The 57671-nt window shown below is 40.1% G+C and carries 59 protein-coding genes and 1 riboswitch (1 of these 60 running past the window's edge); of the genes, 40 read left to right on the top strand and 19 right to left on the bottom strand.

Features of this window, described 5'->3' with window-relative positions:
* The coding region (locus CSV79_RS17390) for an IS3 family transposase (protein WP_369824894.1) at window positions 1-94 on the top strand (94 nt) is incomplete at its 5' end.
* 54 nt (window positions 95-148) lie between these two features.
* On the opposite strand, the gene CSV79_RS02355 is transcribed toward CSV79_RS17390, so the two are convergent.
* The 4 genes from CSV79_RS02355 to CSV79_RS02370 all read right to left on the bottom strand — a co-directional run bounded on the left by CSV79_RS02355 (window position 149) and on the right by CSV79_RS02370 (window position 3214).
* Window positions 149-514 (bottom strand): hypothetical protein, encoded by a 366-nt coding sequence (locus CSV79_RS02355; protein ID WP_099687439.1) that lies wholly within the window; start codon window positions 512-514, stop codon window positions 149-151.
* Between the two features lie 63 nt (window positions 515-577).
* On the bottom strand, window positions 578-1138 hold the full coding sequence (locus CSV79_RS02360; RefSeq protein WP_099687440.1) for an SCO family protein: 561 nt from the start codon (window positions 1136-1138) through the stop codon (window positions 578-580).
* Window position 1139: 1 nt separating this feature from the next.
* Window positions 1140-2540: a sensor histidine kinase gene (locus tag CSV79_RS02365; RefSeq protein ID WP_099687441.1), complete on the bottom strand. Its 1401-nt coding sequence runs from the start codon at window positions 2538-2540 to the stop codon at window positions 1140-1142.
* Window positions 2537-3214 (bottom strand): response regulator transcription factor, encoded by a 678-nt coding sequence (locus CSV79_RS02370; RefSeq protein WP_099687442.1) that lies wholly within the window; start codon window positions 3212-3214, stop codon window positions 2537-2539. Before CSV79_RS02370 ends, CSV79_RS02365 begins: the two co-directional genes overlap by 4 nt.
* A gap of 154 nt (window positions 3215-3368) precedes the next feature.
* Between CSV79_RS02370 and CSV79_RS02375 the strand changes: the two genes are divergently transcribed.
* The 4 genes from CSV79_RS02375 (at window position 3369) to CSV79_RS02390 (ending at window position 6170) form a co-directional block, all read left to right on the top strand.
* Window positions 3369-4124, top strand: a complete 756-nt coding sequence (locus CSV79_RS02375) for a FixH family protein (protein ID WP_099687443.1) — start codon at window positions 3369-3371, stop codon at window positions 4122-4124.
* A 350-nt stretch (window positions 4125-4474) separates the two neighbouring features.
* Window positions 4475-4807: an ASCH domain-containing protein gene (locus CSV79_RS02380; protein ID WP_099687444.1), complete on the top strand. Its 333-nt coding sequence runs from the start codon at window positions 4475-4477 to the stop codon at window positions 4805-4807.
* A gap of 8 nt (window positions 4808-4815) precedes the next feature.
* Window positions 4816-5256 carry a hypothetical protein gene (locus CSV79_RS02385; protein ID WP_099687445.1) on the top strand — a complete coding sequence of 147 codons (441 nt, stop codon included), beginning with the start codon at window positions 4816-4818 and terminating at the stop codon, window positions 5254-5256.
* A gap of 128 nt (window positions 5257-5384) precedes the next feature.
* A complete protein-coding gene (locus tag CSV79_RS02390; RefSeq protein ID WP_099687446.1) occupies window positions 5385-6170 on the top strand; it encodes a MetQ/NlpA family ABC transporter substrate-binding protein in 786 nt (261 codons plus the stop codon).
* Window positions 6171-6211: 41 nt separating this feature from the next.
* Here CSV79_RS02390 and yfkAB read toward each other — a convergent pair whose 3' ends face one another.
* Together yfkAB and CSV79_RS02400 are read right to left on the bottom strand one after the other, a co-directional pair.
* Window positions 6212-7318 carry a radical SAM/CxCxxxxC motif protein YfkAB gene (gene yfkAB, locus CSV79_RS02395; protein WP_099687447.1) on the bottom strand — a complete coding sequence of 369 codons (1107 nt, stop codon included), beginning with the start codon at window positions 7316-7318 and terminating at the stop codon, window positions 6212-6214.
* 21 nt (window positions 7319-7339) lie between these two features.
* A complete protein-coding gene (locus tag CSV79_RS02400; RefSeq protein ID WP_099687448.1) occupies window positions 7340-8305 on the bottom strand; it encodes a YecA family protein in 966 nt (321 codons plus the stop codon).
* Window positions 8306-8669: 364 nt separating this feature from the next.
* Between CSV79_RS02400 and CSV79_RS02405 the strand changes: the two genes are divergently transcribed.
* From CSV79_RS02405 to CSV79_RS02415, 3 genes are all read left to right on the top strand, one after another.
* The gene (locus tag CSV79_RS02405) at window positions 8670-9047 is read left to right on the top strand and encodes a PH domain-containing protein (RefSeq protein WP_099687449.1); all 378 of its coding nucleotides are present in this window, start codon (window positions 8670-8672) and stop codon (window positions 9045-9047) included.
* Between the two features lie 309 nt (window positions 9048-9356).
* Window positions 9357-9875, top strand: coding sequence for a hypothetical protein (locus tag CSV79_RS02410; RefSeq protein ID WP_233201349.1), 519 nt, complete (start codon window positions 9357-9359; stop codon window positions 9873-9875).
* A gap of 29 nt (window positions 9876-9904) precedes the next feature.
* Complete coding sequence (locus CSV79_RS02415; protein ID WP_099687450.1) at window positions 9905-10366, top strand: DMP19 family protein; 462 nt, start codon at window positions 9905-9907, stop codon at window positions 10364-10366.
* A 39-nt stretch (window positions 10367-10405) separates the two neighbouring features.
* Here the strand turns inward: CSV79_RS02415 and CSV79_RS02420 are convergent, their stop codons facing one another.
* Together CSV79_RS02420 and CSV79_RS02425 are read right to left on the bottom strand one after the other, a co-directional pair.
* Complete coding sequence (locus CSV79_RS02420; RefSeq protein ID WP_099687451.1) at window positions 10406-10732, bottom strand: DUF3784 domain-containing protein; 327 nt, start codon at window positions 10730-10732, stop codon at window positions 10406-10408.
* 61 nt (window positions 10733-10793) lie between these two features.
* Entirely contained in the window at window positions 10794-11963 is a 1170-nt protein-coding gene (locus CSV79_RS02425) for an MFS transporter (protein WP_099687452.1), read from the bottom strand.
* Window positions 11964-12017: 54 nt separating this feature from the next.
* Window positions 12018-12117: riboswitch (purine riboswitch) on the bottom strand.
* 399 nt (window positions 12118-12516) lie between these two features.
* Between CSV79_RS02425 and CSV79_RS02430 the strand changes: the two genes are divergently transcribed.
* Window positions 12517-13563, top strand: coding sequence for an S-layer homology domain-containing protein (locus CSV79_RS02430; protein WP_099687453.1), 1047 nt, complete (start codon window positions 12517-12519; stop codon window positions 13561-13563).
* Between the two features lie 80 nt (window positions 13564-13643).
* On the opposite strand, the gene CSV79_RS02435 is transcribed toward CSV79_RS02430, so the two are convergent.
* Window positions 13644-14528: a fructose bisphosphate aldolase gene (locus tag CSV79_RS02435; protein ID WP_099687454.1), complete on the bottom strand. Its 885-nt coding sequence runs from the start codon at window positions 14526-14528 to the stop codon at window positions 13644-13646.
* Window positions 14529-14703: 175 nt separating this feature from the next.
* On the opposite strand from CSV79_RS02435, the gene CSV79_RS02440 reads away from it, so the two are divergent.
* From CSV79_RS02440 to CSV79_RS02450, 3 genes are all read left to right on the top strand, one after another.
* A complete protein-coding gene (locus CSV79_RS02440; protein ID WP_099687455.1) occupies window positions 14704-14919 on the top strand; it encodes a small, acid-soluble spore protein tlp in 216 nt (71 codons plus the stop codon).
* A 131-nt stretch (window positions 14920-15050) separates the two neighbouring features.
* Entirely contained in the window at window positions 15051-15347 is a 297-nt protein-coding gene (locus tag CSV79_RS02445; protein ID WP_143560530.1) for an ATP-binding cassette domain-containing protein, read from the top strand.
* A gap of 18 nt (window positions 15348-15365) precedes the next feature.
* A complete protein-coding gene (locus tag CSV79_RS02450) occupies window positions 15366-15587 on the top strand; it encodes a small, acid-soluble spore protein tlp (RefSeq protein ID WP_099687457.1) in 222 nt (73 codons plus the stop codon).
* A 223-nt stretch (window positions 15588-15810) separates the two neighbouring features.
* Here the strand turns inward: CSV79_RS02450 and CSV79_RS02455 are convergent, their stop codons facing one another.
* Window positions 15811-16566 carry an SDR family NAD(P)-dependent oxidoreductase gene (locus tag CSV79_RS02455; RefSeq protein ID WP_099687458.1) on the bottom strand — a complete coding sequence of 252 codons (756 nt, stop codon included), beginning with the start codon at window positions 16564-16566 and terminating at the stop codon, window positions 15811-15813.
* Window positions 16567-17504: 938 nt separating this feature from the next.
* On the opposite strand from CSV79_RS02455, the gene CSV79_RS02465 reads away from it, so the two are divergent.
* The 8 genes from CSV79_RS02465 (at window position 17505) to groL (ending at window position 26787) form a co-directional block, all read left to right on the top strand.
* Window positions 17505-19022 carry a carotenoid oxygenase family protein gene (locus CSV79_RS02465; protein WP_099687460.1) on the top strand — a complete coding sequence of 506 codons (1518 nt, stop codon included), beginning with the start codon at window positions 17505-17507 and terminating at the stop codon, window positions 19020-19022.
* 44 nt (window positions 19023-19066) lie between these two features.
* Entirely contained in the window at window positions 19067-20509 is a 1443-nt protein-coding gene (locus tag CSV79_RS02470) for an aldehyde dehydrogenase family protein (protein ID WP_099687461.1), read from the top strand.
* Window positions 20510-20662: 153 nt separating this feature from the next.
* Window positions 20663-21661: a Bug family tripartite tricarboxylate transporter substrate binding protein gene (locus tag CSV79_RS02475; RefSeq protein WP_099687462.1), complete on the top strand. Its 999-nt coding sequence runs from the start codon at window positions 20663-20665 to the stop codon at window positions 21659-21661.
* Between the two features lie 85 nt (window positions 21662-21746).
* Window positions 21747-22199 (top strand): tripartite tricarboxylate transporter TctB family protein, encoded by a 453-nt coding sequence (locus tag CSV79_RS02480; RefSeq protein WP_099687463.1) that lies wholly within the window; start codon window positions 21747-21749, stop codon window positions 22197-22199.
* Window positions 22200-22217: 18 nt separating this feature from the next.
* A complete protein-coding gene (locus CSV79_RS02485; RefSeq protein WP_099687464.1) occupies window positions 22218-23705 on the top strand; it encodes a tripartite tricarboxylate transporter permease in 1488 nt (495 codons plus the stop codon).
* Between the two features lie 399 nt (window positions 23706-24104).
* Window positions 24105-24809, top strand: a complete 705-nt coding sequence (locus CSV79_RS02490; RefSeq protein WP_158232451.1) for an alpha/beta fold hydrolase — start codon at window positions 24105-24107, stop codon at window positions 24807-24809.
* Between the two features lie 34 nt (window positions 24810-24843).
* Window positions 24844-25128 carry a co-chaperone GroES gene (gene groES, locus CSV79_RS02495; RefSeq protein WP_099687466.1) on the top strand — a complete coding sequence of 95 codons (285 nt, stop codon included), beginning with the start codon at window positions 24844-24846 and terminating at the stop codon, window positions 25126-25128.
* A 33-nt stretch (window positions 25129-25161) separates the two neighbouring features.
* Window positions 25162-26787 (top strand): chaperonin GroEL, encoded by a 1626-nt coding sequence (gene groL / locus CSV79_RS02500; protein WP_099687467.1) that lies wholly within the window; start codon window positions 25162-25164, stop codon window positions 26785-26787.
* Window positions 26788-27617: 830 nt separating this feature from the next.
* Here the strand turns inward: groL and CSV79_RS02505 are convergent.
* Complete coding sequence (locus tag CSV79_RS02505; protein WP_099687468.1) at window positions 27618-28592, bottom strand: NAD(P)H-quinone oxidoreductase; 975 nt, start codon at window positions 28590-28592, stop codon at window positions 27618-27620.
* Window positions 28593-28967: 375 nt separating this feature from the next.
* Between CSV79_RS02505 and CSV79_RS02510 the strand changes: the two genes are divergently transcribed.
* Window positions 28968-29984, top strand: coding sequence for a Bug family tripartite tricarboxylate transporter substrate binding protein (locus CSV79_RS02510; protein ID WP_099687469.1), 1017 nt, complete (start codon window positions 28968-28970; stop codon window positions 29982-29984).
* A 229-nt stretch (window positions 29985-30213) separates the two neighbouring features.
* On the opposite strand, the gene CSV79_RS02515 is transcribed toward CSV79_RS02510, so the two are convergent.
* The 4 genes from CSV79_RS02515 to CSV79_RS02530 all read right to left on the bottom strand — a co-directional run bounded on the left by CSV79_RS02515 (window position 30214) and on the right by CSV79_RS02530 (window position 34027).
* Window positions 30214-31407, bottom strand: coding sequence for an MFS transporter (locus CSV79_RS02515; protein WP_099687470.1), 1194 nt, complete (start codon window positions 31405-31407; stop codon window positions 30214-30216).
* Window positions 31408-31504: 97 nt separating this feature from the next.
* Window positions 31505-31738, bottom strand: a complete 234-nt coding sequence (locus CSV79_RS02520; protein WP_099687471.1) for a ferredoxin — start codon at window positions 31736-31738, stop codon at window positions 31505-31507.
* 24 nt (window positions 31739-31762) lie between these two features.
* Complete coding sequence (locus CSV79_RS02525; protein WP_099687472.1) at window positions 31763-32782, bottom strand: NAD(P)/FAD-dependent oxidoreductase; 1020 nt, start codon at window positions 32780-32782, stop codon at window positions 31763-31765.
* Between the two features lie 33 nt (window positions 32783-32815).
* Window positions 32816-34027 carry a cytochrome P450 gene (locus CSV79_RS02530; protein WP_099687473.1) on the bottom strand — a complete coding sequence of 404 codons (1212 nt, stop codon included), beginning with the start codon at window positions 34025-34027 and terminating at the stop codon, window positions 32816-32818.
* Between the two features lie 419 nt (window positions 34028-34446).
* Here CSV79_RS02530 and CSV79_RS02535 point away from each other — a divergent pair, with 419 nt between their 5' ends.
* The 9 genes from CSV79_RS02535 to ytxJ all read left to right on the top strand — a co-directional run bounded on the left by CSV79_RS02535 (window position 34447) and on the right by ytxJ (window position 42560).
* The gene (locus tag CSV79_RS02535; protein WP_099687474.1) at window positions 34447-35865 is read left to right on the top strand and encodes an NAD-dependent succinate-semialdehyde dehydrogenase; all 1419 of its coding nucleotides are present in this window, start codon (window positions 34447-34449) and stop codon (window positions 35863-35865) included.
* A 40-nt stretch (window positions 35866-35905) separates the two neighbouring features.
* Window positions 35906-36841: an amidohydrolase family protein gene (locus tag CSV79_RS02540; RefSeq protein ID WP_099687475.1), complete on the top strand. Its 936-nt coding sequence runs from the start codon at window positions 35906-35908 to the stop codon at window positions 36839-36841.
* 86 nt (window positions 36842-36927) lie between these two features.
* The gene (locus tag CSV79_RS02545; protein ID WP_099687476.1) at window positions 36928-37272 is read left to right on the top strand and encodes a DUF3870 domain-containing protein; all 345 of its coding nucleotides are present in this window, start codon (window positions 36928-36930) and stop codon (window positions 37270-37272) included.
* Between the two features lie 117 nt (window positions 37273-37389).
* Window positions 37390-38052 carry a CoA transferase subunit A gene (locus CSV79_RS02550; protein ID WP_099687477.1) on the top strand — a complete coding sequence of 221 codons (663 nt, stop codon included), beginning with the start codon at window positions 37390-37392 and terminating at the stop codon, window positions 38050-38052.
* Window positions 38052-38714: a 3-oxoacid CoA-transferase subunit B gene (locus CSV79_RS02555; protein ID WP_099687478.1), complete on the top strand. Its 663-nt coding sequence runs from the start codon at window positions 38052-38054 to the stop codon at window positions 38712-38714. The genes CSV79_RS02550 and CSV79_RS02555 overlap by 1 nt, the downstream gene beginning before the upstream one ends.
* 39 nt (window positions 38715-38753) lie before the next feature.
* On the top strand, window positions 38754-40244 hold the full coding sequence (locus CSV79_RS02560; protein ID WP_099687479.1) for a carotenoid oxygenase family protein: 1491 nt from the start codon (window positions 38754-38756) through the stop codon (window positions 40242-40244).
* Window positions 40228-40950, top strand: a complete 723-nt coding sequence (locus CSV79_RS02565; protein ID WP_158232452.1) for an alpha/beta fold hydrolase — start codon at window positions 40228-40230, stop codon at window positions 40948-40950. The genes CSV79_RS02560 and CSV79_RS02565 overlap by 17 nt, the downstream gene beginning before the upstream one ends.
* Before the next feature lie 130 nt (window positions 40951-41080).
* Window positions 41081-42097, top strand: a complete 1017-nt coding sequence (locus tag CSV79_RS02570) for a tripartite tricarboxylate transporter substrate binding protein (protein ID WP_158232453.1) — start codon at window positions 41081-41083, stop codon at window positions 42095-42097.
* A 136-nt stretch (window positions 42098-42233) separates the two neighbouring features.
* Window positions 42234-42560 (top strand): bacillithiol system redox-active protein YtxJ, encoded by a 327-nt coding sequence (ytxJ, locus tag CSV79_RS02575; protein ID WP_099687481.1) that lies wholly within the window; start codon window positions 42234-42236, stop codon window positions 42558-42560.
* Here ytxJ and CSV79_RS02580 read toward each other — a convergent pair.
* A complete protein-coding gene (locus CSV79_RS02580; protein ID WP_099687482.1) occupies window positions 42557-43150 on the bottom strand; it encodes a dienelactone hydrolase family protein in 594 nt (197 codons plus the stop codon). The genes ytxJ and CSV79_RS02580 overlap by 4 nt on opposite strands.
* Window positions 43151-43259: 109 nt before the next feature.
* Here CSV79_RS02580 and CSV79_RS02585 point away from each other — a divergent pair, with 109 nt between their 5' ends.
* Both CSV79_RS02585 and CSV79_RS02590 read left to right on the top strand, forming a co-directional pair.
* Window positions 43260-43853: a class I SAM-dependent methyltransferase gene (locus tag CSV79_RS02585; RefSeq protein ID WP_099687483.1), complete on the top strand. Its 594-nt coding sequence runs from the start codon at window positions 43260-43262 to the stop codon at window positions 43851-43853.
* A 72-nt stretch (window positions 43854-43925) separates the two neighbouring features.
* The gene (locus CSV79_RS02590; protein ID WP_099687484.1) at window positions 43926-44990 is read left to right on the top strand and encodes a GGDEF domain-containing protein; all 1065 of its coding nucleotides are present in this window, start codon (window positions 43926-43928) and stop codon (window positions 44988-44990) included.
* 352 nt (window positions 44991-45342) lie between these two features.
* Here CSV79_RS02590 and CSV79_RS02595 read toward each other — a convergent pair whose 3' ends face one another.
* Window positions 45343-45861, bottom strand: a complete 519-nt coding sequence (locus CSV79_RS02595) for a cupin domain-containing protein (protein WP_099687485.1) — start codon at window positions 45859-45861, stop codon at window positions 45343-45345.
* A gap of 168 nt (window positions 45862-46029) precedes the next feature.
* Between CSV79_RS02595 and CSV79_RS02600 the strand changes: the two genes are divergently transcribed.
* The 4 genes from CSV79_RS02600 (at window position 46030) to CSV79_RS02615 (ending at window position 51710) form a co-directional block, all read left to right on the top strand.
* Complete coding sequence (locus CSV79_RS02600; protein WP_099687486.1) at window positions 46030-47373, top strand: dihydrolipoyl dehydrogenase family protein; 1344 nt, start codon at window positions 46030-46032, stop codon at window positions 47371-47373.
* 130 nt (window positions 47374-47503) lie between these two features.
* On the top strand, window positions 47504-48334 hold the full coding sequence (thiD, locus tag CSV79_RS02605) for a bifunctional hydroxymethylpyrimidine kinase/phosphomethylpyrimidine kinase (RefSeq protein ID WP_099687487.1): 831 nt from the start codon (window positions 47504-47506) through the stop codon (window positions 48332-48334).
* Window positions 48335-48468: 134 nt separating this feature from the next.
* Window positions 48469-50535 carry a DUF2339 domain-containing protein gene (locus tag CSV79_RS02610; protein WP_099687488.1) on the top strand — a complete coding sequence of 689 codons (2067 nt, stop codon included), beginning with the start codon at window positions 48469-48471 and terminating at the stop codon, window positions 50533-50535.
* A gap of 158 nt (window positions 50536-50693) precedes the next feature.
* Window positions 50694-51710, top strand: coding sequence for an LLM class flavin-dependent oxidoreductase (locus CSV79_RS02615; protein ID WP_199171860.1), 1017 nt, complete (start codon window positions 50694-50696; stop codon window positions 51708-51710).
* A gap of 133 nt (window positions 51711-51843) precedes the next feature.
* Here the strand turns inward: CSV79_RS02615 and pepF are convergent, their stop codons facing one another.
* Complete coding sequence (gene pepF, locus CSV79_RS02620; protein ID WP_099687490.1) at window positions 51844-53652, bottom strand: oligoendopeptidase F; 1809 nt, start codon at window positions 53650-53652, stop codon at window positions 51844-51846.
* 79 nt (window positions 53653-53731) lie between these two features.
* Window positions 53732-54178 (bottom strand): hypothetical protein, encoded by a 447-nt coding sequence (locus CSV79_RS02625; RefSeq protein ID WP_099687491.1) that lies wholly within the window; start codon window positions 54176-54178, stop codon window positions 53732-53734.
* 157 nt (window positions 54179-54335) lie between these two features.
* On the opposite strand from CSV79_RS02625, the gene CSV79_RS02630 reads away from it, so the two are divergent.
* The 4 genes from CSV79_RS02630 to CSV79_RS02645 form a co-directional block, all read left to right on the top strand.
* Complete coding sequence (locus CSV79_RS02630; protein WP_099687492.1) at window positions 54336-54815, top strand: PaaI family thioesterase; 480 nt, start codon at window positions 54336-54338, stop codon at window positions 54813-54815.
* A 33-nt stretch (window positions 54816-54848) separates the two neighbouring features.
* Window positions 54849-56051, top strand: coding sequence for an MFS transporter (locus CSV79_RS02635; RefSeq protein WP_099687493.1), 1203 nt, complete (start codon window positions 54849-54851; stop codon window positions 56049-56051).
* 77 nt (window positions 56052-56128) lie between these two features.
* Window positions 56129-57055 carry a cysteine synthase A gene (gene cysK / locus CSV79_RS02640; protein WP_099687494.1) on the top strand — a complete coding sequence of 309 codons (927 nt, stop codon included), beginning with the start codon at window positions 56129-56131 and terminating at the stop codon, window positions 57053-57055.
* 248 nt (window positions 57056-57303) lie between these two features.
* Window positions 57304-57671 carry the 5' end (the start) of an ABC transporter ATP-binding protein gene (locus CSV79_RS02645; RefSeq protein ID WP_099687495.1) on the top strand. Its footprint extends 475 nt past the window's final position, so 368 of the gene's 843 nt are visible here — the first part of the coding sequence; it begins with the start codon at window positions 57304-57306; its stop codon lies beyond the right edge, outside the window.

The following is a 57671-nucleotide window of genomic DNA, read 5'->3' on the forward strand; positions in this document are numbered from 1 at the left end:
GTATATGACGTACTACAATCATTATCGTGGGCAATGGAATTTAAAAAAGTTGCCGCCTGCAAAATACAGGCAGCAACTTCAACAACTAGCATAGGCTTTTTTTAATTGTCCTTTACAAAGGGTACAGTTTATAATCTCCAGCTGGCTTTTAGTTTTTGCGTAGTAATTTTACTAGGAATTGAACGATTAGCGAAATCGCTAGTCCAAATGATGAAATGATGAACAACGATAAAATTCCAATCGCTTCCGAGAATTCATTATCCATGAAGATAAAGCTTCTGAACATCTCCGCAAATGCCAAGACGAGCACGACCATGAACATCTTAAAGGCAATATGTAGTTGATAAAATAATAAAAGGGAGCTGACGATACCGACGATCAGCCCGAACACCGCGAACGACAAATAATTATTGACGATAAGCTCATGACCTAGCACTGTACGAACGCCAATAATGAGCAAGACAAATGAAGTCAATGCGGTGAAAAAACCGACTTTCCAATAACGAGAATCCAACACGTACACCTGCTTTCCTTACCTAGTATAGCGGAATCGCTACCATTCGTCACGCGCTGTCGATTAGTTAAGACGCTTCATATCAGCAAGCAGTTCCTTCTGATACGATTCATTCGAAAAATTATATTCTTTACGGATAGTACCTTCCGCATCCAGTAAATAAAAATTGGTTCCATGAACGACTTGTGTAGACGATTCATGCTTTAGCACGAACGTCTGAAATTCTTCACGTGCAAATGCTTCAATTTCGGGCTGTGAATACCCCGTCAGCAAATGCCAATTGGACTCATCTGCGGTAAAGTTAGCGATATAAGCTTTCAATGTGGCAGGGGTGTCTACTTCTGGATCGACAGAAAAGGACACGATTTGTACATCAATTCCTTGTTCTTTCAATATCTTCTGAAGTTCTGCCATTTCACTCGTTAATGCAGGGCAGATGGTTGTACAATTCGTGAATACGAAGTCTGCAATCCATGGTCTACCGCTCGTTTGCTCCGTGCCGAACGGTTCGCCATTCTGATCAGTGAAGGTGAAATCACGGATTTGTTTACCTCTTTCGAGTGGCTCACTGCAACCAACCACTAGTAATAGCACAGCTAAAAGGGCAGGGGCTAGCCGCTTCATATCATCCTTCACTCCTTTCATCAAAAACAGGTAACGCAATGGTGACAATGGTTTCGGTAGATTCATTGGAAACGCTGAACGTTCCGTCATGCAGACGCACAATTTCTTTAACAATCGATAATCCAAGGCCTGTTCCACCAGTCGTCCGGTTACGTGCTTTATCTGTTCGGAAAAAGCGTTGGCCGATTCGCGCAACATCTTCGTCACCAATTGTTACACCGTCGTTGGCAATTCGATAAATTACACTATTTCCACTCGCTACTAATTGGATAGAAATCGCCTGCTCGGCATATTTCACCGCATTATCGATTGTATTATAAAATACTTGCTGTAATCGCTTCGGATCACCTGGCAAAATCAGTTCTTCATCAATTGACGCCTGCAACTGAATCCCTTTGTCTTTTAATCGAATGGCAAAAAGTTCCGACGTATCATATAATAATTGAGCAATCGCAATCGGTTCATTTTCCAGCGTGTAGAGATCTTGCTCCAAGTGATTGAGTTCCACTAAATCATGGATCAACTTTTTTAGACGTTCTGTTTCTTTTTCAATTGTCGACAAATACTGCTTCACATCTTCAGGGGATGAGTCAATTTTGTCTTTTGAAAGTTGTGCATAGCCACTAATATACGTCAGTGGCGACCGCAATTCATGGACAATATTCGATGTGAACTCTTTTTTACGCTGGTCTTGTTCGGCTAATGAATGGCTCATTACATTAAATGCCGAAGCGAGTTTTCCGATTTCGTCTGACCTTCTAGAATCAAGGCGATTGGAATAATCCCCTTTAGAGACGCGTTCGGAGTACGTTTGTAATGTTTTTAAAGGTTCAAATAACGAGCGCCAAACGCGTTGCAAGATTAAAAATAAGATAATGAAAAATGCGGTGCCCACAAGCAACATGATTGGCAAACTATCACGAAACACATCTTGAATGGCGGCTAATGGTACGTATATATATATGAAACCAATGAGTCCATGTTCACCTTTAATCGGGAAGATTCCACCGAATATTTCACGATTCAGCTCTTCAACATACCCTTCTTTCATGACAGGTTTTCCCGTTTCTAATAGCTTCTCGTCGCTTTCATCGACAAGCGACTGATAATTGAGCTGGTAAGGGAAGTACGATGTTAAATCATCCAGCCGATCCACTACGATGATTTCATATTCCGAAACAATGTTATACCACTGAATTTTCTCGATGATCGAATCGCTTAATTCACCGTAATGATAGTGCGCAGCCGTGCGATTACCTTGATACATGATTGATTCTTTAATCCGTTCTTTGTAGAGATCAGTATACAAATAATGAATGAAAAAGAACGAAAATAGAATCGTACAGGCAATGCTGCCGACAAATACGAGCAGCATCTTTTTGCTGAGATTCAAATTATTCATTCGGAATCCTCAAGCTTATAGCCGATACCCCAGACCGTTTCGATCATCTTTCCTGCATCACCAAGCTTAAGGCGTAATGTCTTCACATGCGTATCAATCGTCCGTTCACTACTTTGATGATCATCGCCCCATACTAATTCAAGCAATTGCTCACGGGAATAAGCGCGACCTTTATGTTTGACGAGCAACAATAGTAAGCCAAATTCTTTCAGCGTTAGATTAAGCGGTTTTCCTGCAAGTTGCGCAGTGTAAGAATCTTCACTAATCGTCAATGGACCAGCTTGCAACACGGTTGGATCTGGATTCAATCGATACGTTCTACGCAACACGGCTTCAATCCGTGCCACAAGTTCGCCAGATAAGAATGGTTTGACGATATAATCATCACCACCAAGCTTCAGCCCTTGGACTTTATCCCACTCTTCTCCACGGGCAGATAGGAAAATCAGTGGAATGGATGATGTGCGCTTTACTTGTTCTGCAAACGTAAATCCATCCATATACGGCATCATCACATCGACAATACATAGATCGACTTTCTGTTGATTTACGACTGCTAAGGCCTGAATACCGTCACCGGCTTCAAGTACGTTATAACGTGCATCTTCCAAAATCATGCGAATCAATTCCCGCATTTGCGGCTCATCATCTATGACTAATATTGTGTAACTCATGGAAACTCCTCTTTTCGATCAGTCTGTCGTTCTATTTTCCTGAAAAGTTGTGAAATCCGAATGAACTTTCATGAAGTTGTCGAAACTTCATTAAAAATTCGCATTCATATTTTATAATCATAACAGTAAAATGAGTAGATAGGAGAATGAAAGCATGAAACGTTTCGGAATTTTAACTTTAAGTATTGTGATGACCGCATTGCTGGCGGCATGTGGACAAGACGATGTACCAACAGAAGCGGAATTACCTGAACCGATCGAAGTAGAATTAACGGTGCCTGTGACGGCAGACGTAATGGAACCCGTTACACTTACGACACTCGTCACACAAGGTGAAGAAAAAGTAGAAGACGCTACTGAAGTGGAGTACGAAATTTGGCAAGAAGGCAAGAAAGAAGACAGCATTTCCGTCGAAACAACAAATGACAAAGAAGGTCTATATTCAGCGACAACAACTTTTGAAAACAATGGTGTCTACCACGTACAAGTTCACGTAACCGCACGTGACATGCACGTTATGCCTGTAAAACAAATTCAAATCGGTGAAGTTAACGTAGAAGGTCATGTGGAAGGGCATAAGAGCCATGAAGCAACAGATGGACATCACGACCACAGCACAACAGAAGGTTTGTCGATTCATTTCGTGCAGCCGGAAGCAGCAAAAGTAGACGCGGAGACAGAGTTAATGACACATGTGCAACTAGAAGGCAAAGCACTTGAAAACACAAAAGTACGCTACGAGATCGCAGACCTTGCCAATGAAATCCAATGGGTCGATACAAAAGAAACGAAGCCGGGGGAGTACACAGCTGATCATTCATTTACTGAAGTTGGAACGTATAAAGTAACAATCCATATTGAAAACGACACAATTCATGAACATGAAGAACATAAAGTAGAAGTGAAGTAAATGATAGAACACCGGTCACATTCAGTGACGGTGTTTTTTTGTGGGATGAATATTTATGCGCTCATAGAAGTCGGCCGCCCGCTCATAGCCTAGGTCGCCGCGCTCATAGAAAGTCCGAAGCCGCTCATAGCCTAGGTAACCGCGCTCATAGAAAGCCCCCAGCCGCTCATAGTCTAGGTAACCGCGCTCATAGAAAGCCCGAAGCCGCTCATAGCCCGGGTCGCCGCGCTCATAGAAAGCAGCTTCCCGCTCATAGAAAGCTTCCCCACCAAATCTAATGCTCGAAATCCTTGTCGAAAAGCGGTACACTAAGAAGGGTGAAAGATTATCCAATCAAGAGGAGTGTAAATATGACAGATTATCCTAAAAAGACCTGTTCGATCGAACGACTAGTAACAATTCCAGAAGATGTACAAAAAGTACTCGACGGAAAAAAGTGGGCAACTAGAAGAAATGGTGTATATGCGTACCCAGGTGAAATTATGACACTAGAAGGCCAAGAATTCACAATCGACAAACTGTACGTCCAAACACTCGGAGAACTAACAGATGAAGATGCCAAAGCAGAAGGCCATGAAACTGTCGAAGGGTACAAACAAACGATGCTCGCAATTCACGACAAAATGCCTTGGCTTCCACAGATGAAAGTTTGGGTGCACGAATACAGCCCAGTACAGAAATGATGTAAAAGATGAAGTTCTATTACGGAGCGGTCGTCTTTGCGCACGTAGTATCAGCGGTTATTTCAGTAGGACCTTTATTTCTACTGTTACCGCTGATCCGCCGATTGCGCATGGCAAAAGCAGAAGCGGAAGATATCTATTTGGCATTCATCCGAGTGATTATCCGTCTCGTCATGCATGCAGGTCACGTACTCGTGATCTCGGGCATCTTGCTGATCTTGTCCGGTCCATGGCCGTGGCATACTTCGTGGATTGTCCTCACGCTAGGTGTCATGCTACTATCCGGTGTGTTCCTAGCTACTGGCTTTTCAGCGGTACTAAAGAAATTCCATGAACCAGGTAACAATAAGGACGCGATTATCAAAAAACTACGCCGCACCGCTTGGATTTACATTAGTCTGATGCTAGTTATGCTGTGGCTTATGGTGCAAAAACCGGTAGTCTGGTAAATAGTACATAGTGAGGAAAAGATGTGTACATGGCTACACATCTTTTTTTTGTAAGATTCCGTTTGACAGCAAAATCTGCAACGAATATGATGGATTATAGTAGCATTTGAAAGGAACGAGGGAACATTATGAAAAAGAAAGTACTCGGTCTGCTGACGATACTCGTCTTATTGCTGACGGCTTGTAACCCGAAAGATCAAGATCAGACGATAACGATAGGAACGACAGAAGGGATCTATGCAAAAGTTATCGACAAAGCACTCGCTCCAGCCTTACAAGAGCTCGGTTATGAAATGAAAGTGGAAAAATACGTAGATTTCATTACACCTAACGCTAACTTAGCGGAAGGAGTAATTGATGCAAACATGTTTCAGCAACGTTTGTATTTAGATCAATCCAAACAACAAGAGGAATTACCAATCGTTGCGCTAACGGATATTCCAAGTATCGGTCTTGGCCTTTATTCGAATGAACTGATATCCATAGATGATATTCCTAACGGGGCATGGATTACGATTCCGAATGATGAATTAGGCACTGCAAGAGCACTACGCTTCCTTGAACAACAAGGTTTGCTGTCTTTAAATGCAGATGCACCTACTTATACTGTCAATGAAACGCAAATTGATAGTAACCCTAAGAAACTTCAAATTCAACCAGTCTTAACGGCACAGCTTGTTGCTTCACTAACAAGCGGAGATTTAGCTGTCATTCCGGATAACTATGTCATCGTTAACAATATGAAACTAGATGCTGCATTAGCTAAAGAGCAGTTGAGTAAAGAATTAAATTATATTATCGCGGTTAGAGAAGGGGATACAGATCAGGACTTTGCAAAAGCACTGAAAGAAGCTGTCGAATCCGATACATTTAAACTAGCGATTGACAAAGAATTCCAAGGTTTTGGAAAATGAAACACCGTAGGGCTTACAGAAGCCGTACGGTGTTTTTCGTCTTATTCAATAACTTGTCGCTTGGTGAAATCGACGTCTTGATAATAAGCATCTTTCACAAGTAAGTTCGGGCCAAGACAACGAACAGCTGGACAATGGCAACCAACACTTTTTGCGAGTTCGTGTTGCTGCCATTTGTCATATAGTTCCGGCAAATAATCAGTCTGAATATTGCCAAGTGGCGGCACATCACCGAAGTCTGTGACGATAACGTCTCCCGAGAAAATATTGACATTCAAGCGAGAACGACCGTCTGGATCATTTCGCACCGTAACTTTCGGACTGTTCGCAAGTTTCGCGAACAGCTCTTGATCTAGCCCGTCCTGACTGCAATGATAAAACGGTAATGTACCGAATAACATCCAAGTATCTTGATCGCGGAACGATAAAATATCAAGCATCGCTGCACGCGTTTCATCTAGCGAAAGCACGTCCAATGAAGATGCGAAATCGCTTGGGTACATTGGATGAATCTCGTGGCGACCACACTTCATTTCATTCACTACTTGTTCGTGAATCGTCTGCAAGTGCGGTAATGTTCGACGGTTTAGCATCGTTTCAGCAGATACCATGACACCCATTTCTGATAATCTTTTACTATTTTCAATCATCCGCGCAAATTGCTCCGCACGCCGCGCGCGAGGTGGCTTTCGTTCCATCATCGCAAACCCGCCATCAATGAAATCATCGACTGTGCCCCAGTTATGCGAAATATGTAACACGTCTAAATACGGTGCGATTAATTCATAACGGTCAAACGGCATCGTCAAATTCGAATTGACTTGTGTCTTCACACCGCGTGCATGGGCATATTGTAAAAGGGGTACAACATAGTGCTCGACAGACTTCTTCGAGAACATTGGCTCACCGCCCGTTAAACTAAGCGTGCGCAAATGAGGGATTTCATCTAACTTCTTAAGCAATAGCTCAACTGGTAAAGCTTGTGGATCTTTCGGTTGTAGCATATACCCGACCGCACAGTGTTCACAGCGCATATTACATAAATATGTTGTTGTGAATTCGATACTTGATAATACTTGTTTACCGTAAAGATCTACATCGTTATACGCTTCCCACGGATCCAACATACTAGATTGTGATAATACCATCATCCAAACTCCTAACCCGGTTTAGTTCTTGTCACTCACGTACTGCGCAATATCTTTCGCATACTTATTCATCGAAGAAGGGGACACGTCAAATGCTTCCGCAATTTCCTTTAACGTCATATCAAGTGGTGTAAAGAAGTCGTTCTCTTGTCCGTAACGAATTGCACCTGCAGCAATCGCAACCATCTTACGTGCTTTAGGCTGCTCGTCTACCAAAAAGTCTTCTAGTAGTTCAAGTAACTCATCGGATTGACGATCATTCTTTTCTAAAAACTCATCCGCTGACAACAAAACGCCTGCTTCAAATTCCGTGAATTCACCACCTGAATAACCATCTTCTCCAAGTGCTTCCCAGAACTTCATCGTATGATCTTTCAATTGTTCATCTGCAATGGACTTCGCAAATGTTTTGATTGCTTCCGTATGATCTGTTGGGAAGAAGATTAGACTAGAAACAGCTAGATAATTGCCTGTTGAAGTACCGTCTGGCAATAGGAAGCAATAGAAGTGAACACCCGCTGGAATTGGTTTATCGCTTTCTTTCCATAACTTAATTGTCTCGTCACCAAGAATGCTAGTAGCGGTTAAATACGTATTGTCGACCGCTATCACTTCACCAATGAAAACACGTGGTTCGCTCCACAGGTCTAACAATTCCAAAATAGAAGGTCGTACTTGTTTCTTCTTCTGTTTCGCTACATAGTTAGCCCATATATCTGTTCGCTGATGGAAGAAAAACTCATCTAGCGCAATCGATTGAATCATTTCTTCTGGTAAATAATTATCTAATGAAGACTTCCAAGCTTTCGAGTACTCGATAAATTCGTTCACATCTATACGTTCTGGATGTGTATCATAAAATGTCTGCAATAGACGCTCCATTTCTTCTGTCTGCACATCTTCCACAGTCACGGCTTGCTTTGATTCACAACACTTCTTATATTTCTTGCCACTGCCACAAGGACATGGTTCATTTCTTCCTACCATTATTACACTTCCCTTTATAAAATTAACACATAGTCTAGTGTACCAAACGAGAGGGAAGTTGGCATGGGTTTTTTGTGTTATGCCAAGTTAGTGTGTAGAAGTAATGGACAGGATAGATTGATTCCGGATAAAGTGAAGAAGATATCAAATACTTCTAAATAGTAGTGTGCAAAATTGCATATATATAAGCTGGCGAAATGATGAACAATAAACTTGCAAACCAATTCGAATCATCTAGAACGGTAGACAAAGAAAAATGGATACAACGTATTTAATCAGCATGTTAAAGGTAATGTAAAAGTGGCTTAAACGTCTGAAGTGTATGATAATATAAGCTACATAAATGAAAAGGAGAGATGGGTATATGGGATTGTTTGATGCGTTATTAGGGAATGCTTCGGTCGCTTCAAATAGAGAAGTGGAAAAGGAGTTACATCTTATTTTGGCTGATAATGAGGAAGTTGAAGCGGCATTTAAGTTGATCCGCGACTTAATAGTATTTACTAAAACTCGATTAATTCTAATTGATAAGCAAGGCATGACTGGCAAGAAGGTTGAATATCACTCAATCCCGTTTAGAAGTATCTCTCACTTCAGTATAGAAACAGCAGGAACATTTGATCTGGATGCTGAGCTAAAAATATGGGTTTCCAGTTCAGCTACTCCGCAAATAGAAAAACAGTTCAGAAAAGACAAAAGTATTTATGACATCCAGAAAATATTAGCAACTGTTTGTGTCTAATTTTCTTCACGTAAAAGAAAAAGGTGCTTTCTGAAATAGAAAGCACCACCACTTATAAATTATTTAGTAGCAGTCTCATACGCCACGAGTGTTACTCCTAATTCTTTTTCCAAGAGATTTAATACATGCAATTGTTCATTGCTCAATTGCGCGATTGGTGATTCTTTTTTCGTCATGTAAACAACATCCTTTCATAATTTATACATAAGATGGCCATAGGGCGACAAAATATACAAAGAAACCATGAATCGCGCTCATAAACTGTCGTTGCATGCTCATACACCACGCCGAAATTAATAGGAGGACCACATGATATACGATCCAACCGTATTTGAAAACTTAAAAGTCGCATTCGAAAATCAACTATATGATTTAGATACACTTGCACATAAAATTAACATCCACAATCGTACAGACCAACTCGATTTAGCGGTACTTGCAAGAAAATTCACTTTAAAGTTCTCGCTAGTCCACTATCCAGCAGTCACAGTGGAAGTGATACTCAACTCCTCTTTACAAGAACTAGCGGATGAAATACTTGAAGCGGAAAACACAGATCCAGGCTGTTACCTATCATTACGGGTACTCAAATTTGTAGAAGACTTAGAAATCCAATGCGAACTAATCGCCGCAATTTTAGATGCTGTGTGGGAAGGTGATATCCAACACAAACAAACTATCAGTTACGAATTTGGACAGCGCGAGGCAGATTATCTTCATACGATAGATATCGACTTTATTCCGAAATTAACAGAAGAAAACATGAGTGAGATTGCGGGCTTCCTTCAGTCCGTGCTAGATATGGTGGAACAAATTAGTGAAATATAATTCAGAGTAAAAAAGAGAGAAGGAATATATTGAAAAAGAAAATGAAGCGACAAGCGGTAGAAACGAAAGAAGACATATGGAATGCTGTTATAGCTGTGCTAAGTGAATACGATGTAACAAAGGACAAGGAATATCAGGAAGCCAATATCGTTTTTCAATATTATTCTGACATGGAAAGTGGCGGACATGAAAGTTTACTTAACTGGTTCGGTGAGTATATTGAAGAGATAGGAATTGAATCATACATCCAAAAGCTCGCCAACGCCCTAGAACAAATAGGTGCGATTGATTATGCCTTGATCATTAAACAATACGGGCTGGATTTGTGGCAACTGTCAGTAGCGATGGTGCAGGATGAACAGAAACAGGATGAATTTTATCAACTAATCCAAAAAGCAGATGAAGATTATTATTATCTGGATGGCAAGTTGTCGGAATTACTGGAGGACTTCTTTGTAAAAAACTATACAAAATTCATTGAATTTATTTAAAATTACCCACTAAAAAACGCTCCGTTGAACAGAGCGTTATTATCTTCCTTGCTTGGTAAATCGATTGCCCGTATTGCTATAAACAATCGCAAACACAATGACTAGAAAGAACAGTGCCAAACCTACAATAAACAACATATCCTGATCCAACCACTCACTTAGCGCAAATAAACCTAAACAAAAAGCAAGTGCGTACATTATCTTTGCCATGAATTTACATAATGCGAATTCATCAATTTTTGCCTTTTTCTCCAGAGACATCGTATTATAGCCTGACAGTAACGATGCCCCTTTTCCTTGCGATAGCATCGCCCCATACACGATAAAAACAATCATCATTGCAACATTAATTAACAATCCAAGCATCCTACACCCTCATTTCCGATAAAAAATAGAGCCAACATCACAATGACTCCATTTTTCCTGATTATGAACCTACTTGCTGACTTCTCTTTTGAACAACCATCTTCAGCGAAATTGCGGCAAAGATAAACGCGATAATGACAATACTGCCACCTACAGTAGGCATCATCGTCACACTACCTGTCTGACTAAACACTATACCACCTACACCAGAACCAAGCGCAATTCCGACTTGCAGAGCGGAATTATTGAAGCTCTGATGAATATCGGAAGACACGGGGTCGCTTTGAATAATATAATCCTGCTGTGCCGGTGCCAACGCCCAGCTAAGCCCACCCCAAACCATCATGAATACAATGAACAACGGAATCGAGAACGTCGAGTAAGGAAGAGCGAACAAGCTAACAGCGAATGCCCCCAAAATGATCAAAATACTCTTCTTCGAACCTAAACGAGAAGCGAGTCCGCCACCGAACACACCGCCACCGACTGCCGAAAGTCCAAACAAGAAGTAAAACACACTAATCCAATACGGACTTAGTTGCATCGTCGTTTCAAGAAACGGTGTAAAATATGCGTAAACAGTATAATGTCCGGCTAACATGAACATCGTTGCTAAATGCGCAAAGAAAATCTTTTTATTAGCAAGAGCCTTAATCTGCGCAGAGAGTGGTTGCACTTGGCCTGTCGGAATCTTCTCTAAAAAATTTGCAATTAGTACAATTGAACCGATCGTCAAAACTGAAATTCCGAGGAACACCGACCGCCAGCCAAACGCATTTGTCACTACAATCCCAGTTGGCACACCGAGCACAAGCGACGAACTAATTCCCATATAAATATAGCCTAGCGCCTTTGCTCGAACCTTTGGCGCCACGATCCGCACTGTAATCGTCAACGCCAGCACAATCACAAGCGCCGCGCTAGCAGCCGTCACCACACGCGCCGCCATCATCAAGCCGAACGTAGGGCTAAAATACGTTAAGATGTTTCCGATTAAAAACACTATAAGCGTAATCAAATACAACTTCTTACGTTCGACCTTAGCAGTCAACGAAAGTAACACAGGACCCGCGACCGCAAACACTAGCGCGAAAATCGTAATTAATTGTCCAGCGGTAGCGATTGACACATTCAAATCATCCGCAATAACCGGTAAAATCCCTCCAACGACCAGCTCTACAAGCCCAACCGTAATGGCCGAAATAGCCAATAAAAGTACACGTACATCCACATTAATTCCTCCTACCTAAGTTGCCAATATCTAATAAACTCCATAGAAAAATCCCGATTACAAAAAATACTTTGTAATCAGGATTTGACGGTTCCTGGTAGAGACCCTCGAACCATATTATCGAGGTTATACATAATGATTCCGTAATGAAATTTTCTATTGTTCAATTTAGCATGGATTTGAAGTGTTGGCAAGGTTGGCGGCTTAAAAAGGCTCGTTGTTTTTATGTACATACGCCAAATCTTCTATAGTAACTAACAAATAATGTTAACTTGAAGTAGGTTAAAGTGAGACAAGGCTACGATGAAGAGAAGGTTCCTAAAGAAAATAAAGAATAAGACATTGTTGAGGAGCCTTTCGAGGTTGTATACTTTCAACATTTTTTCACATTCACATTGTCCACCATTAGTACTCCACTGTTTATATACTGGTAAAAGAGATGTCCCCTTTATTACTTTTCAAAATACTCCCACAAACTATTTATAATTCAACTATTCCCCAAATGAACATGCTATAGTATCTACATCATAAAACGAATTGGAGTTGACTAGTTATGAAGAGAATTTTCGCAATAATTTTAACAATCGCTTTAATAGTATCTGCAGTACCACAAACAGAAGCTTCATCTAAAGTATTTACTGATGTTCCAAAAGATCATCCGAACTACACGGCTATTATGTATTTGTTGGAGAATAAGGTGATTGAGCCGAGTGCGCGTTTTGGGTTGAATGATAAGGTAACGCGTGAAGAAGTGGCGGTTATGGTTGCCAAGGCTACGGGATTGAATGGGAAGAAGGTGAAGACGAAGTTTAAGGATGTGCCAGCAAGTAGGTATTCTTCGGGCTATATTAATTCTGCGGTGAATGCGAAAATTATAAATGGCTATCCAGATGGAACGTTTAAGCCGACGCAAAAGGTGACGAGAGGTCATATGGCTGCTTTCATTGCGAATGCATTTAAATTGACGAAGGAGAAAGATATTCGATTTAAAGATGTTAAGAAGGGTTCAACTTCGTATCACGCGATTCGTAAATTGGCTTACGAAAATATTACGTCAGGATATCCTGATGGTACGTTTCGACCAAATGAAACACTGACTCGCTCACACATTGCGGCATTTGTAGCACGGGCGATGGATCCTGCGTTTAGACCTTCACAACCTGTTACGGTGACGAGAGGAATTCATTTTGGTATGAATCCTACACAAGTAAAAAGTATTGAATCTAAGTCTCCTGCGGTGCTACTTGCGTATGAAAAAGAAGGAAATGCGACTATATTAATCTATAGCACAACTAAATATAATTACAGAACAAATTTGATTTATTACTTCGAAAATAATAAATTACAGTTTATTAGTTATGATTTTATGAATGGAGAAGAGTGGTATCATGATTCAGACGAGTTGTTTGCAATTTATAGTGAACTGAGTGAAAATGCGCAACGTGAATTTGGAGCGGACTATTACTATGACTCGGATGGTGAGTATTCATTTAATTCTGGATGGGACAAAACAGGTTATGTTGTAGTGCTGACGGTAAATGATGATCAGTTAAGTACGACAGCTAATCTGATTTATTTACCGCATTCGCTGTTGAAATAACCTAAAGAATAGAAATTGTAAAAGAGTAGTAGCTAATTTATCTTAGTTACTACTCTTTTCATCTAGTACAATAATTCTACTTAAATAGATGCTTCATAAATAGATTTCACAGCTTTTTCAAGTGAGTTGTTAAATTCATCGTCTGTCTGATTTGCATTCAAGTCTTGGCTTAATGCACGAGAGAAACTAGCGATAAGTCCGTCGTTCGCTTTGAGTTTTTCATTCGCGACATCTGTTGAATAACCTCCAGAAAGTGCAACGACACGTACAACACGCGGATGATCAATCAGTTCTCTGTATAGGTTTGTTTCTGTCGGAATCGTCAATTTCAGCATGATATTTTCGTTGTCTTGAAGCTGGTCAAGATGTTTGTGAATTTCTGTTTTTAGTATGGCTTCGCATGCTGCTTTATCGGCACTGTGAATATCGACTTCTGGCTCAATGATCGGAACCAAACCTGCTGCGATAATTTGCTTGCCGATTTCAAATTGTTGGTCTACGACTGCTTGAATACCTTCTTCATTTGCCTCTTTAATAACAGAACGCATTTTTGTACCGAAAATATGACGTTCGTTCGCGCGTTTAAGTAGTTCATCTAAATCTGTGATTGGTTTCATCAATTGGACACCGTTTGCTTCATCTGCTAATCCTTTATCAATTTTTAAGAAAGGAACGATGTCTTTCTTTTCTGTCAAGTAATCTGCAGTATACATTCCTTCGATTTCACGATCCATCGTTTGTTCGAATAAAATAGCACCCAAAATATGAGCCGCATCAAAAGCGGGGGATGTAATAATTCGCGTGCGCATATCGTGTACGAGGGTGAACATTTCATCTTCATTGGAATAAGAGTTTTCTAGAACACCATAAGCTGCTAATGCTTTAGGTGTACTGCCGCCACTTTGGTCAAGTGCCGCAATAAATCCTTTTCCGTTTTTCACTTTGTCAAATTGCTTTTCATTCATATTCATCACTCCTCATGTATAATCTGACTCTTCTGACATACTATCATGAATTTGATTCCATATGTTAGTGAAGCGAACAGATCGGAATTCAAAGAAAATAGCGGAAAGAATAATTAGCAATGAAATGGAGATGCTACATCATGTGGTTAGAAAATAACGAAAGAAGGCTAATCAAATGACCAAAAAATACCTTAAACCAAATGATCCTGCAGACAATAAAGAACGACACAACAAAACGATCAGCAATATTGAGGCTGCTGAAGAGGTGATGAAGTTTACGATGGGTAACGAGCGTGAAAAAATCAAACAGAGCAACGAACGAAGAGAAGAAAGTATTAAGAATCATAAAGATGAAATTGACTATATGATGTGGACTTTACTTCAACATTAACAGCAGAAGAAATTTTACGATTGCTTGCCTTCCTAAAAAGTGAGCACAGGGCAACAACAACGCGTGCAACAATTTTCAAAAGGTATTCGACAACGTCTAAATCTAGCGCAAAGTTTATTGGGGAAGGCAAGTTGCCTATTTTAGATGATCCGACAAACGGCCTTGGTCCGTACTGGATTGCCGAGCTGAATAAAATGATGGCTGAAAAACGAAATAAAGGCTGTGCCGTTCTTTTTTCAACGCATTTACTAAACTTTGCAGATGACGGTCCCATTTTACACGAAGGATATGTGCTAGCAACCGGATCAATGGACGATGTCTTACGTGCAAATGAAGCAGTAGATCTTGAGCAATTATGGTTGAAGAAAATAGAGGAAAGAATAATTAGCAATGAAATGGAGATGCTACATCATGTAGTTATAAAATAACGAAAGAAGGCTAATCCAATGACCAAAAAATACCCTAAACCGAATGATCCCGCAGACAATAAAGAACGACTCAACAAAACCATCAGTAATATGGAAGCTGCTGAAGAAGCGATGAAGTTTGCGACAGGTGAGGAGCGTGAAAAAATCAAACAGAGCAACGAACGAAGAGAAGAAAGTATTAAGGATCTAAAGGATGAAATTCACGAAGAAGACAAATCAAGGATTAATGGCTATATTTAATATGAAAATCCATCTTGCGTACATATGCAAGATGGATTTATTACTTATACAAAATTAGAAATTGCTTTCGTAGTTCATCTACCGTTAAAATCGAATGTTGCGTGTAGACAAGTAATCGATTGCCTTTTCATTCGGCGGATACAATCTAATCCGCATCTACTTCCGGTAGGTGCTACAGTAATAATTAGTTTTTCTATTATCAATCATCGCATGTAAAGTTAAATTACTTCAAACGTGCGCCGCCGCCAACTTCCAAAACTTCTCCTGTTACATAAGAAGCGTGTGGAGAAGAGAAGAATAGTACAGCTCCAGCTAGGTCTTCAGGTTTGCCTACGCGTTTAAGTGGAATCTCCTGTATTAAATGTGGATATCTCTCTTCTACATTTACTGCGTGGAAATTAGAATCTACTAGGCCAGGAGATACACCGTTAACACGGATATTATCAGCCGCTAATTCTTTAGCAAGTGCACGAGTCAATGCGTCCACGCCACCTTTTGCTGCAGTATAAGCACTTCCACCAATAATGCCGCCGTTTCGAATAACACTTGAACAAAGGTTAACGATTGAAGAATTTTCAGATGACTTCAAGAGGGGAAGCATTTCTTGTGTGACCAAGTAAACTGATTTCAAATTCACATCACTATGCAAGTCCCATTCTTCATCAGAAATTTCCGCAAAAGGTTTTTTTATTAATGAAGCCCCTACGTTATTGACTAAAATATCCAACGTACCATATGTATTTTCAATATGTTCTTTCATTTTATGAACGTCATCTCTTTTAGAGACATCTGCAGCGACAAAACTAACATCCGTTCCACGTTGCTTCAACTCTTCCGCGAATTCCAAAACATCAGGTGTTTCAACTAAATTGTTCAGAACTACCTTTGCCCCTAATTTAGCATATTCATTTGCTATTGCTTTTCCGATCCCACTTGCACTTCCTGTAACTAATACGACTTTATCTGTAAATGTATACATTTAATGACCTCCTAATTTTGAAAAAATTCCTTATATGAAATTAAGTTTAAAGTATAAAAATAGAATTTGTCAACAGAAGATTAGAAATTTAATGATTTTGACTGAACTTTTACTTATTAGAACTTAAAATTCTGACATTATCCAACAATTTTCTTCTATAATGGTGATAGGAAAAACCGTGATTTAGATATAAAACGACAAGAGTATTCAAAAAAATCGTTTCATTTGAATTTTCGAAATTGGTATTGACGAAATGATTTTTGTTATGTATATATTAAATTAAGATGTTGAAAACAATTTTCGCATGTGAAATATATTGATTTTATGAAGATGTAGTAGATTTTGAACTGTTTTATGGTTAGGTCCTAAATTTGCTATTACTAAAAGACATGGATATAGCGGAAACATTTGCTGTTTCAGGATTCACTGCAAGAGTACCGCCTGAACGCATCACTGCTTTGCATGAGTCGTATACAGAAGATCGTATCAGGAGAATGAAAGGTCATGAACCTTCCGTTGGAAAAGTACTATCTTTCAATAGTGAGGGTCGACCCGTTTACAATTTAGATGAAGCGGTTACCTAGTGTTCAGAAGCGGGGGGAGATCGCCTATCTGGACAAATCAGGCAACTTTTCGTCTTCTAGAGTATTGGCGTTCATATACTCCAAGTTCTTATATTTCCTTTATTGCGTCTTTTCCACTAGGCTTAATAGTAGAGCTACAGATAATGTGACATCAACCAACTTAACTTTACAAGTTTTGCAAGCGTATGCAAACGCTTAAGAGTCAAAAAAGTTGTGGCTGCTTGACGGGGGGCATTTTGATCCATATATAAAATACTTTTCAACATCGAGTAGTTTAGTAGCACAATGATTGACTAAGCATTTGAAGGTAATACTAAAGAAACTATTTCATAAAACTTAAAAGGAGTGGGCAAAATGATTGAAATCCACAAAAAAGTGAATGTGACAGTTAGTCAGGACACTGATAACCCATATTTGAAAGGTTTATTTGAACCAGTTGATACCGAATATATAGCAAATACAGACAGCTTAAAGGTTGTTGGAGAAATACCTAAAGACTTGAACGGTATGTATGTTAGAAACTCACATAACCAAGCACACGAGCCACTTGGAACATACCACCCATTTGATGGAGACGGCATGGTGCACTCCATTCGTTTTGAAAACGGAAAAGCTGAATACCGTAATCGTTTCATTGAAACAATTGGTTTCTTAGCTGAACAAGCTGCAGGTGGAAAATCATTATGGCCAGGTATGCTAGAGCCGCATTTGGAAACTTACCGCGGTTGGGGTGCTATGGGTACGATGAAAGATAACGCGGGTGTGGATGTTATGGGGCATAACGGAAAAATCATTGCTTCGATGTCACAATGTGGCGAGCCATACCAATTAGATCCTTATACACTAGAAACAGTTGGAACAGCGAAGTGGGGCAGCAAGCTAATGCCTACTGGTATTTGTTCACACTTTAAACTAGATGTAGACACGGGGGAATTAATGTTCTTTAACTTTAGCGAGAATTTCCCATTCATGAACTACGGTGTTGTCGATAAGAATGAGCAACTAGTCCACTATGAGCCAATCGAATTGCCTGGACCAAGATGGCCACACGATATGGGGATTACGAAAAACTATACAATCCTTCATGATTTGCCGTACCATTTTGATCCGGAAGATTTAAAAGTAGGTGTGCGTAAGCTGAAGTTCTTCCCGAATCAGCCAAGCCGTTTCGGTGTTGTTCCAAGAAGAGGAAATAACTCACAAGTTAAGTGGTTTGAAGCTTCTCCTTGCTTTATTTTACACCTGTCGAACTGTTATGAAGATGGCGACGAAGTAATCATGGATGGTTGTATCCAAGATAACCCAGGGAAGCCAGCAGTAGGTGTTCAAGATGGCAATCCATACGATCGCATCCGTAAGCACTTGGACAAGCACCATACGCGAACTCACATGTACAGATGGCGCTTCAATATGAAAACTGGTAAGACAACAGAAGAAGTATTGGACGATGAAATTACAGAATTCCCAGTAGTTGCTAACCAAATAGTTGGTAAGCCATACCGCTATAGCTATAACGTATTATTCAAAGCTGGAGATTGGCATATGATGGGTGTAAAGAAATTTGACTTGTTTACAGGTGATCAACAACGTTATGAGTTTGGCGATAATCGCTTCGGTAGTGAACCAGTAATTGCACTTCGCAAAGATGCAAAAAGTGAAGATGATGGATACTTACTGACGTTCGTCACGGATATGAATACACTTACTTCTGAATGTGTCATCTTGGACGCGAAAGATCTTGAGGCAGGACCAGTGGCAATCGTTAGTTTACCAGCACGTATCACAAACGGAACACACGCATGTTGGATTGAAGAAGAGCGTTTAGATGGTGAAACTGCTCATTCAAAATCCATTGCAAACGTCACACACTAAGTAATTGAAGACATCTATAAAACGAAGGGAAGTCGGGTGAGAGAATGACTGCTTTACAATCTGAAAATACAATTTCGGTTCGTAATCCACGTACAGGTGAAAATGACTATACTATTGAATCGATTACTGAACAAAAACTAGCGGAAGTTTGTACAAACATTCGTAAAGAACAAGTCGCTTGGAATGAACTAGGCGTAGATGGAAGAATTAAAGTTCTCGAACAATGGAAACAAGTGTTGATCGAAAATAGAGAAGTGCTCTTGGACGCAGTTTCTATTGATACAGGACGTCGAAGAGAAAGTACAAGAGAAGTGGATAATATCGTGAAGTGGATCACGAAATGGAGTATAGTTGCTGAGCAGCAACTAGCTCCACTCACTACCGATACTTCACTACCTACCGTAAAATCGACGACAGATTATTCACCATATCCAGTGATCGGTATTATTAGTCCTTGGAACTTCCCACTTTCCCTATCGTTAATGGATGCAATTCCGGCACTATTGGCTGGCTGTGCAGTTGTTGTGAAGCCGAGTGAAGTCACTCCAAGATTTATCGAACCTATGCTGGCGACAATTCAACAAGTTCCGGAGTTAGCTAAAGTTTTCGCTTATGTCGTGGGAGCGGGCAACATTGGAGCTGCGATGATCCAGCATATCGACATGGTTTGTTTCACAGGTAGTACGGCTACAGGAAGAAAAGTAGGAATAGCAGCTGCTGAGAAATTCATTCCGGCATTTTTGGAACTAGGTGGAAAAGACCCAGCAATTGTTACAGAAACAGCAGATTTGGAACGTGCGACTTCCGCTATTCTAGTAGGTTCTGTTCTAGGGGCTGGCCATCAGTGCTATTCAATAGAAAGAATTTATGTAGCAGAGTCTATTTATCCGCAATTTGTTGAAATGTTAACGGAGAAAGCCAAACAGATTAACGTCAACTACCCTGAAATTGATAAAGGTGAAGTCGGCCCATTGATTTTTGAAAAGCAAGCAGACATCATTGCTGATCATATTGCGGATGCAAAAGAAAAAGGCGCGACGGTTCAAACGGGTGGTGAAATCGAGAACCTTGGTGGCGGACTTTGGTGTAAGCCGACAGTGATCTCAGGTGTCGATCATTCCATGAAAATTATGAATGACGAAACATTTGGTCCAGTCATGCCTATCATGCCATTTAATACGATTAAAGAAGCAATTGACCTAGCGAATGAATCTCCTTATGGATTGAGTGGAGCTGTATTTGCCGGAACGAATGAAGAAGGCTTGGCCATTGCAAGAAAGCTAGACGCAGGCGGAATCAGCATTAATGACAGTGGGTTAGCACCTTTCTTCATCGGTGATCGTGATGTAGCAGAAAAGAATGCCTTTAAAGCATCTGGTTTAGGTGGTTCAAGATTAGGTACTGACTCGATTAAACGATTCGTTCGAAAAAAAGCTCTTCTATGTAATCACTCAAATGAAGCTTCTGCATGGTGGTATACAAAGTAAGTATAGGAAATGCAAGATTCACAACACCTAGAGATAGGTGTTGTGAATGTAACTACCAATTGTTATATTCAGGTTTAATAGAATACTCTTCTCAAAAGCCTAATATTTGATTAATGAAAAAAACACATCATAGAATAGGATTTGAAAACTACCATGAAAAAGAACATAATCTTCGTACTAGCAGCACTTATGCTGATCATCGCCGGTTGCTCTTCAGGCAAATCTACAGATGAAGATAAAGAAACAGCAGGAAGCACTTCAGATTATCCCAAAAAACCACTTGAATTAATCGTACCATTTTCACCAGGTGGTTCTACAGACGTATTTGCTCGTGCAGTTGCAAAAGAGCTTCCAGCATACTTACCAAATAAGCAACAAGTAGCAGTAATAAACAAGCCTGGTGCAGGAACGACACTTGGTTTAACGGATGTAGCGAATTCAAAGCCTGATGGCTATACAATTGGTTTTACAACAAGTTCAGGTCTTGATATTCAGCCTGCTTACGGAAAAACATCATATAAACCAGAAGATTTCGAACCAATCATCAAAACATATGAGCTAAACTCAGCAATCGTTGTGAAAAAAGACTCCCCATTAAATACGTATGAAGATTGGTTAGCATACGTAAAAGAAAATCCGGGTAAATTCACGTATGGAACATCTGGTGGTACAGGTAGCGGTGGACATATCGCTATGGAAGATTTAAGTAAAGAATTAGGTGTGGAAACGAAGCACGTTCCATTTGAAGGTGTTGCAGATGTTATGAATGCAATTTTGAGTGGTCAAATTGAAGGTGGACAAATGCGTCCAGATACTGACGTTGGCGGTGACTTGAAACCATTATTATTCACAACGGATTCAAAAGGCGTAACTGATTTCTATAAAGATACACCGAATACAACAGAACTTGGTTTAAGTGCAAGAAGCGAATACTATTCAGGTTTCATTGCTCCTGAAGGTACACCGGAAGAAATCGTAACGATTTTACACGATGCGATTAAAGAAGTAATGGAGTTACCACAAATCAAAGAATTGATGGAAAAACAGAACCTAGTTGTTTCTTACGGTAATCCAGAAGAATTCGCAACTACTATTAAAAGCGCTGTAGAACGTAATACAGTAATCATGAAAGACCTAGGATTGATTAAGTAATTTTGAATAAAAAGTAACCATCACACCAGTTAGTATGTGATGGTTACTTACTTTAGTAACTAGCCGTCTTATAAGGAGTGATCAAATGAGCAAGAAAAAATTAGATATATCCATTCTCGTTGTAATCATCTTGATGGGAATTTATTATATCTCTACTGCTGTAAAAGCGAATGAAGGTACACCTGAAGGAGAACTTGGTTCAGGATTTTTCCCGATCATTCTTGGAGTGGCTCTTATTAGTTTTTGTCTAGTTAGTATTTTGAAATGGCTTAAGAAAACAGATGAGATCCTTCATTTCGATGGTATGAAAAAAATTCTACTAACAATTTCGATCATTATCGTGTATTTTCTCGCATGGGAATATATCGGATACTTCTACATCTTAACATTCATTTTATTGTTCGTGTTATTCACGGTTTTCCGTTGGCCATTGGCAATAAAAAAATCTCGAATGATCACGGTCAATCTTCTCGTCTCACTGGCATTAATGGCATTTATTTATGTCTTATTCAATAACTTGATGTATATCGACTTCTAAAATAAAGGTGGAATTACTATGGACATTTCAGTACTTATAGCCTGCGGGGTTGCCATCTTTGTTGGTCTTTTCGTTGGTATGCTTATGGGAGCGCTTCCAGGACTAGGGTTAATGTTAGCGATCTCATTGCTTTTACCCCTTTCCTACAATATGGATGCGCTTAGCTCAATCCTTATGCTTCTTGCAGTATATCAAGGAGCTGAGTATGGTGGTTCAATTTCCGCTATATTACTAGGGATCCCGGGTACGGCCATGGCCGCAGCGACCCAATTAGATGGACAGCCGTACGCCCAAAAAAAATCACCTGGTAAGGCATTGGCATTTTCATTAACAGCTTCTACAATTGGTGGACTATTCGGTGGTCTGGTGCTAATCTTTTTATCCAAACCACTTGCGGCATTTGCTTTGAAGTTAGGCGAGCCTGAATACTTCATGTTAGGTGTCATTGGATTATTAGCAGTAGCAGCACTAGGATCTTCCGATGCAATGAAAGCTTCTATCTCGATCATTCTAGGCTTAATGGCAGCTACTGTAGGAATTGATATGTTTACAGGATTACCTCGTTTTACAGGAGATATACTGGAACTGTCCGATGGCATGAACATTATTGCGTTAGTTGTAGCCTTATTTGCATTCACAGAAATCTTCAAAATGATTTCAGGGAATCTGAATAAAAAAAGAGAGATACTAGCGAAAGATTTAAAAGTAAAGTTAACGTTCAAGGAACTTAGAGGTGTAACTAAATCCATTGGAATTGGTGCAACGATTGGATCAATCGTCGGGATTATTCCGGGACTTGGTGCTAATGCATCTAGCTGGTTCGCTTATATGGCAGCTAAGAAAACAGCAAAAAATCCTGAGACATTCGGGAAAGGGAATCCAGATGGAATTGTAGCACCAGAAGCTGCGAATAATGCAACAGTTGGAGGCGCATTGCTTCCATTGTTAACACTAGGTATTCCAGGATCTGCCTCCATTGCGATTATTGCAGGAGCATTCATCATCCACGGAATTCAACCTGGACCACAAGTATTGAATAATAATCCAGAGTTGATCAACGCAATCTTTATAGGTTTCATGTTTACAACAATTGGTATGTATATCATGGGTAAATTCATGACAGGTATGTTCGCAAAAGTATTAGTTTTACGTGAGTCATTCCTTGTTCCAGCAATTTTAGTATTCTCACTCATTGGGGTTTATACATCCCAAAATGCACACTTTGATTTATGGTTAGCACTGGGTCTCGGAGTCGTTGCATACATACTTCGCAAGCTCGATTTCTCAGTAGCTTATTTCATCTTAGCATTTGTTTTATGCCCGATTATTGAAACAAGCTTACGTAGAATGGTCATCTTATCTCAAGGCGAAATCGGTTTCTACCTAAATCGTCCAATCTTTATGGTATTAGCGATAATCTCTGTATTGATCCTTATCCAAAGCTTACGTAATACAATTATCGCCAATAAAAATAAAAAAGCGATGAAAGAAAATACAGCTATTTAAATACTGTTGTGCAGTCTATAGATAATTGAATGGTTAGAGAATGTATTTGAAGAAGAGTCCGGGATTCTCGTCAAGGATGTGTTTCCAACGCTATACTTACTGCGGTGGCAAAAGGCGCATACTGAGCCTCCTGGAGTCTGTCTTTCTTTCCCTTCAACTCTACTATTAGAATACAAGTATTTTGAGAATTCATTGTAGTGATCAACTCATTTAGTGTTTGTTCATTACTTTGAAAAGTTCAACTAAAAAAATAGGTAGTCAGCTGATTATTGTACTCTTTATCTTTAGGATCAAACATAAGTGAAATGGTATCTTACACGTACCTATTTCTAGTTACTTTATTAACACACTATTTATATAGAAGAAACTCATTTTAACAAATCATAGGGAGTGAATGTGTTGGGACAGAAATTAGTATTAATACCAGGATTAAATAACACAGCTGAAACGTGGGATGGCGTAATAAAACACTTACCATCTACGATTGAAGCAATTGCAGTGGATGTACCTGCAATACCAGCTATTGGTGATATTGCAAATGAATTATTAAAAGAACTGCCTGAAAAATTCTATGTATGTGGATTTTCATTTGGAGGCTATGTAGCATTAGAAATGCTTTCACAAGCACCAGAGCGAATTTTAGGTATCTCTTTAATGGGGTCATTAACAACAGCTGATAGCGATGTGCAAAAAGAAAATCGTGCGAAGTCTATAGAACGTGCGGAAAATGGAGAATACTTCGAAATGACAGAAGCAAATGCTCCCAAAACATTCCATCCAGACAGCCTTGAAAATGAAGAATTACTTAAATTACGCAAGAAAATTGTTGAAGATTATGGTGCAGAAAATTATATTCCGCATGTCAAAGCAATGATCGGTCGTCAGGATCGTACGCAAGTGTTAAAAGATGCTGCAATTCCGAAGTTGTTGATTGCTGGAGAATCTGATAAAGTGATTACAGCTGAAAAAGTGAAAGCGGTTGCGGATCAAGTGACAGACGCAGAGTACACTACAATCTCTCATACGGGTCATATGATACCACTCGAGCAACCGCTTGTATCAGCAGAAAAGCTAGCGAACTGGATCGAAAAAGTTAATCAGTAATTATGAAAAATAATGTAATGGGGGCACGATGACTATGTTGAAACCACTTGGAGATCGTATTGTGATTGAATTAATGGAAGTAGAGGAAAAGACGATTAGCGGGATTGTATTACCCGATTCTGCAAAAGAAAAGCCACAGCAAGGAAAAGTCATTGCTGTAGGTAACGGCCGCGTTCTTGAAAACGGACAACGCAAAGAGGTAGAAGTAGTAGAAGGCGATCAAATTATCTTCTCAAAATATGCAGGTACAGAAGTGAAGTTCCAAGGTAATGAATACTTGATCCTTAATGAAAATGATATTTTAGCTGTTATTGGATAATAAAATAGAAATTATTTGGAGGGGACACTAACGATGGCAAAAGAAATTAAATTTAATGAAGATGCTCGAAGCGCAATGTTGCGCGGTGTAGATACGTTAGCAAATGCAGTAAAAGTAACACTTGGACCTAAAGGACGTAACGTAGTTTTGGAAAGAAAATTCGGTTCACCATTGATTACAAACGATGGGGTCACAATCGCAAAAGAAATCGAATTAGAAGACGCATTTGAAAATATGGGTGCAAAACTTGTGGCTGAAGTAGCTTCTAAAACAAATGAAATTGCTGGTGACGGTACAACGACTGCAACGGTTCTTGCACAGGCGATGATCCGTGAAGGTTTGAAAAACGTTACAGCTGGTGCAAACCCAGTTGGTATCCGTAAAGGAATCGAGAAAGCTGTTTCTGTAGCAGTAGAAGAGCTTCGAGTTATTTCTGACGTCATCGATAGCAAGCAAGAAATTGCACAAGTAGCATCTATTTCTTCGGGTGACAATGAAGTAGGCGACTTAATTGCAGAAGCAATGGAGCGCGTAGGTAATGATGGTGTCATCACAATTGAAGAGTCAAAAGGCTTCACAACAGAGCTTGATGTAGTTGAAGGTATGCAGTTTGACCGTGGCTATGCTTCTGCGTATATGTCAACGGATATGGACAAAATGGAAGCAGTTCTCGAGAATCCTTATATTTTAATTACAGATAAAAAAATCACGACACCACAAGATATCTTACCTGTGTTGGAACAAGTTGTTCAGCAAGGTAAGCCTCTATTGATCATTGCTGAAGATATCGAAGGTGAAGCACTAGCTACACTAGTTGTTAACAAACTACGTGGAACATTTACTGCAGTAGCGGTAAAAGCACCTGGATTCGGCGAACGTCGTAAAGCAATGCTTGAAGATATCGCTATTTTAACTGGCGGACAAGTCGTATCAGAAGATATTGGTTTGGATTTGAAAACTGCTACTATTACTCAATTGGGACGCGCGGCAAAAGTTGTTGTCACAAAAGATGGTACAACAATTGTTGAAGGTTTGGGAGAATCAGATGCAATCGCTAGTCGTGTAGGTGCTCTTCGTGCGCAATTAGAAGATGCAACTTCAGAGTTTGATATTGAAAAATTACAAGAACGCCTAGCGAAACTAGCTGGCGGTGTAGCAGTTATTAAAGTCGGAGCAGCGACTGAAACAGAGCTGAATGAACTTAGATTGCGTATTGAAGATGCATTGAACGCTACACGTGCAGCTGTTGAAGAAGGCATCGTAGCAGGTGGTGGAACAGCACTGGTCAATGTTTATAATAAAGTAGAAGCATGTTTAGAAGAGACAGAAGGCGATGTAGCAACAGGCGTAAGAATCGTTCTACGTTCATTGGAAGAGCCTGTACGTCAAATTGCAAACAATGCTGGTCTTGAAGGTTCAATTATTGTAGATCGTCTAAAACGCGAAGAACTAGGCATGGGCTTTAACGCAGCAGATAATAGCTGGGTTAACATGGTACAAGCGGGGATTATCGATCCAACAAAGGTAACTCGTTCGGCATTACAGAACGCAGCATCTGTTGCAGCGATGTTATTAACGACTGAAGCGGTAATCGCTGACGTTGGTGGCAGAGATCCTATGGAAGGCATGGGAGATCTAGGCCACGGTCACATGCATTAATAAAATAAAGAAAACCCCCTTCCTACATGGATTCATGTAGGAAGGGGGTTTTTGATTTGTAATTAAGTTCCGGGGATTATGGAAATCAGCTGGTAAGGGTGGGTTTAGCACATAGACATATTTCCATATACTCAAGGAACACACTCGCGCGCTCATAGACCACCCAGCTCACGCGCTCATAGACCTAGCCCACGCGCTCATAAACGCAGCTCACGCGCTCATAAACGCAGCTCACGCGCTCATAGACCTAGCCCACGCGCTCATAAACGCAGCTCACGCGCTCATAAACGCAGCTCACGCGCTCATAGACTCAGCCACACGCTCATAGACCTAGCCCACGCGCTCATAAACGCAGCTCACGCGCTCATAGACTCAGCCACACGCTCATAGAACTAGCCACGCGCTCATAGACCCAGCGCACACGCTCATAGAACTAGCCCACGCGCTCATAAACCACCCAGCTCACGCGCTCATAGAACTAGCCCACGCGCTCATAAACCACCCAGCTCACGCGCTCATAGAACTAGCCCACGCGCTCATAAACGCAGCTCACGCGCTCATAGACGCAGCCCACGCGCTCATAGAACTAGCCCACGCGCTCATAGAACTAGCCCACGCGCTCATAGACCCAGCCCACACGCTCATAGAACTAGCCCACGCGCTCATAGAACTAACCCACGCGCTCATAGACGCAGCTCACGCGCTCATAGACCCAGCCACACGCTCATAGACCCGACCCATTCTCTCATAACTTCGCTTTTTTGATTATCCATCCTCTCGAGAAGTTTAAATCCCGGACCAGTCACTAATTTTTTACTTTTCTAATTCTTTTAATCTTGCACTTTTATAATAATTTTACCGATATTTTTATTCTCTTCCATATAATCATGGGCGTCGTTAATTTTATCTAACTCCCAAACAGAATCGATAATCGGTTGTAGCTTGCCGCTCTCGAATAAAGGAATGGCATAGTCACTGAATGCTCTAGTCAGCTTAATTTTATTCTCAAGAGGTTGCACGCGTAACATCGTTCCAATCAACTGAATCCGTGGAATCTTTAAATCCATTAAATTAAGTTCTTGAACCACTCGACCACCCAATACACCGACCAATATCAACTTTCCGTCTACGGCAAGAGATTGGATATTCTGTTCGAAATACGGAGCACCAACAAAGTCTAAAACCGTATTGACACCTTTACCATCGGTAGCGTGTAGCACTTCTTCGACGAATGGACCTGCTTTATAATCAATGGCTTTGCTTGCGCCTAGATCCATGCAAAAAGCACGTTTCACTTCCGTTCCTGCTGTAATAATCGAACGAGCACCTGCTTCCCGAACTAATTGGATTGCGGCTGTACCAACTCCACTAGCGCCTGCATGGATCAATACATCATCGCCTGCTTGTAAATTACCTAACGTATATAAATTCAAGTAAGCCGTTAAAAATACTTCAGGAATCGCTGTCGCTTGTTCAAATGAAAAGTTCCCTGGGATGGGAATCGCCATCGCAGCAGGAATGGTTACTTTTTCTGCATAGCCACCTGACGGTAAAATTGAACAAACGCGATCGCCTATTTTCCAATCCGTCACGTTCGAACCGACTTCTCTAATAATACCGGCCATTTCAATACCCATGATTGGCGAAGTGCCTTCAGGTAGTGGATAGTCTCCTTGTTTTTGTACAAGATCAGCCCGATTTAACGCTGTTGCTTTTATTTCAACTAATAACTCATCTGCATGTGGGGTAGGTTCTGGAAATTGCTGTATCAGTAACTTTCCGTTCTTCGCTATTACTGCTCTCATCTGTTAACTCCTCACTTTTATGTTATTTTTATAGTGAAAACTAATTCTCTATATGAAATTTATATTAATAGAATCAAAAGTGTGCGTCAATGAAATCAAGTAAAATCGTTATGAATAGTAGGAATAAATAAACTATATTGCTAAATTAAAATTTTCTGAAACACGTATTGGCACCGCTTACAATTATCGTGTATTATCAATCTACACATTGAAACAGAATTTCAGGTGCGGAATTCTCTACATAATTGTGAAAGACTGGTAGTAGAAGGAGAGGATCGTATTCAGTACATATGGTTGGCAAGGTTGACTAATAGTAAGTGTTTTATTCAAGGGAAATAACTTTAAAAACGCTAATTTAGAAAAGAGGATAAGAAGATGAAAAAGAAATTACTAGTAATACTCGCTGTACTTATGTTGGTTGTGGCAGGTTGCTCATCAGGTAAATCAACTGATGGAGAAAAGGAAGACAAAGATAATGGGAAAAAAGCAGAAGCGACTTCAGATTATCCCAAAAAACCAATTGAATTAGTTGTACCATTTAATCCAGGTGGCCCGACAGATGTATTCGCCCGTGCTATTGCGAAAGAGCTTCCAGCTTACTTACCGAACAAACAGCAAGTAGCCGTGATCAACAAGCCAGGTGCAGGAACGACACTAGGTTTGACAGATATTGCAACAGCTAAGCCAGATGGTTACACACTAGGATTTACAACAAGCTCTGGTTTGGATATTCAACCACATTACGGAAAAACATCTTACCAACTAGATAGCTTTGAACCTATCATTAAAGCATATGTACTGAATTCAGCAATTGTTGTCAAAAAAGATTCAGAGCTAAACACGTATGAAGATTGGTTAGCATATGTAAAAGAGAATCCAGGTAAATTCACTTATGGAACATCAGGTGGGACAGGCAGTGGTGGTCATATCGCAATGGAGAACCTAGGTAAGGAACTAGGCGTTACGATGAAGCACGTACCATTTGAAGGAGTAGCAGATGTTATGAACGCGGTAATGAGCGGCCAGATCGTCGCAGGACAATCAAGACCTGATACAGAAACAGGTGGCGAATTGAAGCCTTTGTTATTTGTTACAGAATCTAAAGGTGTAAGTGACTACTATGCTGACATACCTAACACTAAAGAGCTTGGTTTAGAAACGAGCACAGAATTCTATTCAGGCTTTATTGCACCAGCAGGAACACCCGAAGAGGTCGTAATGATTCTTCATGATGCAATTAAAGAAGTTATGGAATTGGATTCAATTAAAGACTTGATGGTCACACAAAATCTTGTACCATCGTATGCGAACGGTGAAGACTTCGGAAAAACGATGCAAGAGTATTCTGATAAAAACAAGAAGACGATGGAAGAGTTAGAATTAATTAAGTAAGATCACGTGAATAGTAAATAAAGTAGTGAGGGAAACCCTTGCTGCTTTATTTTTTTGTCCGATGAAAAATTAGGGTCAGAATCGGGTGCTATATAATAGAAGGAACGTGTATCGTTAGCTTGTGTTTTTAGAGCGTTAGCATACGTGTAAACGGCTAGAATTGTGAATTCTAATACTAATATACAATAACAGCAAACTCCTCAGGAACGTAGTCCTGAGGAGTTTGCTGTTATTCGTCAGTAGGGATTGGAGTCAATTCATGATCACGTCTTCCGTGCAAAAGATAGTAAAGGAAAATGGAAGCGAGAATCATGAAAAATGCAACTAAGTAAATTCCCCGAAAACCGAGTTGTGGGATCAATAATCCATATGTAAATGGTCCCAAACCCAAACCTAACTCAAAAAGAATAAAGTATGTCGAAGTCGCGAGTCCTAAACGATGCTTTGGGGTCACATTAATTGCAATCGCCTGGGCAATGGAGTTGAAGCTGCCATAACCGAAACCAATCAGTATAGCGGCTAGGATAATCATATATCCATAGTGTGCTTGACTGTAGACGAGCATACCTGCCGCAAATATCACGAGACAAGGATAGATGACAATATTCGCGCCTCGTTGATCCATCAATCGACCTGTGATGGGGCGTGAAACTAACACAACACAAGCATATACAAGGAAAAAAAAGCTACCAGACTTTACTAGTCCAATATCCTCCGAATAAAAGGTGATGAAAGACATAATCGATGAGTAAACAAAACCAAGTAACATACCGACAATTGCAATAGGTAAAACTTTTATTTCAATAAATTGCGAGATATTGAAACTTTTGTTTTCTTTTGGTGCGATTTCCATTGCAGGTGCTTTTACAAAGAAATAGAGTCCTAAAATAATAATTGCCAATACAAAGTTCAGAAGAAAGATTAAGAAGAAATTATTTGTCTGTGTAACGAACATTATTCCTAGAAACGGTCCGCTTGCTGTAGCCAATATTGTACTTAAACTGTAATAGCCAATTCCTTCACCACGACGAGATGGGGGAATGATTTGGGCGATGATTGTTCCTGAAGCAGTGCTTGCTATACCAAATGAGATACCGTGAAGCAGGCGGTTAATAAAGAACAGCGATAGGTTTGAAGCTAGCATATACAGCCCCGTCGTTATTAAAAAACTAAGTAAACCAATAAATAAAATCTTTTGACTGCCGACTTTATGAATGAGTCGTCCTGAACCTAATCGTCCTAGTAGCGCGCCGATGACAAATGTACCCGATAATAGACCAGCTATACTCGTGGACGTATTGAAGGTCACAACGGAGAATACAGCAACAGTTGAGACGAGTAAGAAGAAGATTTGAGCCAGTATAAAGTTGATTATAAAGAGGACGATAAAGTTTTTCGTCCATAATTTTTTAGATTGATCCATTTGTCCACACTCTTTTCTTAAATACCGAAGATTTTCTATTCAGAAAAAGCATCTACGGCTTGAAGGTGATGCCTTCAAGCCGTAGATGCATAGATTGTTATGCAGATGGAAAGGGAACGTCTTGAATAAGAATGGCTTCACTTGGACAGCCTTCGTATGCTTCTTCTAGATCGTCTTCTAGTTCTTCAGGAATGGGAACTTGGCCATTATTGTCTCCGAATTTTACAAATGCAATTCCATCTTGATGATATCCGAAAATTTCTTCTGCTACTGAATTACAAGCACCGCAAGCGATGCAGTTTTCTTGATCTACCATAGAATATTTAGTCATAGAAGCACTCCTTAATTATAGAGGTTATACTGTAGCTTTTTCGTTCTCTTTGTTTTCCATTAAACTAGTACTGTGCAACGCTTGAAGTTTAGCGGATGGATCGATATGTGTTTTGGCGTTAGAAACTGCGATTGGTGCTTCGCCAAAACCAGTTGCGATCAGCTTCACTTTACCTTCATACGTACAAATGTCGCCAGCTGCGTAGATACCCTCAATATTCGTTTCCATTTTAGAGTTGACGAGTATGCTATTCTTTTCTATTTCGAGACCCCATGATTTGATTGGGCCTAGGGAAGAGGAGAATCCGTAGTTTACGATGACATCATCTACAACGAGCTGAATATCATCTTCGCCCTTTGTATGTTCAATAATGACTTCCTCAATCCGCTCGTTGCCGATGAAATCTTTAGGATTGTAGGGTGTTAGTACTTCTACATTAGAATTCATCATTTGAGTAACTGTGGACTCATGTGCACGGAACTTATCTCTCCGGTGAACAATCGTTACTTTTTCAGCGATTGGCTCAAGCATCATAGCCCAATCGACCGCGGAATCTCCGCCACCGAATAAGCAAACTTTTTTATTCGCAAACTTCTGTAGGTCATCGATAAAGTAGGAAAGGTTTTTTCCTTCGAATCGTTCTGCTTTTTCATGAGGAAGGCGCTTATAATCGAATGCACCGTTTCCAGCCGTAATAATAATCGTTTTTGTTAAGTAGGAATCGCTTTCTGTGTGAACGAGGAACTCACCGTTTGGCTGTTTCTCTACCACTTGTACGGTTTGACCAAGATTAATCGTTTGTTCGAACATCGCCATTTGCTCTACTAGGTTATTGACGAGATCCTTTGCTTTGATCTTAGGGAATCCAGCAATATCATAAATATATTTCTCTGGATAGAGTGCAGCGAGTTGTCCACCTAATTGTGGAAGGCTTTCAATGATGTTTACTGAAAGTTCTCTCATGCCTGCGTAGAACGCGGTGAACAACCCAACAGGGCCGCCACCGATCACTGTAATATCATATACCTTTTTTTCTTCAACCATTTACCTTTCATCCTTTCAAAAACCAATAGTCTTTTACGCTTCTACGCTAATATTTAATTCCTCTAGACCGTTAGCCACCATACTGCGGATCGGTTTGAGTTGAGGATCAAGTTGTTTGATAGAGCTTACGCTGTTGACGAATACTTCAATTGCAATATTCGCTTCCAAACGTGCCAATGAAGAGCCTAGACAGAAGTGAATTCCTTTACCGAATGCTAAGTGCTGATTCGGTTTACGGTCGATAACGAAAGAATTCGGATCTTCGAAAATATTTTCGTCGCGGTTAGCAGATGCTACCCAAATCTGAATTTCATCGCCTTCCTTAATCGTTTGGTCACGCAATGTAAATGTTTCTTTTGCATAGCGAGTTGTACGATAGATGGAAGGGTAGAGTCGAAGGACTTCTTCAATCGAGTTATTAATTAGTGAATTATCATTTTTTAATTTCTCGAATAGTCCTGGGTTTTCCAACATGCAACGAACAAAGTTGGAGATCAATCTTGCCGTTGTTCCGAAACCGGCTTGTAGTAAGATCCCTGCGAAATCTAGAATCTCTTCGTCTGTTAAGTGCGTGCCATCAATTTCTGCTAGTGTCAATTCAGTGATTAAATCTTCTTTTGGTGATTCACGTCGTTCATTAATGATATTTAGTAAATAGGCATTTACTTTATCCATCGTTTCTTTGACGTGTGCGACAGATGCGTTATAGGCTTCGTCTGAATCATCTGCAGGGGAGGCAAGAAGATCAGCAGACCATGTTTTGAATAGCTCGCTATCTTTCTCTGGAACACCTAGAAGGTTGACCAGCATATTAATCGTTAGAGAGTAAGCGTATTCGTTTACTACATCAAGAGAACCACGAGAAATTGCCTTTTGAATTAACTCGTTAGATAGTTCTTCGATACGAGGTCCAAGTTTAGATAGTGCTCTTGGCGTGAACGCTTTACTAACTAACTTTCGCAGTTTCGTATGTTCTGGTGGATCCATATTCAGGATGCTGCGCAGTGGAGTAGGGGCATGGAATTTTCGGACACTTGAAAAGTCTTTCGAGTTTCTGAAAATCGTATCAATATCTTCGTATAGGAAAATATCCCAGCACTCTCTACTTTCATCATAACGTACAGGCGAATTTTTTCGCATGTCCGCTAGCCATGTATGTATATTGAGGAAATCTTCCTCAGTGCGTAGTTCTTTAATTGGAATTAGGTAAGTTACTTTTTTTTGGGAATAAGGGCATCCAGTCATCTATTGTTCCTCCTCGAAAAAATAAGTTAGTTTGTTTGACTAACTATAATCTACAACACGACCTATCCATAAGTCAATGGTTATTCTTCAGAAATTTAAATTAAAACAGCGCTTACATTTCTTGTTAATGAAGAGAAGAAAAAATTAATAAGAATGATTGACAAGTCAGAAATCATTGATTAAGCTTGTAGTTATTCGATGCAATAAAAAGTCGAATCATAAAGTACTATAGATGATCGAATACGGTTTTATTGTGTTAAGAAGACAACCTCTTCTTATGCCAACAATGCAACCAAGTGTTTGATAAGCAGATCTTGGACGATTTTGTCGGGGTTTACTTATGAATGCTTGGTTTTTTGCATTGAAGAAAGTGGACAGCAAGAAGAATACTAAAACTATGAAAAGGTGGTTGAATGAATATGTATATTAATAATGAATGGATCGATACGAAAGAGACATTGGAAGTTAAGAATCCGGCAAATGGAGAAGTGGTAGAGACTGTAGGTTTAGTGGGTGCAGAAGAAACACAGCAAGCAATTGATGCAGCTAAAGCAGCATTCCCGGTCTGGTCTGGTTTAACAGCAGAAGACAGAAGCGCTTATTTGATGAAGATTGTTGCTAAGTTAGAAGAGAAGAAAGAGCATCTTGCACAAGTTATTACGAAAGAGATGGGGAAATCTATCCACAACGCGCGCTATGAAGTGGGAAGCACGATTTCATTTTATAAATGGTATGCAGAAGAAGCACGCCGTATCTACGGTGACGTGTTGCCAATCGTAGGCGCAAATAAAAGAGGGCATGTCATTAAGCAGCCTGTGGGCGTCGTGGCAGCAATCACCCCTTGGAACTTTCCGTTATCGATGGGCGCTAGAAAACTAGCACCTGCATTGGCTGTTGGTTGTACAGTCGTATTGAAGCCATCTTCTGAAGCACCATTATCGTCTTTAGAGTTATTCAAAATCTTTGATGAAGTTGGTTTACCGGAAGGTGTTGTCAATTTGGTCATTGGTTCTTCAGAGCCGATTGCTAAAACATTAATGGATAGTAAAGATGTGAAAAAGATTTCATTTACAGGATCAACAGAAGTAGGTAAAAAACTGATAAGTCAATCTGCTGATACAGTAAAACGTGTATCAATGGAGTTAGGTGGACACGCGCCATACATCGTATTCGAAGATGCAGACTTGGATCTTGCGGTTCAAGGTGTAATTGGCAGTAAATTTGCTTCATCAGGTCAGCAATGTGTGTGTACGAACCGTGTGTATATTCAAGACGCGATTTATGATGAGTTTTCAGAAAAGTTACAAGCAGCAGTGGAAAGTATGAAAGTAGGAAATGGTCTGGATGAATCGAACCAAATGGGTTCATTGATTAACGATAAAGCGATTACTAGCGTCCACGATCAAGTAACTGATGCACTAGCAAAAGGCGCAGAATTACTATGTGGCGGCGATCGTTTGACAGGTGAAGGATACGAAAACGGTAGTTTCTATGCACCAACGATTCTTGCTAATGTGACGGAAGATATGAAAATTACTCATGAGGAGACGTTTGGACCAGTAGCTCCTTTAATCCGCTTTACAACAGAAGAAGAAGCAATTGAAAAAGCCAATAATACAGAGTATGGACTCGCTTCGTATTTCTATACAAAAGATCTTGGTCGTATGTACCGCGTATCTGAGAAGTTGGAATATGGAATGGTCGGAGTGAATGATCCTGCACCATTCGCAATCCAAGCACCATTTGGCGGCGTAAAAGAAAGTGGACTAGGCCGTGAAAGTGGAAAGTACGGAGTAGAAGACTATTTAGATACAAAATCTGTTTCTGTTATGTTTTAACTAAAACAGTATAAGTATTGATTAGTAAGGAGGAAACCGTATGATTGATGCTCATGCACATTTCATTCCACCAGACGTCATGCAGTGGTTGAAAGACCATCAAAAGACCATTGATGCCAAATGGGAAGACCGTTTCGGAAAAGAACATCTTATTATCAATGGAAAATGGCCGTTTTCTTTAAATGAGCCTTTTATCAATAAAGAACTCTTTGAATCACAGCAAGATCAAGCGAATGTTAGTCATTCGCTTGTATCACCGTTACCGCAATTGTTCCTGTATGATTTTCCTAGTGAAATTACACTGGAACTAGCTACTGTCTATAATAATAGCTTGGCTGAACAAGTAAAACATAATCGTGAACGATATTCGGCCTTAGCAACAATACCGATGAATCATCCTGAACAAGCGGCGATTGAGTTGGAGCGCGCAATGAATTTGGGGATGAAAGGTGCGATTATTGGCGTAGGTTCATCCACAATGCTATTGACAGACGAACGTTGCCAACCGTTTTGGGAAGCAGCCGATCGCTTAGGCGCGATTTTATTTATTCATCCGTTATTACATGGGGATGAACGAATGAATCAACGAAGAATGTCTACGCTAAGTGGTGTTCTTTGGGAAACGACGATTTGTGCTACTGATTTAGTCTTGAGCGGATTATTGGATCGCTATACACGTGTAAAGATTTTGCTTGCCCATGGTGGTGGTTATTTTCCGTATCAAGTGGGTCGGTTGAATAGAGGATATGAAGTATGGGATTCTATTTCTGCCGAATTGAACTCGCAACCAGGAGATTATGTCAACCGATTTTGGTATGATTCCGTCTTATGGAGTGATGATGCATTGGATTATTTAGTGAATGTAGTAGGGGAAGATCGTGTCGTTCCAGGATCAGATTTTCCATTCGAATTAAGCGAATGGCCTCCTAGACATCAAAATCTTACGGGATGGGAAACACTCATTGGTAAAAATTAATTCCGTTTCTGAAAATTCGGTATTGACTAATAAATGATAGAATGCTAAGATTCTCTTACAATATAAGAGAAGGAGGCCGTTCAAGTTTGGTCAAGCTAGATACCGTTCTCGTAACTGGATATTCAAAAGCACCTCAAGGAACCGCGATGTATGAAGTTTATAAACATACAGGTATTGTTCTTGAAATTAATAAACATACACATATAATTGAAAATGTAGAGTTTGTTTTTATAACAGGATTAACAAATAGCTTTTTTGAAAAATTGATGATTGGTTACTGTCTCAATGATGGTTTAGAATCATTAATCGAAAGAATCAAATATCATTATATCGCTCCATCCCAACAATCAGTGATCGTTGCACTACAATCAGCAGTTCAACGCTTTTGGGATAATTTAAAAACTGAAGAAGATACGGTTATATTGCGATAAGAAGACAACCTCTTCTTATACTATCAATAGAACCCAGTATTTGATGAAACCGACATGAATGGATTATTCATGCTCGTAATCATCTTATGCTGGGTTTTTCTATTTGGAGGCAAGACGATGAAAAAACTAATAACCAAGGAACAAGTCATTCCGTTAATTCAAAATGGTCATACCGTGATGGTTGGTGGGTTTGGTCTAACAGGTGCTCCCTTAACGTTAATCGAAATGTTAGGAGACTCACCGGTAAAAGAGTTAACAGTGATTAGTAATAATCTTGGGGAACCTGGTAAAGGACTTGGCAAATTACTTGTCCAAAAGAAGATTAAAAAAGCAATCGGCTCATTTTTCACTTCTAATATTGACGCTGTAAAGGCGAGTCAAGCTGGTGAGCTAGAAGTGGAGCTTTTGCCACAAGGAACGATGGCTGAAGCCATACGTGCAGGCGGGGCAGGGGTTGGCGCGATTTATATAAAAGCTAGTGTAGATACTCTGCTGAGCGAAGAAAAAGAAATGCGCGTCATCGGGGATTCAAAGTACGTGTTCCAAGAAGCATTGAAAGCAGATGTCGCAATCATTAAAGCATATAAATGCGACACATTAGGTAATTTAATTTATCGAAAGTCTGCTAGAAACTTTAATCCTCCGATGGCAACCGCTGCAAAAGTTGTTATTGCGGAAGTAGAAGAAATTGTTGAAGTTGGACAGCTAACGCCTGACGAGATTGTAACGCCTCATCTATACGTCAACTATGTCGTCCTTCATAGAAAGGAGGGGGCATAATGAATGTAAAACAAATCATTGCCTCAACTGTTGCTAAACATTTGAATGAAGGTGAAATAGTAAATCTTGGAATAGGTATCCCAACGCTAGTAACAGACTATTTACACGATGATTCATCGATCTATATACATTCAGAAAATGGGATTCTCGGTGTAGCCCCTGTCCCAGAAGAACAAGAACCAGATTTTGATCTCGTCAATGCAGGAAAGATTCCTGTTGGGATTAATGAAGGTGCTTCCTTTTTTGACAGTGCAGATTCCTTTGCCATGATCCGTGGCGGTCACGTTGATGTTGCCGTTATTGGTGCATTAGAAGTAGACGAAAAAGGTCGCATCGCAAACTGGAGTGTACCTGGAAAAAACGTTCTCGGTGTTGGAGGCGCGATGGATTTAGTAGAGGGTGTAGGTAGAGTTATTATTGCAACTACTCACACGACGAAAGACGGTCTTCCAAAAATCGTAGAACATGCACATTATCCATTAACATCCCAGCGATCTGTAGATTTAATTATTACTGAATTGGCTACATTTCGCGTGAAGGAACAACAGTTAATTCTTAGTGAACTGGCTGAAGGTGTCACGATAGAAGAAGTTAAACGTAAAACGACAGCGAAGTTCATTATCGAGCTTACTGAAAGTATAGAAGAAATCAGCGTTTCATGAAATAACCTATAAAACTATAAAATTAAGGAGTGTTGTAGAATGTTAGAAGTTCATGACAAGATTAATGTTACTGTGGCTAAGGATACTGATCACCCGTATTTACAAGGGTTCTTTGCGCCAATGGATACGGAATATACAGCGACTACAGATACGATGCAAGTAATTGGTGAAATTCCAAAAGATCTGCACGGAATATATATTCGTAACACACATAACCAAGTGCATGAGCCACTAGGTATCTACCATCCGTTCGATGGTGACGGCATGTTACATGCGATTCATTTTGAAGATGGTAAAGCAGAATATCGTAACCGTTTCGTTCAAACAGTAGGTTATTTAGCTGAAAAAGCAGCAGGTAAATCCTTATGGCCAGGTATGCTTGAACCTCATCTAGCAACTGCACGTGGATGGGGAAGTATCGGGAAGATGAAGGATAATGCAGGTACAGATGTTATTGCGCATGCAGGTAAATTACTTGCTACGATGTCTCAAGGTAGTGAACCTTGGCGCTTAGACCCACTTACATTGGAAACATTAGGTGTCGATGCGGAGATTAACCAAAAAATCTTACCCCGTGGAATCGCTTCACACTATAAAGTGGATGTCCACACGGGCGAGTTAATGTTCTTCAATTATGGCGAGCAACATCCATACTTGAATTATGGAGTTCTTGATCGTAACGGAAACTTGGCTCACTATGTACCAGTAGAATTACCAGGACCTCGTTGGCCACATGATTTAGGAATTACAAAGAATTATACGATATTGCATGACCTACCATTTATTTTAGATGAAGATCTATTAAAGAAAGATATTCGACGTGTTCGTTTCTATAATGATCGTCCAGCACGTTTTGGTGTTATTCCTCGTCACGGCGACAATTCTCAAATTAAATGGTTCAATGCAAAGCCATGTTTCATTTTGCACTTAGCAAACTGTTACGAGGAGGGCGATTGGGTCATTCAAGATGGTTGTATCCAATTAACAACACCGGGGAAACCACCAATCGGTGTCCAAGGAAACGATGCCTATGAGAAAATTAAATCGAATTTGAATAAGCATAAAGCGAAAACACAGATGTACCGTTGGAAATTCAATATGCGAACAGGACAAACAGTTGAGGAACTAATTGACGACGAAGTGACTGAGTTCCCAGTAGTTAGTAATGAAAACATGGGCTATGACTACCGCTTCAGCTATAATACATTGTTCCATAAAGATGATTGGTTGAAAGTTGGATTAAAACGCTATGACATGAAGAATGGCGACACAATGCGTTTTGAATACGGCGATCAGCGCTATGGAAGTGAGCCAGTTGTTGCCAAACGTGTAGGTGCAGTTGAAGAAGATGATGGCTATGTTCTAACTTTCATTACCGATATGATAGAAAATCGTTCGGAATGTTTAATCTTAGACGCGAAAGACATTTCAGCAGGACCAGTAGCACGCGTAATTTTACCGGCGCGAATTTCAAATGGTATACATTCAACTTGGGTGGAAGGAGATAGAATACATGCAGAACGAAACTAAACAGAACTTGGTGATGATTCCAGGATTAAATAACTCAACAATAATTTTTGATGGTGTAAAAAAACATCTAAGTCCGTCGATTAATAGTGTTGCAGTGGATGTACCTGCGCTAGAAGATGTGGAGAGCATTGCAGATCAGTTGCTTAAAGAATTACCAGCTGATTTTCATTTATTAGGCTACTCATTTGGTGGATATATTGCACTGGCCATTTTAGATAAAGCACCTGAGCGTGTGAAAAGTCTTGCGTTAGTATCATCTGTCGCGAATGCGGATAATGACAAGATGAAGCAAGTGCGAGAAGCTGCGATTCAAAGAGTCGAAGCAGGAGAGTATGAAGAAATGGTTCGTGCATCAGCATCTAAAGGCGTTCATCCAGATCATGTTGATCGTCAAGATATTACAGAGATTCGTGAACAGATGATGCAAGAGTACGGAGCTGATCGGTACCGTGCACACTTACGCGCAACGGCTTCTCGTCCAGATCGCGCAGAATTACTATCGACTATCGACTATCCTGTATTAATTGTAGGAAGTCCGAATGATCAGGTCGTACCATTTGAAAGACAACAAAATATGGTGGAGCATTTGCAACATCCAATCGTCAAAGAAATAGAAGACGCGGGTCACTTAATTCCATTAGAACAGCCGGAAAAACTAGCAAATCTTTTGGAAACCTATATCACTCGGGAAATAGTGACTGTTTAATATAGTAGGTAAATGCAGTGAAGAATAGAAGGATGCCTGGTATGCGTCCTTCTTTTTTACAAACAGTAGTCGGAATATTCGGTCGGTTAAATGTGGATGTATAATTTTTAAGAAAAAGGAGATGTATTTTATGAGAAAAATCGTATTTGTTTTTGTGGCAGCACTATTAGTAATTATTGCAGGTTGCTCGAATAAACAGGCACAACCAGAAACTGACAGAACTAAGGTTGCAGCGGAATCGCAAGATAACACCCCTTCTTATCCAGAAAAGCCAATCGAACTAATTGTACCATTTGCTCCTGGAGGATCCACAGATGTTATGGCGAGAATGATTGCGAAGGAACTACCAAACTACTTGCCACATAAACAACAAGTGGCCGTTATTAATAAACCAGGTGCAGGAACGACACTCGGCTTAACGGAAGCGGCCACATCCAAACCAGATGGCTATAGTATTGCGATCTCAACAAGCTCAGGTTTAGATATTCAACCGCATTACGGAAAAACAGCGTATACAATTGCAGATTTCAAGCCTATTATTAAAGCTTATGAAATTACAACAGCTATTTCTGTGAAAAATGATTCACCTTTAAAAACATATGAAGATTGGTTAGCTTTTGTACAAGAAAACCCAGGTAAATTTACGTATGGTGCTTCAGGTGGTACAGGTAGTGGCGGCCACATTTCTATGGAGAAGATTAGTAATGAATTAGGTGTCAAGACAAAGCACGTACCTTTTGAAGGTGTAGCTGATGTGAAAAATGCGATTTTGTCAGGTCAAATTATGGGTGGTCTTCTTAGTCCAGATACAGAAACAGGTGGGGATATTCGCCCATTAGTGTTCGATACAGCTTCTAAAGGAGCTACAGATTTTTACAAAGATATTCCGACAACTACTGAAGTTGGACTTGAAACAGTAGCGAGTTATTATGTTGGTTTCCTTGCACCAAAAGACACACCAGACGAAATTGTATCAATTTTGCATGATGCGATTAAAGAAATTTTAGAAAAACCTGAAACACAAGAAGTTATGGTGAATCAGCAACTAACCTCAGCGTATGCGGATTCAAAAGATTTTTCAGAAGTTATTGAAAACGCTTCCATTAATAATAAAGAGATGATGGAAGTATTAGGTCTGATTAAATAAGTTAACACACCCCAAAAGTAGAGTGAATTCTACTTTTGGGGTATTTGTTTGCCAAGCAAAAAGTGAGCGATACTCTAACGGACATTATAGAATAGTGAGTATTGACGAATGTTCTATAGATTAGGAGGGAAAATATATGAGACGTATTAAAAAGATAGATGAGTGGAGAGCTCTGCTTGAAAAATCAGATGAACAACCTTTTCTATTAGTAAAATTAAGCGTGACGTGTGTAGCAAGTATAACTGCAAAAAAGGAATTGCTAAAACTGCAAACAGACCTTCCGATAGTTGTGGTAATTGTGCAATTCAGTAAAACGTTATCAGAGACAATAGCAACTGATTTAGGCGTTAAACATGAGACACCCCAGTTATTGATCTTGAAAGACAAAAAAGGGATTTGGCAAGCGACGCATTATCATATTAAAGAGGCGACCGTGAAAGATGCGATTGAGAAGTATGTTTAATTATTTAAAAGGAATTTTAATGTAGTGTTGCGGGCATCTTCAGCTAATTCTTCATTATAAACAGAAGAGTAGGAATCACTGAAACCGTGATGTGCATCATATACTTTTACGCTGATTGATTTCTTTTTCAAAGTGGTAACTAGGTTAGGAACAGTAAATGATTTTTCTGTTGCGGATACTAATAAGAGCACAGGACAAACAGGTTCTAATTCTGTATAATCTCTAATTCTAGAACCATAGTAACCAACCACGCCATCGAGGCCAGGTTCTTCACTACATAACCAGGCAATCGTAGCACCCACACTGAATCCTAAAATGTAGATTCTCGAATAATTCTTTTGATTATACCGTAAAATCTTTTTTATTTGATTGACTCCTTTGGTAAATCCGACATTTTCCATAAAGTAATGATAGGCTTTTTTCTCTTCGGAATATTCAAAAGGAACTTCTCGTTCTAGCAAGTTTGAACAGAGAATATCAAAACCCTCTGCAGCTAATTCGTTACAAATATCTGTAATATATTGATTAATGCCGTAAATTTCATGGATTACAATTAGTAATCTATCACAACCATTATGTATTGTGAGCATGTGTTTCCCCCTGTTTATTAGTACAACTAGCGTACCATAAATTGCAACATGTAAACATTCAATGAAGTAAGTAAGATAGGATACTAGTAAAAAAGAAGGCGTGAATGATATGAACAGTTTATTTCCAAAGCTATATGATCTAGCGATGAGGCCGCTTGAAGCGACTCGGTTTAAAAAAGTGCGAACTGAATTGGTGCGAACAGCTAAAGGGAATGTATTAGAGATAGGTTCTGGAACGGGTATTAACTTCCCCTATTATCAAGAGGCTGATCAGGTGGTGGCGGTTGAACCGAATCCATATATGAGTAAACGAGCAACAAGACGTGGAAAGAATGCATCTGTACGAATAATAGTATACGAAGCATCTGCAGAATCTTTGCCATTTGCGGATAATACATTTGATACTGTAATCGCAACACTAGTATTTTGTACGATTCCAGATCCTTTCAAAGCTTTACAGGAAATTCAACGTGTAGGAAAAGAAAATGCACGAATTTTATTTTTCGAACATGTTCGGATGGAGCAACGACTATTAGGAAAGACACAAGATTTCTTGAATCCTTTCTGGGAAATGATTTGTGATGGCTGTCAATTAAATCGCGATACCTTAAATATGATTACGCATTCAGGCATTGAGGTGACAAAGATTGAATCTTTATATGCCAAATTATTCTTGTCGATTGAATGCCGTAATGTGAAATAACGAATGATACATACATGCAACTAGTCGCCATCCTAAATATTTTTGGCTCTAACGTAAAAGGAGCAATGTTAAGTGATTCAATCAATTTTATCTAATTTAGCAGTGATTTTAATTAGCCACTTAGCTGTTACGACATTGATCAACTACCGTGAACGTTTTTCCAAGCTACTATTACAAATAAGTATTGTTTTATTAATGTCGATTACAATTATTTCGATGTTCTATTTACCGATTGTATTTGACGATTATCGTTTCGATTTACGATTGATTCCCCTTATGATGCTAGCTATATTTTGTGGTTGGCGCACTACGCTTTCCACGCTTTTAATAGCTTGTCTTTGGCGACTATCCATGGGAGGCGACGGAGCGATTCCAGGTGTAGTGTATGGAATGCTGTTACCTACAGTTTTTGCATTACTTTATGCAAAAATAATCGGTAGAAAAGGACGGTTTTGGGATCGGTTTGTCATCGTGTCCGTCTGTTGGACTCTTTCTGATATACCTCTCATGTTTATTCTTAATGATGGATTCGAAATACTAAAGCAAATTGGACTTTGGCGTTATTCTTCATTTTTACTTGCCACACTGATTTATTATACAGTGATTCAAATTGAAAATAACCGTCTTGTAATGAAAGAACGATTAGTATTTCTTGCAACACATGATCAACTGACGGGGTTGTTGAATAGACAAGAATGTATACGTCTTACGGAAGTGAAAGCAAAATCGAATAGCAAGAACGTCAAGCATTTTATTGCGATGTTTGATATTGATAATTTCAAAAGCCTAAATGATCGATATGGTCATGTGGTAGGTGATGAAGCGCTCATTCAAATGGCACAGATTTTCAAATCATTTGAAACGGATCAAGTAAACATTGCACGGTATGGTGGAGAAGAGTTCATGATGCATATATGTGCACCAGAACGGGAGGTAGCGATTACGTTACTTGAGAATATTCAAGAACGTATTCGCAACACAGCTTTCCGTGTGACTCAAAATCATACAGTTCCAGTCACGGTATCGATCGGGTTGGCTGATTGGGTAGAAAATACAACAGTACATGATGCTATTAAAGAAGCGGATCGTAAGCTATATCTTGCAAAAGATCGTGGGGGTGATCATTTGGTGGTGTAAGTATGGTGGTCGGTGATACAGAAACGATTGCACTTCTCACGACCGAACCTAGCAATATTGGAATGAAGATTATTCCTGCATTCGATACTGAACCACCTTAGACTACATGAATAAAGATTGTTAATCCAATAAACGTCGCCTCATAAAGAAATGCCAGAACTTGCGATGAATCGAAGCGCCGACATTTGAACAACCAGAACGATTTAATCAGTTCTTTTGCTTACGTCTTAGTTATCAAGAAGAATATCATAGGCGCAATCAACATCTCAGAAGGCATGTCCGTTCGGTGGAGGACAAGTGGAATGAATCAAGTGCGGAGCGACAGCAATTACGCCGTCGCTTTTCCATGTACTTATTCTTTCGGCGGACCGATCAGCATAGAAGGTGGAATATCATTGGTCACTGCTTTCCATAGCTCTTCATTAAGTCCATAACTATACGCAAAAACATCTGCTGGAGTTTGCGTCAAAACTTCCGAGCTAAGCACAACCTCAGGACTACCTACATTGAAAATCCCTTGCAAATGCGTATCATCGGTATGGGCGATTTGATAATGCCACCAACCTTGTGGAATATTCACCACTTGACCCGGAGTAATCTTATAATGTTGAAACTTCTTTGTATCTAAATTCATCATAGAAATTGTTGCAGAACCTGACACGCAATACGTCAGCTCCGATCCATTCGGATGATAATGCGGTTCAATGATGCTATCTTTACCTAGGAAAATATCGAGCATCGACAGATTATCTAATGTATTAACTTGCTGTACGCTAATAATATTGATGAAATTCTGTTCATCCTTAATGAAAAACGGATGTTTATTTGCATCAGCAGCAAAACGAGCAACTTTGGAAATCAGTTCAATCAAACCTTTCCTCTATGATGTTTTTGAGCATTTACTATACAGTATGCTGAAAATCGATGAAGTGCCTACATTTTGCAATCTATACAAGTGTAAAGAATGAGAATAAAGGGTATATCATTACAGAATAGAGAATTGAGTATGTATACATAGTGAAGGAGGAGAATCTATAGTATGAAAGAGTACGATTTGCTAGTCATCGGTACAGGCAATGCGGGTTCTATTACAGCTATGAAATGTAAAAAGGCTGGTTGGCGTGTCGCGATTATTGATGATCGTCCATATGGCGGGACTTGTTCACAACGTGGCTGTGATCCAAAGAAAGTATTGGTAAAAGCTGCAGAATTGATTGATTGGAATAAGAGAATGCACGGAAAAGGAATTGTGGAAGATAGTAAGATTGATTGGCCAGAATTAATGGCGTTCAAACGGACATTCACACAATCCATTCCTGAAGATACCGAAGAGAAGTTTGGAAAAGTGGGAATTGATCTATATCATGGAAAAGCTCTTTTCCAAAGCGAAACCGAATTGAGAGTTTGTAACGATGTGCTTAAAGGCAAGTTTATTTTAATCGCATCGGGTGCAGAGCCTGTGAAGATGGGAATCGAAGGGGAAGAACATCTGCGGAAGAGTGATGATTTTCTCGAGTTGGATATATTACCGAAAAAAATTGTCTTTGTAGGTGGTGGATTAATCTCATTTGAATTCGCCCATATTGCAGCTCGTGCCGGTGCTGAAGTGCATATTTTGCATCGAAGTGAACGTGCGCTTAAGCATTTTGATCCTGATTTAGTCAAGTCGCTCATTAACTATTCAAGAAAGTTAGGTATTCACATTCATTTAGAAGTTGCTGTTAATAGTATCGAGAAATGTGGAGACGCCTATATTGTACATGCTGAACAGGAGGATAGAGTGGTCGATTTGCAAGCTGATTTGGTCATCCATGGGGCTGGACGGGCTCCGGTACTTGATATGGATTTAGAAAAGGGCAATGTAGGACGTAATAAGCAAGGTGTGCGAGTAAATGAATATATGCAAAGTATTAGCAATCCGCATGTCTATGCTGCTGGAGATGCAGCATCTACCAATGCCCCTCCATTGACGCCAATCGCGACGACAGAATCTCATGTAGTGGCATCTAATCTATTGAAGGGTAATTATAAAACAGCGGATTATCCAATTGTGCCTTCGGTAGTCTATACCGTACCAAAACTTGCTTCAGTAGGGATGAGCGAGAAACAGGCTAAGGAATCTGGAAAGAAAATTTATGTAAAAGCTCAAAATACGACGGAATGGTTTACTCATCAACTAACAAATGAAGGTGCGGCGGCTTTCAAAGTGATTATTGATCAAGATGATGGCGTTGTACTAGGTGCTCATTTACTAGGTGGAGTCGCGGAAGATTTGATCAATTATTTTGCATTAGCGATTCGTTTTCAAATTCCAGTAGATGATTTGAAGAAAATGCCGTTTGCCTATCCGACTGCCGCTTCAGATATATCGTATATGGTGTAAACGGAAGTTAACACATTGGATTTTTAACAAATCATCAATTTGACTCTTTCAGCAACCTCACGTTATTCTTTACAATGACGCAGTTCCTACTGATGAATGAATTACGTACATAGAATAAGGAGACGTGAAGATGAATATACAACGCGCATTAACAATTGCTGGTTCTGCTGCACGTGGCGGGGCAGGTATTCAGGCAGATTTAAAAACATTCCAAGAGTTTGATGTGTTCGGTACAACAGCAGTCACTGCAATAGTTGCAAGAAATCCTAGAACAGGACAAGGCATTTTTCCTCAATCTTGGGACGCGATTGAAGCACAACTCGTAACGATTGAAGATGATATTGGTGTCGATGCATTAAAGACAGGCATGTTGTTTACAAAAGACATCATTGAGCATGTTTCAGATTGGATTAAGCAAACGACAATTCAGAATATCGTAGTGGATCCGGTAATGATCGGTAAAATGGGTTCAGCTTTATTAAAAGAAGATGCAATGGACGCGATGAAAAATGATTTGATTCCGTTGGCAACAATTATTACGCCTAATATGCCAGAAGCGTCTTATTTACTTGATGGGATGGAATTAAATTCAGTGGATGATTTGAAAGAAGCTGCTCGTCGTCTAATTGAATTAGGACCTAAATTTGTGCTAGTTAAAGGTGGGCGTTTGGAAGGTCCAGCAATCGATGTATTATATGATGGGAAGCAATTTTATTTACTTAAAGCGCCTCGTATTAACACAATCAATACGAATGGAGCAGGTTGTAGTTATTCGGCAGCCATTACAGCAGGACTAGCAAAAGGACATACTGTGCAAGACGCGGTAATAGAAGCGAAGAAATTTATAACAGCAGCTATTCGTCACTCGCTAATGTTCAAGGCAGGTGTTGGACCAACGTATCATGCAGCTTATGGAAAGTATGATGAGACAGGTTGTACTGTAACAATCGAACAAGTATAACGAATCACCATCTAACGCAGGAGTCGTGTTGGATGGTGATTCTTTTCATGGAGTAATGAAACTTTTCTGTCAACAAAAGCGTAGGTACTATAAGACTTTCATTCGAATAAAACAGGGAAGAAGGAGGGAAGTCAATGGATGACAGCAATGAAATTTTACAGCGGATATCGGACTTGGAATCGGAAGTGCATTTTCTCAGGCAAGAATTAGATCAGTTAAAGGAAGGGAAGGCACGGGGTAAGGCGAGTCAGCATATAGTCCATAAAGAGAAAAAGTATGAAAAACCTTCTTCTGATTTAGATGGCGAAAGATGGATGACTGAACAAGCAGTCCCGCCGCCAAAAGAGAAAAAAGAAGTAGATTTTGAGAAGCTACTGCGTGTTTGGTTACCGCGTGTGTTCATGTTCATTTTACTATTAGGTGTTCTTTGGGGATTAAAAGTAGGCATGGAGTATGGTCTTATTACAGGTGTAGCTCGAATTGTATTAGGTTATATTGCTTCAGCGGCACTCTATATCCTCGGTATGCGCTATATAAAGTTAGGGAAAAATGGTTTCGGACTGACATTACTAGGTGGATTTATCGCACTCGGGATTCTAACTACGTTTGCAGCGCATTATTTGTATGGCTATTTGAACTTTTTCATCGCATTCATTGTGGGAATTGGCTTTATAGTAGGCGGTTTATATTTATCATTGAAAACAACATCGGAAACACTGACTATTTTCTCAGCGATTGCCGGATTTTTACTGCCGTTTTTATTGCAAGGGCAAGGCGCGACTGACATTCAATTTTGTCTGTATGTATTATTGTTATTCTCTTCGTTATATTTCGTTTCATTGCGGAATCACCATAAGTACTCATTTTATGCGACGTTTTTATTATTCCATTTGACGTTAGTTGCTTATGTTGTTCTTAGCGGATTTGAAGTCAATGAGAAAGTAATTGTTGCAACAGCGCTCATTCAACATGTTGTACTTCTCGTAGTCTATTTGAAAGGCTATATTACAAGACAAGTATTTACAGAAACTTTGATCTATACAAACTTTGTATTTGCGTTAGGGTGGATTAAACTTTTAGAGTACGAGCAGGAAATTATCCTGTTTGGTTTGTTTGCGGCACTGTATATTACACTTGCAGTTATCGCATTTGTTAGTAAAAAATCAATACTTCACGGTGTATTATCTGCAGTTGCCATTTTTGCAATGTGTGCATTTATCTTAGCTTTCCAAGCAGATGAAATGTATGTGAAAGTAATTTTATTACTACTAAATGGGGCAATTGGCGTGTGGATTGGCCTATATTATCAAACGATCCGACCAATCATAACAGGTGGAATTGTCTATCTGTTTTCAGCCTATGCAACTGTTACGGCAGTAGTATTTACAAGTTTGTGGACTATAGAACATTTCGTATGGTTCGTACTACTTGTTACTATGTGCGCGTTGTACTATTCGTTCTATAGATGGTGCCCATCGTTTATTAAGGACATTATCCATATAGACCAATCGTTAGTGTTCGGTCAGATTATTTTTCTAGTATATGTATTTAAAATAGTAAGGCTATTCCTAGAAGACATGAATGGATCTTATCAAACTTCGCTTCATATCCAGTTGGGAATTCTTGCGATTGTGCTAGGCGCTTTCTACACATTACGGAAATGGCAACATGGCCGTTTTATCACACACGCAGTCATCATAGAGTTTCTCCTAGCTTGTTTTATCCTACTAGGTACGAGTTTAGGCGGTAGCACGATAGGGAATGTATTTTATTTCAATTTCGCTGTGCAGCTAGTCTATGTTGCGCTTTTGATGCTGTTGTTCTTATCGATTGTGACCAACAGATTTTATCTCTCGATGAAGATAAAAACGAGTGCGCTTGCCGTGTGCATGCAAATTATTTCTTTCATCTTCCTGAATAAATGGTATTTCGCGCTTGTTTGGATGAACAATTGGTCAACCGAGTGGATTTTGCTCGTCCATACATTTTGGCTGTTTGGCTTCGCGTTTCTGTCCATTACGTTCGGGAGCAAAATGCAATGGAGAGCGGTCAAAGTTCTTGGCGTAGTCCTCATAGGGGCTTGTATCATCAAGTTATTTCTTGTAGATCTATACAGTATTTCCATCATCATTCGATCCGTTCTATTTATCGTCGTTGGTGTGGCGGGGTTACTGTATTCACGTACGTTGTGGAAAGAGTGAATATAAAAATAATTACTTGGAGAGTGTTCCTGTATTTACGCTTTAGAAAGGGGCGCTACACTTTGTATTTCGATTCGAATGATTGTACATCTCGTAATTAAGTTGGTAAGGTTACTAATAGTAAGCTATATAGGTACACGCTTTAAGGAGTGAAAGAATTGATTAGAGAACAAGCGAAGAAATATAAAGGCATTCCTTTGTCGATATTAGATTTAGCGATGATTAATGAAGGTAGCGATGCGGGAGAGTCATTTAAGAATAGTGTAAGTCTTGCGCAACATGCAGAAGACTGGGGGTTTAACCGCTATTGGCTAGCGGAGCACCATAATATGCCGGGGGTTGCAAGTTCAGCAACATCAGTTATCATTGGACATGTGGCAGGCCAGACGAAAAGTATTCGGGTAGGATCAGGCGGGATTATGTTACCTAACCACGCACCGCTTGTCATTGCAGAACAGTTTGGTACGCTAGACGCAATGTATCCAGGACGTATTGACCTTGGTTTAGGTCGTGCGCCAGGAAGTGACCAAGCCACAGCCTATGCGCTACGTCGTACGTTGCATAGCGGAGGAGAGGACTTCCCGCAACAACTAGAAGAGTTGCGTACGTATTTCACTGGAGATCCTACTGACCGCGTACGTGCGTTTCCGGGAGCGGGTCAACAATTGCCGATTTGGTTATTAGGTTCAAGCGGTTTTAGTGCACAATTGGCTGCACAACTCGGTTTACCGTTTTCATTCGCCAGCCACTTTGCGCCAGCTTATATGATGCAGGCATTACAACTGTATCACCAAAACTTCCGTCATTCCAAGGATCTTGAAAAACCATATGCGATGATGGGCATAAACTTGATTGCAGCCGATACTGATGAAAAAGCACAGTACCTAGCCACATCAATGCAACAGCAATTCCTGAATATCCGGCAAGGCAAAATGACACAGTTTATGCCGCCGATTAAAGATATTGATGCTACGTGGTCGCCGTTCGAGCAAGAAGCTGTGGCGCAACAGAGTGAAGCACCGTCCGTTATTATTGGCGGGCCTGAAACCGTGCGTCGCAAACTTGAGGAGTTCATTGATCTGACGAAAGCGAATGAACTGATCATTAGTTCAGGCATATTCAACCATGAAGACCGACTGCGTTCGTATGAAATTATAAGTGAATTAATGGATTGATTTTGTGAGATAGAAAATAAGTGGAAAATGTATATTTGTTAAGTCGCCCACTCTATTACTCTCCCATTCTTTTGTATACAAACGAAAGCATCCGCCACGCAAAACTTTGCGTAGCGGATGCTTTTAATATTTATTATGCTTCGATTTCTTCTGTCAATTGCTCGATTTGCTCGATTAACTCACCAATATAGGCAACGGTGTCACGCAATGGTTTGTCGGTTGTGATATCGATACCTGCCATCTTCGCAAGTTCCGCTGGCTTTTTAGAGCCGCCAGCACGCAAGACGTTTAACCAGTCTTCAACTGCTGGTTTGCCTTCGTTCAGTACTCGTTTTGCCATTTCTGTTGAGATGGTTAACCCTGCGCTATACGTATATGGATACAAGCCCATATAATAATGTGGTTGACGCATCCATGTCAGCTCAGCACCATCATTTAGCGTGATTGTATCACCCCAGAAATCTTCAAGTACACCGCGTTTCAAATCGTTTAAGATGGTCGCATTGACATTGCCGCCAGCATCGACACGCTCATACACTTTACGCTGGAATGCAGCTTCTAGTAAATGCGTCACGAAGTTATGGTAGTATGTTCGTGAAACAATGGAAGAAAGTACCCAACGTTTGAACTTCGGATCATCAGAGTTCTTCAATAAATGATTGGCCATCAACATTTCATTCATCGTAGACGGTGCCTCGATGAAGTATAGTGATGACTCAGAGTTGAATAAGTTTTGTGTGCGGTTGGCATGGTAGAAGTGTCCAGCGTGACCCAGTTCGTGCGCCAATACAAAAACGTCTTCCATACTACCAGTCCAAGAAATTAGAATGAACGAACCGCTGCCATATGGACTTGCACAGAAGGCGCCTGTAGATTTCCCTTCGTTTTGTGCAAAGTCAATCCAACGCTCTGAATACGCACGGTTGACCATATCAAGGTAGTCGTCGCCCATAACAGCAAGTGCATCATTCATATACGTCTTGGATTCTTCAACAGTGATAGTCGGCTCGTATAAAGGGTCAATTGGCATTTTCAAATCAGCAAATGTCATCTCATCTAAGCCGTAGATTTTTTGGAGAAGCTTTGCATATTTACGCATATGTGGTGCCAATTGTTCCATGATCACATCAATTTGTCGATTGTACATCGCACGGTCTGCTTCTTGTTCCATCAATAAATAATCGACAACGGAATTATAGCCACGAAGATTAGCAATCGTTTTCTCCGTTTGCACATGCATATCATACGTTTTCGCTGTAGTATGCTGATACTCTCTTAATTTGCTTGAAAACGTTTGGAACGCTGCTCTTCTTTTAGTGGTATCCGGCTCAGATTCCCATGCGCCTTCAAATGACACATAGCTTAACGGATATTTTACGCCATCTACTGTGAAGTCAGGGAAGTTGATATCAGCCAGTTTCGTCGTGTTATACAGAGAGTAGGGTGCTTGGAAAGTAGAGGATAGCGCAGCGAGTGATTTCTCTACTTCGGGATGTAACTGGTGAGGTTTCTCGCGGATGATTTTCTCAAATAATACCGAATAGTCCTCAGATTGTTCACTAGCTTGTTGCAAGATTTCTTCAGGTAGCTCAGACAACTCACTCAACACAAATGACGTTTGACTGCCGATTTTCGCAGCGAGTGAGCCGAATCGACTTTCTCTCATTTGGGCATCGTCGTTTGTTAAGTCAACGCTTGCTGCCAATTCAGCATAACTTGCAATCGGTATGACTTTCTCTTGAAGGCTACGATAGATATCTAACGCTTTAATAGCGGATACTGCATCAGTGATAGTGCCTTTATATTGTGAAGCAAATGAAGTAGCCTCCTTCTCAACCGCTTCAACTGCCCGTTGATACGCCTCTTCATTTTCAAATAAAGTCTGTAGATTCCATGTTTCTTGCTCTGCTACTTGTGCACGTTTAGGTAAGCTTTTGACCACTGTGAATCTCTCCTTCAAATCGATTATTCGGTTGCCGAATTAATAAATAGTATAGTACAGAAAGTGCTATAGTACAAAATTACGGTTTATTAGAGAGAATGAATTCCATCAACCAATCGACTTGCAATGGACCATTAACAACTTCGTAATACAGCTGATCGTTTTGGATGAGAATACCTTCTTCTATTAGAATGGTCATCCGATTTCCTGAATCATCGCGAAGGTCAATTACGAATAGCGGTTGATCATCAAACAGTTCTAGTGTATTCGGATCGACGCGCTCGTAATCATACGCTTGTAGAAATTGCAGTAACCGATCCACTTCTTCAACCTGATCTACTTCCCACGTAGTAGCGGTTTGTTCATGCAGGCTAGGTTGTCTAAAAGTAATCGTTGAAAAGGGTGTGTCTGTATGTTCCGCATGTAACCATTCTAATGGATTGGAAGAGGATTCATTAAGTGTTTGAATCATAACGTAAAAACCGCTAGCCACTAACAAAGCTAGTAAAGCGGCACGTATTTTCATAGGGGTTCCCTCCTTTATCGTGTCTTTCTAGTATATGAGCGTAGTCGCAAAGATACGCACAGAAGCACAGTCTACCTATATTATGTTTTCATTTAGGTCGATATTTCAATTTTCGGAATGTATAATAGAGAGAATTCATCTAAAAGGAGGTTTTTTTTTGAAGGAATATATAACAGATGCGATTCAGGATCAATACCCGGATGAATTTTCATGGTGTTATGGTTGCGGTCGGTTAAATGAAGAAGGAAATCATTTTAGAACCGGTTGGGAAGGCGACCGAACGGTGACATACACATTGCCACCCGAGAAATATACAGCGATTCCTGGATTTGTCTACGGTGGATTTTTAGCATCATTCCTGGATTGTCACGGCACAGGTTCTTGTGCATTAGCTCTCCATCGAAAAAATGGTCACGAACCAGGAGATGAGGCGATTCCGCCACGCTTCGTTACGGCTTCATTGCAGATTACATATAGCAAGCCGACACCACAAGGGCAAGTGTTGAAAGCGGTTGGAAAGGTAACAGAAATCCATCCGAAGAAGTGGAAAGTAGATGTAGAAATTTTTGCGGGGGATGAATTATGCGCAGCAGGAGAAGTAGTCGGTGTAGTCATGCCTGCGACCTTCACAAAATAAATTAGACAACTAGACAAGGTGTGAATAGATTGTATGAACAAATCTATACAAGTTAATAAGCCTGTATTTCCTATTATGATTGCGATTGCGGTGTGTCATCTATTTAATGACACATTGCAATCTGTGATTCCAGCGATGTTACCGATACTTAAAGAAGAATATCAATTTAGTTATACCCAATTGGGTTTTATCGCGTTTTCATTGAACATCGTGGCTTCTTTATTACAGCCAATCGTCGGTTATTTTAGTGATAGGAAGCCGAAACCTTTTGCATTACCAATCGGTATGACATTTTCTCTCGTCGGGATGGCGGGGCTAGCGTTAGCTCCAAACTATTCGTTGATTATCATTTCTGTGCTGTTTCTTGGACTTGGTTCCGCTATATTTCATCCGGAAGGTTCACGGGTAGCGTTTTTATCTGCGGGCAATAAACGGGGTCTTTCCCAGTCGATCTATCAGGTAGGGGGGAACTCAGGGCAAGCACTGGCTCCGTTGATTAGTGCGTTTGTTCTCGTGCCAATGGGCCAGATCGGTGCAGCCTTTTTCGTATTAGTAGCAGCAGCGGGAATTGCTTTACTTTCGAAGATTTCATTTTGGTATAAGAAGCAGTTGGATGAAGAACGTCTAGGAAAGCGAAAGAAAGTCTTGTTGACGACGATGGAAAATCTGACGAAGAATCAAGTAATCATTGCACTCATTCTATTAATGGCTATTATATTTGCACGCTCGTTTTATGTAACGAATATTACAAGTTTTTATGTCTTTCATTTGATAGAAAATTACGGGCTGACGATTACAAAAGGTCAATTATATATTTTCTTGTTTTTAGCACTTGGTGCAGTGGGGACATTCTTTGGTGGACCTATGGCCGATCGAATAGGACGAAAAAATGTGATTTTACTATCGCTGATTGTGCCACTTCCACTTTGCCTGTTGCTTCCTTATGCTCCATTATGGGCTGTGATGATGCTCCTTCTCGTCATTGGATTTTTCTTGATGCTTAGTTTCTCGGTGACGGTAATCTATGCTCAAGAACTTGTACCATCTAAAATTGGTACGATGGCTGGGTTAACTGTAGGACTAGCATTCGGTATGGGAGCTATCGGTGCGGTAGTGATTGGTCAATTAATAGACTCTGTAGGGATTTATCAAACGATGATTATCACATCTTTCTTACCGTTCATCGGCTTGGTCGGTTTAGGCTTACCGCGGGATCAGAAAGTGAAAGCAGTATAAGGGTTTTACTGAATATAAACTAAAAGTAATTAATTATTTGCTATACTAAGTCCATTAATGAAAAGAAGGTGTGCACAATGAAAGTAGTAAACAATATGGCAGAGTTGATAGGCGATACACCGTTAGTAAAAGTTCGAACGCTTGGTGACGCAAACGGTGCGTCTGTCTTCGTCAAACTGGAATACTTTAATCCGAGCCGAAGTGTTAAAGACCGTGCTGCTTATCAAATGCTTACAGAAGCTGAAAAAAGTGGCGTGTTAACACCAGGATCTACGATTATCGAACCAACATCCGGTAATACAGGTATTGGTCTTGCGATGAATGCGGCAGCTAAGGGTTATCCTGCGATTTTTGTTATGCCGGATAATTCTACAATTGAACGGATCAACTTAATGAAAGCATACGGAGCACAAGTTATACTAACACCAAGCGCTGAGCGTATGCCGGGTGCTATTGCGAAAGCGAATGAAATTGCGGAGTCTATCAAAAATAGCTTTATCCCTATGCAATTCGAAAATGAAGCGAACCCAGATAGTCACCGCCATACAACTGCGGTTGAGATTATCGAGTCGATAGCTTCGATTGATCGAAAACTAACGGCTTTCGTCTGTACATCTGGCACGGGTGGAACGGTGACCGGAACGGGGGAGTCGCTTAAACAACACGACCCGAACGTCACAGTACATGTAGTAGAACCTGCGGGATCACCAGTGCTATCTGGCGGTAAGCCCGGTAAACATAAACTAGTTGGCACAAGCCCAGGTTTCATTCCGTCAGTGTTAAATACAGATGTATATGATGAAATTTTCCGTATTGAAGATGATGATGCGTACAAAACGGTTCGCCAATTTGCGAAACAAGAAGGTGTTTTATTAGGTCCTTCTGGTGGCGCATCACTATACGCTGCATTACAAGTAGCAAAGCGTCTGACGCCTGAAGATACAGTCGTTTGCATAGCGCCTGACTCAGGTGAAAGATATTTATCTAGTGACTTATTTCAATGATTGAATAGAATGAACCTCTTCCGGAATTAGCGGGAGAGGTTTTTTGATTTTGAAAAAAGTTTCATTAGAAATCATTATACTTAAAGTGTTTTCAATAGTTTTTCAAAAGAAATAAAGCATCCAAAAAAAGAATTTTTAAAATAGAGTTGACAAAACCTACAGGAATGGTAGATTATATACATAGTAAAGCATATAAAGATACTAGGAATTAAAAACAAATGAACATATGAGATGCGGGGGGAATCGTGATGTACTTATCAATCAAAGGGATAGAAAAGAGCTTTCCCCACAAAGAAAAGGGAACAGTCAAAGTGTTGGATCATATTGATCTGGAAGTAGAAAAGGGGCAGTTTGTTTCAATCGTTGGGCCATCCGGCTGTGGGAAGTCCACGATGCTGTATTTGATAGCTGGACTTGAAAAAGCCGATTCAGGATCAATTAGCATTAATGGCAACGAAGTAACTGGTTCAGGTTCTGATCGTGTCGTGGTCTTTCAGGAAGCGGGATTATTCCCTTGGCTAACTGTACTCGATAATGTGACGTACGGTTTGCTACTAAAGAAGATGCCGAAGAAGGAAGCGGAACAAAAAGCGATTGAAATGCTGAAAATGGTTCA

Origin of the sequence: Sporosarcina sp. P13 (assembly GCF_002743055.1) — a bacterium.
GTDB lineage: Bacteria > Bacillota > Bacilli > Bacillales_A > Planococcaceae > Sporosarcina.

Coding starts and splice junctions, on each gene's coding strand:
- yfkAB (WP_099687447.1), bottom strand. CDS start 7,318: ATGGTATTATCACAATCTAGTATGTTGGATCCGTGGGAAGCGTATAAC.
- cysK (WP_099687494.1), top strand. CDS start 56,129: ATGAAAGTAGTAAACAATATGGCAGAGTTGATAGGCGATACACCGTTA.
- groES (WP_099687466.1), top strand. CDS start 24,844: ATGTTGAAACCACTTGGAGATCGTATTGTGATTGAATTAATGGAAGTA.
- CSV79_RS02465 (WP_099687460.1), top strand. CDS start 17,505: ATGATTGAAATCCACAAAAAAGTGAATGTGACAGTTAGTCAGGACACT.
- CSV79_RS02570 (WP_158232453.1), top strand. CDS start 41,081: ATGAGAAAAATCGTATTTGTTTTTGTGGCAGCACTATTAGTAATTATT.
- CSV79_RS02515 (WP_099687470.1), bottom strand. CDS start 31,407: ATGGATCAATCTAAAAAATTATGGACGAAAAACTTTATCGTCCTCTTT.
- CSV79_RS02410 (WP_233201349.1), top strand. CDS start 9,357: ATGATATACGATCCAACCGTATTTGAAAACTTAAAAGTCGCATTCGAA.
- CSV79_RS02625 (WP_099687491.1), bottom strand. CDS start 54,178: ATGAAAATACGTGCCGCTTTACTAGCTTTGTTAGTGGCTAGCGGTTTT.
- CSV79_RS02550 (WP_099687477.1), top strand. CDS start 37,390: ATGAAAAAACTAATAACCAAGGAACAAGTCATTCCGTTAATTCAAAAT.
- CSV79_RS02560 (WP_099687479.1), top strand. CDS start 38,754: ATGTTAGAAGTTCATGACAAGATTAATGTTACTGTGGCTAAGGATACT.
- CSV79_RS02455 (WP_099687458.1), bottom strand. CDS start 16,566: ATGTATACATTTACAGATAAAGTCGTATTAGTTACAGGAAGTGCAAGT.
- CSV79_RS02540 (WP_099687475.1), top strand. CDS start 35,906: ATGATTGATGCTCATGCACATTTCATTCCACCAGACGTCATGCAGTGG.
- CSV79_RS02475 (WP_099687462.1), top strand. CDS start 20,663: ATGAAAAAGAACATAATCTTCGTACTAGCAGCACTTATGCTGATCATC.
- groL (WP_099687467.1), top strand. CDS start 25,162: ATGGCAAAAGAAATTAAATTTAATGAAGATGCTCGAAGCGCAATGTTG.
- CSV79_RS02440 (WP_099687455.1), top strand. CDS start 14,704: ATGACCAAAAAATACCTTAAACCAAATGATCCTGCAGACAATAAAGAA.
- CSV79_RS02585 (WP_099687483.1), top strand. CDS start 43,260: ATGAACAGTTTATTTCCAAAGCTATATGATCTAGCGATGAGGCCGCTT.
- CSV79_RS02480 (WP_099687463.1), top strand. CDS start 21,747: ATGAGCAAGAAAAAATTAGATATATCCATTCTCGTTGTAATCATCTTG.
- CSV79_RS02470 (WP_099687461.1), top strand. CDS start 19,067: ATGACTGCTTTACAATCTGAAAATACAATTTCGGTTCGTAATCCACGT.
- CSV79_RS02385 (WP_099687445.1), top strand. CDS start 4,816: ATGAAGTTCTATTACGGAGCGGTCGTCTTTGCGCACGTAGTATCAGCG.
- CSV79_RS02530 (WP_099687473.1), bottom strand. CDS start 34,027: ATGACTGGATGCCCTTATTCCCAAAAAAAAGTAACTTACCTAATTCCA.
- CSV79_RS02360 (WP_099687440.1), bottom strand. CDS start 1,138: ATGAAGCGGCTAGCCCCTGCCCTTTTAGCTGTGCTATTACTAGTGGTT.
- CSV79_RS02405 (WP_099687449.1), top strand. CDS start 8,670: ATGGGATTGTTTGATGCGTTATTAGGGAATGCTTCGGTCGCTTCAAAT.
- CSV79_RS02370 (WP_099687442.1), bottom strand. CDS start 3,214: ATGAGTTACACAATATTAGTCATAGATGATGAGCCGCAAATGCGGGAA.
- thiD (WP_099687487.1), top strand. CDS start 47,504: ATGAATATACAACGCGCATTAACAATTGCTGGTTCTGCTGCACGTGGC.
- CSV79_RS02505 (WP_099687468.1), bottom strand. CDS start 28,592: ATGAGAGCAGTAATAGCGAAGAACGGAAAGTTACTGATACAGCAATTT.
- CSV79_RS02635 (WP_099687493.1), top strand. CDS start 54,849: ATGAACAAATCTATACAAGTTAATAAGCCTGTATTTCCTATTATGATT.
- CSV79_RS02485 (WP_099687464.1), top strand. CDS start 22,218: ATGGACATTTCAGTACTTATAGCCTGCGGGGTTGCCATCTTTGTTGGT.
- CSV79_RS02510 (WP_099687469.1), top strand. CDS start 28,968: ATGAAAAAGAAATTACTAGTAATACTCGCTGTACTTATGTTGGTTGTG.
- CSV79_RS02525 (WP_099687472.1), bottom strand. CDS start 32,782: ATGGTTGAAGAAAAAAAGGTATATGATATTACAGTGATCGGTGGCGGC.
- CSV79_RS02520 (WP_099687471.1), bottom strand. CDS start 31,738: ATGACTAAATATTCTATGGTAGATCAAGAAAACTGCATCGCTTGCGGT.
- CSV79_RS02600 (WP_099687486.1), top strand. CDS start 46,030: ATGAAAGAGTACGATTTGCTAGTCATCGGTACAGGCAATGCGGGTTCT.
- CSV79_RS02535 (WP_099687474.1), top strand. CDS start 34,447: ATGTATATTAATAATGAATGGATCGATACGAAAGAGACATTGGAAGTT.
- CSV79_RS02375 (WP_099687443.1), top strand. CDS start 3,369: ATGAAACGTTTCGGAATTTTAACTTTAAGTATTGTGATGACCGCATTG.
- CSV79_RS02610 (WP_099687488.1), top strand. CDS start 48,469: ATGGATGACAGCAATGAAATTTTACAGCGGATATCGGACTTGGAATCG.
- CSV79_RS02435 (WP_099687454.1), bottom strand. CDS start 14,528: ATGAATGAAAAGCAATTTGACAAAGTGAAAAACGGAAAAGGATTTATT.
- CSV79_RS02580 (WP_099687482.1), bottom strand. CDS start 43,150: ATGCTCACAATACATAATGGTTGTGATAGATTACTAATTGTAATCCAT.
- CSV79_RS02450 (WP_099687457.1), top strand. CDS start 15,366: ATGACCAAAAAATACCCTAAACCGAATGATCCCGCAGACAATAAAGAA.
- CSV79_RS02565 (WP_158232452.1), top strand. CDS start 40,228: ATGCAGAACGAAACTAAACAGAACTTGGTGATGATTCCAGGATTAAAT.
- CSV79_RS02380 (WP_099687444.1), top strand. CDS start 4,475: ATGACAGATTATCCTAAAAAGACCTGTTCGATCGAACGACTAGTAACA.
- ytxJ (WP_099687481.1), top strand. CDS start 42,234: ATGAGACGTATTAAAAAGATAGATGAGTGGAGAGCTCTGCTTGAAAAA.
- CSV79_RS02430 (WP_099687453.1), top strand. CDS start 12,517: ATGAAGAGAATTTTCGCAATAATTTTAACAATCGCTTTAATAGTATCT.
- CSV79_RS02555 (WP_099687478.1), top strand. CDS start 38,052: ATGAATGTAAAACAAATCATTGCCTCAACTGTTGCTAAACATTTGAAT.
- CSV79_RS02365 (WP_099687441.1), bottom strand. CDS start 2,540: ATGAATAATTTGAATCTCAGCAAAAAGATGCTGCTCGTATTTGTCGGC.
- CSV79_RS02420 (WP_099687451.1), bottom strand. CDS start 10,732: ATGCTTGGATTGTTAATTAATGTTGCAATGATGATTGTTTTTATCGTG.
- CSV79_RS02400 (WP_099687448.1), bottom strand. CDS start 8,305: ATGGTAGGAAGAAATGAACCATGTCCTTGTGGCAGTGGCAAGAAATAT.
- CSV79_RS02390 (WP_099687446.1), top strand. CDS start 5,385: ATGAAAAAGAAAGTACTCGGTCTGCTGACGATACTCGTCTTATTGCTG.